This window comes from Streptomyces sp. NPDC046985 (assembly GCF_040644415.1).
Lineage (GTDB): Bacteria > Actinomycetota > Actinomycetes > Streptomycetales > Streptomycetaceae > Streptomyces.
This window is the reverse complement of record NZ_JBEYWK010000007.1, coordinates 168,618-218,538: the sequence shown is the minus strand read 5'-3', so window position 1 is coordinate 218,538 and position 49,921 is coordinate 168,618. Positions and strand designations below refer to the sequence as shown.

Here is a 49,921-nt window from a genome sequence, read left to right as displayed (position 1 = left end):
GCGGCGAAGCCGGGTAAGGCGGTGCGGCGAAGCCGGGTAAGGCGGTGCGGCGAAGCCGGGTAAGGCGGTGCGGCGAAGCCGGGTAAGGCGGTGCGGCGAAGCCGGGTAAGGCGGTGCGGCAGGCGACGGCGCCCTGCCCGCGGGGACGTCGGATTCCGTCCGCTTCCGCGGGTGGGGTGCGCGCGTCTCAGGTGCGCGCGTCTCGGGTTCAGGCGTCTCAGGTGCGCGTGTCTCAGGTGCACGCGTATGAGGTGCGTGTGTCTCGGGTGCACACGCATGAGGTGCGCGTGTCTCAGGTGCACGCGTCTCAGGTGTGCGCCCCAGGGCAACCCTCCAGGCGGCCCAGCAGACGGCTCAGCAGCTCGGACAGCTCGCCGCGCCCCTCGCCGTCCAGCTCGTCGAGGACGGTCCGCTCGTAGTCGAGCTGTTCGGGCAGGAGGTCGTCGACGAGGTCCCGTCCGGACTCCGTGAGGTGGACGTGGGCGACCCGGCGGTCCCGGGCGTCGCCCCTGCGCTCCACGAGGCCGCGCTCGGTGAGCTGCTTCAGCCGCTTGGTGACGGCGGCGCCGGAGCAGAACGTCTCGCGGGCCAGCTCGCTCGGCGTCAGCTCACGCCCGGTGCGCCGCAGCGCGCCGAGCATGTCGAACTCCGGCCGGCTCAGTCCGGCCCGGCGCAGCGGCGTGTCCTCGGCCTGCTGGAGCAGGGCGGCGCAGCGGTTGATCCGGCCGATGATCTCCATCGGGGCGGTGTCCAGGTCCGGGTGCACGGTCCGCCACTGCCGGACGACGGCGGCCACCGTGTCGTCGTACGCGGCCCCGGCGCACCGGCCGGTCGCCGTGTCTCCCGGGTCCACGGGGTCTGCCGGATCCACGGGGTCCACCGGGCTCTTGCGGCCTCCTGGGTCCTCCGGCGCCGCTCCCCCGGCCGCCGCCGCTGGTTCCGGCCGTCCGTTGCTCGCCGTCATGGCCGCGCGTCCTCCGTCGTCCTGCCCCGTGCTCGGCGCCGGGGCGCGCGACCCGAGGCGTCGTACCGTCGCGGCGAGCGTACGGCGTGCGGACTGCTCGGTGATGACGACCCGCTCGTGCGGGAGGGCGCGCTGCCACCATGCGCCGGACGCGGCGTCGGCGGCAGCGGCGCGCAGGTCGACCGGTGCGGCGGCCGGGCTCCGGCGTGCGGAGCACGGCGCGGCGGGCGTCGTTCGGCCGCTTGGCGGGCGGGCTTGGGCCGCTTGGCGGGCGGGCTTGGGGCGCTTGGCGGGCGGGCTTGGGGCGCGGCGGGCACCGTCGGCTGCTCGGCGAGCGGGCGAGCGGCGCGCTCGCGGGCCTGGTCGACGGCGGTCAGGACGTCCTCGATCCGGTCGGCCGCCCGGCGGTCGGTGACGGCGACGGCGACGGCGACGGCGAGGAGACGGCGGCCGGGAAGCCGGCCGCGGCGCCGACGACGGTGTCCACGGCACGCTCGGTGACCAGTTCGCCGGTCGCCCGCGCGCCGGCGAACTCGGTGTCGAACAGGGCCAACGGGGTCGCGCAGACGCGGCCGAGCCCGTAGCTGCGGCCGATCAGCGCCTCGACGCCGAGGGTGCGGGCCGCGCAGCCCAGGACGAGGACCGCGTCAGCGGCATGCGCGAGCGGGAGCGCGCCGCACACCGTACGCGCCGTGCGCCCCTCGGATGCCCCCCGCGTACCCCCTTGCGCTCGTGTGCGCGCCGGACGCCGTGGGCATCGCTTGAGCGACTGGCCGGACCGCCGCAGGTCCGGGACCGCCGAGCGGGAGGTGGGGGGTGCACGGACCGGCTTCGCCTGGCTGGCTGCTGGTCGCGCTGTGCGCGGCGACGGGGGCCTACTGCCTGCTGCGGATGCGCAGCCCCGTCCCGGAGCAGCGCCGCGCGGCGGGTGGCGAGGCGCTGATGGGCTTCGGGATGGCGCTCATGGCGGTGCCCGCGGCCGTGTTCACGCCCCCGGCGTGGGCCTGGTCCGCGTACGCGGCGCTGTTCGGCGCCGCCGCCGTGCGCGCGCTGTGGTCGGCGCGGAGGAGCCCGCACCACCTGCACCACCTGGTGGGCACCGCGGCCATGGTCTACATGTCGCTGGCGATGGCCGCCTCTCCGGACCCTCACCACCACATGCACGGCGGGTCCGGCACGCCGCTGCTCAAGGGCGCGCTGCTGCTGTACTTCGCCGGCTACGTCCTGCTGGCCGGCGCCCGCCTCGTGCCCGCGGCCGTCTCGGCCGCCGGCGTCCCGGCGGGCGCCGCGCGGCGCTGGGGCGATCGACCGGAGCTGGCGCGGGCCTGCCGCCTGTCCATGGGGATGGCGATGGTGGCGATGCTGCTGACCATGTGAACCGCCCCGGCGGACTCCGTCACCCGGGGCGGTCGGCGCGCATTCAGCGCCCTCCCGCGAGCGAGGGCGGCGACCTCGCGCACGCGCGCACGGTTTCAGCGACGGCAGGGAAGTCCTGCCGCCGACCCGGTCGTCGTAAGTGACCGGGACCGGCGGCGGCGCCCTCGGGTCAGGTCGGGCGCCCGCCGAACTGCCAGTCGGTGCACCTCGACGTCGGCGTACTGATCCAGGGTCAGGACAGCCCGTGCCGTCTCCGGGCCCGGCGCCCGGACCAGGGCGGCCGTGCCGAGCCACGCGCCGCCGCCGTCGTCGTCGGACAGTCCCCGATGATCTCTTCGCGGCGCCAGCCGAGTCGAGCGGGTTTCACGGCACGGGGCGCCCGGCGGCTGTTCCCGGCCAGAGCGGGGCGCCCGGCGTCCCCACGGTTCGCGTACGCTGCTGGCGCCGCCCCCGCGTCGCGGGAGCGCGAAAAAGCCCGCCTCGGACGATCCCCCGTGTCGCCCGAGACGGGCGGCAGCCCGAACAGACCCCGAACAAGGGGCTGGACCGCCGGCGTTGAGTATAGTTGGCTGGCAGCCAGTCAACGCAGGAGTTACAGGATGTCCCCGCGCAGCGCCTCGGTCAATGAAGAATTGCGGCGGCGTTCCCGGGAGCGGCTGCTCCAGGCGGCGGTCGAGCTGGTGAGCGAGCGCGGGTACGACGCGACGACGCTCGGCGACATCGCCGACCGGGCCGGATCGGCCCGCGGCCTGGTGTCGTACTACTTCCCCGGCAAGCGGCATCTCGTGCAGTCCGCGGTGCACCGGCTGATGCACCGCACGCTGGAGGAGGCGCTGGAGCGCGAGCCGCGCACGGACGACGGCCGGGAGCGGATGGCCCGCGCCATCGACGGCATCCTGGGGCTCGCCCGCGACCGGCCGGTGCTGATGCGCCAGCACATGGCGGGCATCCTGGAAGCCGAGGGCTTCGTGCAGTGCCCGGAGCAGCAGCGGCTGTCGCACCTGCTGCGGGACACGATGGCCCGGCACGGCTCGACGGAACTCGACGCCGACTACCCGATGATGCGCTCACTGCTGATGGGAGCGGTGTACGCGGCCCTGGTGCCCGGGGCGCCGATGCAGGTGCCGGTGCTGCGGGCGGAGCTGTTCAAGCGCTACCGGCTGGACTGGGACATGGGCATGCCGCCGGAAGCCGTGCCGCGGCCCGGCGGCGCGGACGAAGCCGACGTCTCCCGCTTCTTCGCGACCGACCAGCGTCCGGCAGGCCCTTTGGACGCGAACGGCCAGCGCCCGGTGGAGGGGCGGCACGCGAACGGCCAGCGACAGGCGGACCGGCAGCACGCGAACGGCCGGCGGGCGGCGGACCGGCAGAAGTAGCAAGCCGGTCGGAGTAACGGGCCCGGGGGGGAGCTGCCCCCCCGATGGAAGCCGATGACCTGGTCCAGTACGCGTCCGGACGGGCGAGGCGCCGCGCGCCCCTCGGATGTCGCACTCCCCCGGCGGCCCGACTGCTGCGATGCTGGAGAGGTGAGGGATCTCCTCCGGCCGCCGGGGGAAGGAGTGCCGCCGTGCTGCGTGTCGCCGTCATCGGCTCGGGGCCGGGCGGGTGCTACACCGCCCAGAGCCTCGTCGAGCAGGACCCCTCCGTGCGCGTGGACGTCCTGGACCGGCTGCCGTGCCCGTATGGGCTCGTGCGCTACGGGGTCGCGCCGGACCACGAGAAGATCAAGTCGTTGCAGAGCACCCTGCGCGGCGTGCTGGAGCACGAGCGGGTGCGGTTCCTCGGCGGCGTGCAGGTCGGCGGCCCCGGCGGACTGCCGGCGGCCCGGCTGCGGGAGCTGTATCACGCGGTGGTGTACTGCGTGGGCGCCGCCGCCGACCGCCGCCTCGGCATCCCGGGCGAGGAGCTGCCGGGGAGCTGGTCGGCGACCGAGTTCGTGTCCTGGTACAGCGCCCACCCCGACGCCGCGGACGCCTGCTTCCTGCGCGACGTGCACAGCGCGGTGGTGATCGGCATGGGCAACGTGGCCGTCGACGTCGCGCGCATGCTGGTCCGCGGCGCGGCGGAGCTGAGCCCCACCGACATGCCCGAGGCCGCGCTCGCCGCGCTGTCCGGGAGCGGAGTGGCCGACGTCCGGATGGCGGGCCGGCGCGGCCCTTCCCAAGCGCGCTTCACCACCAAGGAGCTGCGCGAGCTGGGCGCCCTGCCGGACACCGACGTCCTCGTGGACCCCGGGGACCTGGCGCTGGACCCGGCCTGCGCGGACCCCTCGGCGCTCCCGGCCGCCCAGCGGCGCAACGTGGAGGTGCTCCGCGACTGGGCGGCCGCGCCCGCACGGGGCGGCGCCCGCCGGATCCGGCTGAGCTTCTTTCTGCGCCCCGTCGAAGTGCTCGGCGAGAACGGCCGGGTGGCGGGCGTGCGGTTCGAGCGGACGGTCCCCGACGGGCGGGGCGGCGTCCTGGGCGCCGGCCGGTATGAGGACGTGGCGGCCCAGCTCGTGCTGCGCTCCGTCGGTTACCGCGGGGTGCCGCTGGAGGGCCTGCCGTTCGACGCGGCCACGGGCACGGTGCCGCACCGGGAGGGCAGGGTGCTGCGCGACGGCGAGACGGCGCCGGGCGAGTACGTGGCCGGCTGGATCAAGCGCGGTCCGACCGGCGTCATCGGCACCAACCGGCCGTGCGCCAAGGAGACGGTGGGCTCGCTGCTCGCGGACGCGCCGCGGCTCCTGCGCAAGCCCGTGCCGCCGGACGCCGTCGCCGCGCTCGCCGCCGAGGGCGTCGAGCCGGTCGACTGGGCGGGGTGGCAGGCCATCGAGCGGGCCGAGGCGGACCTGGGCGCCTCGCTGGGGCGGAGCGTGGTCAAGCTGCCCGACTGGGAGACGCTGCGGGCGGCGGCACGCGACGACGGCCGGTAGCGGCGGGCCGTCTCACTCCTGGCCGCGGCGGGCGGCCTGGCGGTCGGCGGCGGTGAGGACGCTGTCGAGGAGTCCGGGGAACAGCTCCTCCAGGTCGTCGCCGCGCAGGCCGTTCATCTTGGCCGTGCCCCGGTACAACTGCCAGATCAAGCCGGCCTCGCGCAGCACCCGGAAGTGGTGCGTGGTGGTCGACTTGGTGACCGGCAGCTCGAAGTCCGAGCAGGACAGTTCGCCGGCGCCGGCGGCCAGCTCCCGGACGATGCCGAGCCGCATCGGCTCGGACAGCGCGTGCAGCACGTCCTCCAGCCGGATCTCCTCCCGCGCGGGGTGCGGGAGGTCGCGGCTGCCTGCTGCGGACACGGGGGCGGTGGCGGTCACGTCGGCTCCTCTTCGTACGAGGCTCCCATGGTACGTCGTCCTACGAGAGACTTCGTAGTTTGACAGTCACCGTACTACGGGGTTTATCGTACAAGCCGCACCGCACTCGTTACCGGCCCGCGACGAATGGAATCCGCCATGACCGCGCTGTTCGAGCCTCTCACCCTGCGTGAGGCAACGATCCCGAACCGGATCTGGATGCCGCCGATGTGCCAGTACTCGGCGGAGTCCGAGGGCCCCGGGACCGGCGCCCCGCTGGACTGGCACCTCGCCCACTACGGCGCGCGGGCGACCGGCGGCACGGGCCTGATCATCGTGGAGGCCACCGCGGTGTCGCCGGAGGGCCGGATCTCCCCCAACGACCTGGGACTGTGGAACGACACCCAGGTCGAGGCGTTCCGGCGGATCACCCGCTTCCTCACCAGCCAGGGAACCGTACCGGCGATCCAGCTCGCGCACGCCGGACGCAAGGCGGCGACGGACCAGCCGTGGCAGGGCGGCGCGCCGCTCGGGGCGGAGGGCCGCGGATGGCCCACGCTCGCGCCGAGCGCGGTGGCCTTCGACGAGCGGCACACGGCCCCGGAGGAGATGACGACCGCTCAGATCGCGGATGTCGTCCAGCAGTTCGCGGACGCGGCGCGCCGGGCCCTGGCCGCGGGCTTCGAGGTCGTCGAGCTGCACGGCGCCCACGGCTACCTGATCAACGAGTTCCTCTCACCGCACTCCAACCACCGCACCGACGCCTACGGCGGCTCCTACGAGAACCGGACGCGCTTCGCTCTGGAGGTCGTCGACGCCGTACGGGCGGTGTGGCCCGACGACAAGCCGCTGTTCCACCGGATCTCCGCCACCGACTGGCTGGAGGACGGGGGCTGGACCGCCGACGACACGGTGCGCTTCGCGGCCGAGCTGCACGCCCACGGCGTCGACCTGCTCGACGTCTCCACCGGCGGCAACGCCTCCGGCGTGAGCATCCCGACGGAGCCCGGGTACCAGGTGCCGTTCGGCGCGCGGGTCAAGGCCGAGACGCCGATGCCGGTGGCCGCCGTCGGGCTCATCACGGGCGTCGAGCAGGCGGAGAAGATCATCGCCAACGGCGAGGCGGACGCGGTCCTGCTCGGTCGCGAGCTGCTGCGCAACCCGTCCTGGGCCCGGCACGCGGCCCGCGAGCTGGGCGGCCAGGTGCACGTGCCCGTCCAGTACCACCGGTCCGTCTGAGACGACCGCCGGTCCGGCTTCGCGGGCGGCAGGCCGTCCGTGATCAGCGGGCGCGGGTCCGGCTCCGCGGTCGGCCGTCCGTGATCGGCGGGTGCTGGTTAGGCTTCGCGGCTGGCCGTCATCGACGGGCGCGGGTCCGGCTTCGCGGCCGGCCGTCCGTGATCGGCGGGCGCGGGTCCCGTTCCGCAGCCCGCCGTCGTCGGCGCGTGCCGGACCGGCTCCGCAGCCGGTCGTCATCGGCGGGCGCGGTCCGCCAGACGTTCTGCCGCCGGCAGCAGGCGCTCGATCGCCTCCTCGAGGAGCGGCAGCGCGCGCTGTCCGGCCAGGGCCAGCGCGATGGCCGCGGCGACGCCCGCCCAGGCGACCGGCCCCAGGGGCGTGCAGCCGAACAGGCGGCTGACGCCGGGGGTCTGCACGAGTGCGACGAGGGCGGCCGCGGAGCCGAGGGACGTCACCCGGACCAGTGTGCTGTCCCGGCGGTCCAGCAGGGTCTGGGCGAGCTGGGCGCCGACCACGCCGCACAGGGCCATCGTGCTGGAGCGGCGGGCGGTGCCCGCGGTGAAGCGCCCGATCAGCCAGGCGGCGACCGCGCCCAGGCACGTGGTCAGGGCGCGGTGACGGATCTGCCGGATCAGCGGCTCCCCGAGGACGCCTCCGACGGCGTCCTCGGGCGAACCGGCCCGTGCCTGCTCGATGTCCTCCTTCGGCGTCACGGCCACCGCCATCGCCGGGAACAGGTCGGTGAACAGGTTCACCATGAGCATCTGGCGGGTCGACAGCGGCGAACTCCCCGACACCAGGGTGCCGATGATGCCGAAGCCCACCTCGCCCGCGTTGCCGCCGATCAGGATGGCGATGGCGTCGGCGACGCTGTGCCACAGGGCGCGGCCCTCGCCGACCGCGTCGATCAGTACGGTGAGATCGTCGGCGGTGAGCACGATGTCGGCGGCGTTGCGCGCGGCGGCCGAACCGCGGGCGTTGATGCCCACGCCGATGTCGGCGGCGCGGATCGCCGCGGCGTCGTTGGCCCCGTCGCCGACCATCCCGACCACCCGGCCCGCGTCCCGCAGCGCCTCGACCACCTGGAGTTTCTGCTCGGGCGCCACCCGGGCGACCACGCCCGCGTCCCGCAGGATGCGGGCCCGCGACGCGCGGTCCGCCGCGGCCAGTTCGTCCCCGGTGACCACCGTGGTGTCGGCCGGCCAGCCCAGGTCCATGGCGATCGCCCGCGCGGTCTGCGGGTGGTCGCCGGTGAGCATGACGGGGCGTACGCCCTCCTCGAACAGGCCGTGCACGAGGGCCATGGACGTCTCGCGCGCCACGTCGGAGAGCGCCAGCAGGCCGATGAACTCCAGTTTCTCCAGCGGCCGTTCGAGGACCTCCGGTTCCTTCTCCGTCGCCGTGAGGCGGCGTTCGGCCACCGCCAGGACGCGCAGTCCGGCGCCGGCCAGCGTGTGCGCCATGTCGTGGGCGTGTGCGGGCAGGACGGAGCAGGCGGGCAGGACGGTCTCCGGGGCGCCCTTGACCACGAGCGTGCGCGGGCCGTCCCCGCCGAGGCCCACGGCGGCCGCGTAGCCGCGGGCGGCCTCGAAGTCGAGCCCGCCGAGCTGGCACCACTCCGGGTCGGGCCCCGCCGCGTCCAGGACGGCCTCGTCGGTGGCGTGCACCGGCCGGTCGGAGCTGCCGTTCACGCGTGGGCAGGCGCGGGCGGCGGCGCGCAGCACGTGCGCGGCCGCCTCGTCGCCCACCGCGCGGACCGTGCCGTCGGCGCCGCTGATCCGCACCAGCCGCAGCCGGTTCTCGGTGAGGGTCCCGGTCTTGTCGAAGCAGATGGTATCCATGCGGCCCAGCGCCTCCAGGGTGCGCGGGGTGCGCACGAGGACGCCGTCGCGGCTGAGCCGCCGGGCCGCGGCGAGCTGCGCCACCGTGGCCACCAGCGGCAGGCCCTCGGGCACGGCGGCCACCGCGACGGCCACTCCGCCGCTGACCGCCTCGCGCAGCCGGGTGCCGCGCAGCAGCGCGAGCCCGGTGACCGCGGCGCCGCCCGCCAAGGTCAACGGCAGCGCCTTGCCGGTGAGTTCCTGGAGCCTGGCCTGCACCCCGGCGGCGGGCGGCGTGCGGGCGGCCAGGTGGACGGCGCGAGCGGCCTCGGTGCGGTCGCCGGTGTCCACCACGACGGCGCGCGCCTGCCCGGCGACCACGGTCGTGCCCTCGAAGACCATGCACCGGCGGTCGGCGACGGCGGCGTGCGGGGTCGGCGCGGTCTGCTTCTGCACCGGCAGGGACTCGCCGGTCAGCGCGGACTCGTCGACCTCCAGGCCCTCTTCCCACAGCAGGCGGGCGTCGGCGGGCACCACGTCGTCCCCCTTCAGCTCGATCACGTCGCCGGGCCGCAGCTTGCCCGCGTCGACCGTGCGGGCGCCGCCGGCCGGCCGCTCCGCGCCCGTCCGCGCGGCTGTCTCCGTCTCCGCGTCCGCACCGGTCTCCGCGTCCGTCGGCGGGGGCGCCACCCGCGCCTTCCGCTTCTGCTCGGCGAGCAGCCCGGACATCGCGCGCTCGGCGCGCAGCCGCTGGACTCCGCCGACCAGGGCGTTGAGGTCGAGGGCGCCGACGACGAGGAGGGCGTCCACGACCGAGCCGAGGATGGCCGAGGCGGCCGAGCCGACGGCCAGGACCGGGGTCAGCGGGTCCTGGAGTTCGCCGCGCACGGCCCGGCCCAGCTCGACGGTCCAGCGCGCCGGGGAGAACACGGGGAGCCGCAGGACGCCGTCCGTGATCCGGCGGATGCCCCCTGCGACCTGCTGAGACAGGGTCGGGCGGGCGACCGGGACGTGCTCCAGGCGCTCCTTCGCCTCACCCGACTCCAGTGCGTGCCAGTGCACGCGCGGGCGGGGACGCGGCGCCCGCGCGGCGGCGACGCCGAGAGCGGCGCGCGTGCCCGACAGCAGGGCGATGGCCGCGGCGATGTCGACCGGCGCGTGCCGCAGCCCCGGCAGCACGCTGCGGCGGCGGCCCCCGGACTCGCCGACGGCGACGAGCAGCCCGGACAGCGCGGCCCCGGAGCGGGCCAGGGTCTGCGCGCGGCGGCCGACGGAGCGGGCGGCCGGCACGGCGGTCAGCAGCCGCCACACGTCGGGCAGGCCGTGCAGGGCCAGTACGTCCGCGCTCCACACGACCGCGCTGCCGTCGTCGGCGAGGGCGACGGCGATGTCGCTGCCGCGCAGCCCGGCGAGCACGTCACGGTGGTCGGCCGCGCGCATCCGGGCGACGGTGATCAGCACGCCGTCGCCCTCCTCGCCGCGCAGCCCGTAGACCACGTCGTCCAGCGGCCGCCGGGCGTCCACCACCTGGTCGGCGAGGCCGGTGAGGTCTTCCAGGACCGGGTCGTCCACCACGATCACCCGGAGTCCGGCCCGGCGGGCGGCGTCCAGCACGGGTTCCGCCCAGGGATCGGCCTCCCCGTCCTCGGTGCGCAGCGCGCTCGGGTGCAGGAGGAGGACGCCGGCCGTCTCCAGTTGCCGCAGCCGCTCCGGATCGCGCACCAGCACTCCGGTGCGGGCCAGGGCGGCGCTCAGCACGGCGTGGAACGCGGCCGGCCCGTACCGCGCGGCCTTGGGCGACCCGGCGAGCAGCGCTTCCGCCGCCTCGGCGGCGTTCTGCTTGACCAGCAGAGTCGCCGCCGCGCCCAGCAGACTGCCCGCGGAGGCGTGGTTGGCGTACTCCTGGGCCGGGGAGAGGCCGAGCGGCGGGCGCGTGGAGTCGTCCACGGCGACGCTGACGCGGCTGGGATCGCAGAGCCGGTCGTGCACGGCGTCGAAGGCGGCGGCTCGGGCCACGGTCTCGGCCAACTGGCAGGAGCGCAGCGCCCCGTCGAGCACCAGCGAGGTGGGGGTCTGGCCCGCGGCGTGGGCGGCGGCGTTGGCGCACGCGAGTACGAGGTCCATCCGGGCGGCGCCCAGCCGGGCGCTCAGCACCGCGCGCAGCCGGGGGTTCTCGCGCAGCAGCGTCACCGCGGCCGTCACCAGGCGCGGCGAGGGCGGCACGCGCAGCCAGTAGGCGGTGAGCGCCCCGGCGACGCCCAGGACGTCGGCGGCGAGCGTGGCCGCGGCGGCGCGCACCCCGGCGGGGTCGGCGGGCTGCGTGGTCTCCTCTGGGTCGCCGCCGTCGAGGACGAGTCCGTGCCGGGCGGCTATGTCGGCCGCGCGGTCCGTCACGCGGTCGGCCGCCTCTTCCTCGGTCGCCATGACGACCAGTCGTCCCAGGCCCTGGTTCCAGTAGGCGAACAGCACGTCGGGATGCTCGGCCAGATCGGCGGCCACCCGGCCCGCCAGGTGCGCGACTTCGCCGGAGAGCCCCGCGCGGGCCGGGTCGGCGGGGTGCAGGGCGAGGTGGGCCCGCGCTCCGGAGCGCCAGTGATCCGCCGCCGTGCCGGGCAGCGCGTTGCGCACGACGCGTGCCACGCGAGCCGCCGTGTCCGCCCCGCGCACGCCCGCGCGGGCGGTGCCCGCCGCAGCAGCGGCGGCGGCCCCGACCGCTGGCGCGGCCGCCCGGACGAGTGACCGGGGCGCCGTGGAGACGAGCCGGGCGGCGGCTGCCGGGGCCGTCAGCAGACCGAGCACGGTCAGGCCCTCAGCGGGAGGTGCGGGCGGGCCGCGCCGTCGGACCGAGGGAGCCGGAGGCCGCCTTGCCCGGAGCCGTCGAACGCGCGGACGCCTTGGCGGACTTCTTGGCGGCGTCCCCCTGGCCTTGGGCGGTCGCCTTGTCGCCGGTCGGCTTCGCGCCGAACTTCGCGACGACGGCCGGCGTGACGGTCTCGGCGGCCTTGTCGCTCGCCGCCCTCCTGGCAGCGGTCGCCTTGCGCGTGGTCGTGGTGCCCGAGGACGCCTTGCCCGCCGACGCTCTGACGGTGGTGGAGGACCGGGCCGCGGCCTGCTTCTTCAGCCCGCTCGCGCCGGTCGCCCCCGCGCCGGTCGCCGCTGCGGACGGCTGAACGGCGCCCGGGGCCGCGGCGCCCTCCAGCGCCTCGGCGGCGGCCCGCGCGGGTGTGCGCGTCGCCGCCGCGCGCTTGCGGGCGGCCCGCCGGTCGGTGGCGGTGCTGGCGGCAGCCGTGGACGCGACCACCGCGCCCGACGCGGCGGCGTGCTGTCCGCCGATCCGCCCGTGCTGCACGACCGCCGCGCCCTCTATGGCTTCCCCGTCGTGGACGTCGGCGGGGCGGGACTGGGTCAGCCAGGCCACGGCCGCGCCGGTGAGGGCGATCGGCCATTCGACCAGTCCGGCGACGCCGAGCACTCCGGCCCCCGTGTAGACCGCGAACCGCCGCCCCTTCGGCGACACGGCGCCGATCCTGTCCAGCGTGTCCTGGGCGGCCTTGCCCACGAGCCCGGCGCCGGGCACCCGACGGAGCACCGCTGCCGCGCCGTGCAGGGGCGCCGTGAGGATGGACGACGACTTCTGCTCAGCCATGACTCTCCTCGCCCGGGATGCGATCCCACCGTGGCCACGGGTGCTCGCGACGGCGCTGGTCATCCCGTCTTTTTCCCAGGGAACGCCACACACCGCCCCCGCGCCACCGGACTGTGCCCGGGGGCGTGACGGGGTTTGGCCGGGGCGGCCTGGAGCGAGGGGGGCCGCTTCGTCAGGACGCGCAGGGCACGTGGCAGTCGCCACGATGTGGTCGCCTTGCGGCGTGCGGGGACCGTGCCGTACGCGGGGCACGGCCGCCTGGGGGGCCGAACGGGTGGCGTCCGGTGAGGCGGTGCGGCAGGCGCCCACCCGCCAGACGTGCTTGGGTGCGCGGGCCGTGATCCCGGGGCAGCGACTTGTCGGAGCTGCGCTGGGGGCGGAGCGGAAGGCGCGGGCCGTTACCCCGGGGCAGCGGCCACGGTCCGCAGACGGCAGACGGCAGACGGCAGACGGCAGGCGGCAGGCGGCAGGCGGCAGGCGGCTCAGCGTCCGGTTCGCCCGAGCATCTCCTCGGTCAGCTCGCGCCGGTAGTCCGTGTACGCGGTGCGCAGCGCCGGGCCGGGCCAGTTCGCGGGCAGCAGCTCGGCGGGCAGGACGGGGTCGGCCAGCAGGTGCCGCACGACGGCGGCCAAGGCGGTGAAGCGGTCCGCCGGCGCCTTCGCCCGCTCCACGTGGGCGAGCAGCGCGCGGGCCGTAGCCGCCCACGCGCCGAGCGGCCACAGACCGGCGGCCAGCTCCCGGGCGCCGTCCGCGGGCGAGGCGGCCTCGTCGAGTCCGAAGCCGTCGAGTCCCAAGCCGTCAGGTCGGAAGCCGTCAGGTCCGATGCCGTCGAGTCCGGCGCCGCCGGGTGCGGCATCGCTGGCTCTCGCATCGCCGGGTCTGGCGGTGAAGCGCAGGATCACGTCGCCGAGTCCGTCGGGCCAGGGGCGGCGCAGGTTGGCGGGTCGCAGCCACACGCCCTCGCGCAGCTCGGCGAGTCGGAGGCCGGTCAGCCGGGCGCGCAGCGCGGCGCGCTCGGCGGGGCCGCGGCCGGTCGTCGTCACCACGCCCATCTCCCAGGCGCCGTCCCAGGGCCGCGTGCGGGGGTGCACGGCGGCGTCCTGGCGCCGCTGGCGTTCGAGCAGCCGCTCGCTGAGGCCGTAGACCCCGTCGGAGCGCCGCAGGTCGCCGGCGGCGGTCATCCGGCTCAGCGCCGCCCGCAGCGCGGAGGCGCCGATCCCGAGGGGTTCCACGGCCCGCACGAGGTCCCTCACCGGCAGCTCGGGCGGGTGTACGCCCAAGAGCAGGCTCAGCACGACGGACCGCGCGGACAGCGGGCGCAGCTCGATCTGGGCGGGTTCCGGGGCGGCGTTCACGATCTCGTACTGTACGGGGCTTGCTGTTGCACCATTGCTGCGACCGCAGCGAGAGTGCAACATTGGCCGTATGGTCTCGACACTCGCGCACCCGCAGCAGGAGCAGCCGGAGCCGCAGGGGCAGCCGCCTTCGGGCGACGGCTCGGGCGACCGTCCCGGCGACGACGCGGCGCCTCGACGCGCCCACACCCGAGACGCCTCGCACGCCCCGAACGCCTCGCACGCCCCATACGCCACGCACGACGTCGCCAACCAGCCCCCTCCCCTCGCGCCGTACGACGCGTCCGAGGACGCGGCGCTGCGCGAGGGGCTGCACCGCGAGGGCGCCGGCTGGGCCGAGGAGAGCGTGCGCCGGCTCGGCAGGCGGGCCGGGAGCGAGGAGGCGCAGGAGTGGGCCGAGCTGGCCAACCGGCACGAGCCGGAGCTGCGCACCCACGACCGGTACGGCCACCGGATCGACGAGGTCGACTTCCATCCGAGCTGGCACTGCCTGGTGCGGACGGCGGTCGCCGAGGGCCTGGCAGGTGCGCCCTGGGCGGACGACCGGCCCGGCGCCCACGTCGCCCGGACGGCGGGCAGCCTGGTGTGGGGGCACACCGACGCCGGGCACGGCTGCCCGACCTCGATGACGTACGCCGCCGTCCCCGCCCTGCGCGCGCAGCCCGACCTGGCCGCCGTCTACGAACCGCTGCTGACCAGCCGCGTCTACGAGCCCGGCCTGCGCGTGCCGACGCGGAAGCCGGGCCTGCTTGCGGGCATGGGGATGACGGAGAAGCAGGGCGGTTCCGACGTCCGCACGAACTCGACGACGGCCACGCCGACCTCCGAGCCCGGCGTGTACACGCTGCGCGGGCACAAGTGGTTCACGTCGGCGCCCATGTGCGACCTGTTCCTGGTGCTGGCTCAGGCGCCGGGCGGACTGTCGTGCTTCGTGGTGCCGCGCGTCCTGCCCGACGGCACCCGGAACCCCTTCCGCATCCAGCGGCTCAAGGACAAGCTGGGCAACCGCTCCAACGCCTCCTCCGAGCCCGAGTTCGACGGGACGGCCGCCTGGCTGGTCGGGCCCGAGGGGCGGGGTGTGAAGACCATCATCGAGATGGTCAACTGCACGCGCCTGGACTGCGTGACGATGTCGGCGGCACTCATGCGCAAGACGCTCGTGGAGGCCGGGCACCACGTCCGGCACCGCGCCGCCTTCGGCGCCCTGCTGGTGGACCAGCCGCTCATGCGCAACGTCCTGGCCGACCTGGCGCTGGAGTCCGAGGCCGCGACGACGCTCACGCTTCGGCTGGCGGGCGCCGCGGACCGCACGGTGCGCGGCGACGGCACGGAGAGCGAGGCGGCGTTCCGGCGGATCGCGACCGCCGTCGGCAAGTACTGGGTCACCAAGCGCGGTCCGGCCTTCACCGCGGAGGCACTGGAGTGCCTGGGCGGCAACGGCTACGTCGAGGACTCCGGCATGCCCCGGCACTACCGCGAGGCTCCGCTGCTGTCGATCTGGGAGGGCTCCGGCAACGTCAACGCCCTGGACGTGCTGCGGGCGCTGGGGCGCGAGCCGGGCGCCGCCGAGGCGCTGTTCGGCGAACTCGCCCTGGCCCAGGGCGGCGACGCCCGCCTGGACGCGGCGGTGACCCGGCTGAAGAACCAGCTCGGCGAGGCGTCCGCCGCGGGCGCCCGCCGCCTGGTCGAGTTGATGGCGCTTTCCCTCCAAGCCTCGCTGCTGGTCCGGCACGCCCCGGCGGCGGTCGCCGACGCCTTCTGCGCCACTCGGCTCGGCGGCGACTGGGGGCACTCCTTCGGCACCCTCCCCGACTCCGCCGACCTCGACGCCCTGTTGGACCGAGCGCTGCCGGACCTCCGCTGAGCCGGCTCGTCACGGCGTGACGCCCCTTCTCCACGGGGACCGCTCCGCACGCGCGAGCGCACAGCGAGCGGGAGAGGCGGCGGTGGGCCGGGGAGATCAGGGCATGCCGAACATCAGCCACGACTGCGGGGAGGCCCAGTCGGGGTACAGCTCGACCATCGCCTCGAACAGCTCGCGCTCGCCGGAGGTCTCCGCCTTCAGGCGGGCGAAGTCGGTCAGATAACGCTTGGTCCACCGCAGGCAGTCGGGGGTGTCCGGGACGCCGGTCTTCTTGTGGCCGGCGACGGCGGCCTTCGGGTCCAGCGCCGCCAGGCGGTCCACCGCCGCGAGCCAGCTCTCCAGGTGGGCGGGCGTGAGTTCGGCGACGTACTGGTGGCACTGGTTGTACAGGACGTCGCCGCCAACGAGGAGGCCGAGCGAGGGCACGTGCAGGGACGTGCTGTCGGGTGCGTCGGTGTAGCCCTGCTCGATGATGCGCAGTTCGTGCCCCTCCAGCTCGATCGTGTCCTGCGCGTAGGGCTCGGGCAGTGTGATCGCTGACGGCATCTGGCCGGGCAGCCGCTTGCGGTACTGCTCCACCGGCTGGGTGCGGGCGAACTCGACCGACTTCGGCGTGGCGATGCCCTTCGCACAGGGGAAGTGCCGCAGCAGCACGCTCAGGCCGGCGAAGTGGTCGAAATGCCCGTGCGTGATGTAGATCGCCGCGAGGTTGCGGTCGTGCAGCTTGACCCAGGCGGCCAGCGCCTCCGCCTCCGGGACTGTGGTGAGCGGGTCCACCAGGACCGCGTCCTGCTCGCCGTAGATCAGGGTCGAGGTGATCGGGTCCCAGGCCATCGGGTCGCCGATCCCGTGGGGCCGGTCGCCGACCACGGGTTTCTCCGGAGCGTCGAAGACGTTGAAGTGCAGAGCGGATGTCATCGCGGGCGTTCCCTCCGGTGTCGAAGGCGGCCGGCCCCCGCAGGGCACTGCCACTTCGCATTCATGCCGCCGCCAGGTTCGCGCTACGTACCAACGTCGCACGTTCCATCCGCAAATGCCCGCCCGAAGCCGCTTTCGCGTAGAACGAGGAACATGTCTGCGCAAACCGAGGAATGAGAAGACTCGGCGCCTTTCCGATCGACCGCCCTGAGACATGTAGCGACCAATCGGCATAAAATGTACGGAGTCGATCCCCCATATATGAGCGGGAAGGGACTTCGACATGACGACCTACGTCGTGATCACGCTGCATCCCCCTCAGCTCTGCCAGACGTCCAACAAGGTGTCCGGGGAGATGTGCAAGAAGCTCGGTCCGGAGATGGCGAACTCCTCGAAGTACGGGGTCACTGTGCACATCGGACCGCTCATCACGAGTGATCACCGGTCATTCTGGGTGATGGAAGCGGAAGACTACGACGGACTCCGCAAGTTCGTGGTCGAGTCGGGCCTCATCCAGTGGAACAGCGTGACGACGCTGCCGGTCATCGACTACTCCACCGCCATGTCCGAGGTGGAGTCCGTGACTCCTATCTGGAACGTCGACGGCGACGACGCGCAGTAGAAATCCAGAACCCAGCGTGTCGAACCGCCAGCAGGCCCCCGGGAGCGTCGTCCCCCCGAGGGCCGGCTGGCATGGGTTCCTCTGCGCAACACGCCTACGGCAGTTGCCAGTCGACCGGCTGTCCCCCCTGCTGGGTCAGCAGCTCGTTGGCCCGGCTGAACGGACGCGAGCCGAAGAAGCCCCGGTCCGCCGACATCGGCGACGGGTGCGCGGACTCGATCGCCGGAAGATCCCCCAGCAACGGCCGCAGATTGCGCGCGTCACGGCCCCACAGGACGGACACCAGCGGCTTGCCGCGTGCCGCCAATGCCCGGATCGCCTGCTCCGTGACCTCCTCCCAGCCCTTGCCCCGGTGCGCCGCGGGTTTGCGCGGGGCCGTCGTCAACGCCCTGTTGAGCAACAGCACACCCTGCCGCGTCCACGGCGTCAGATCGCCGTTCGACGGCCTGGGCGACCCGAGGTCGGAGTGCATCTCCCGGAAGATGTTCTCCAGACTTCCCGGCAGGGAGCGCACTTCCGGCGAGACCGCGAAACTCAGTCCGACGGCCATCCCGGGTGTCGGGTAGGGGTCCTGCCCGACGATCAAGACACGGACGTCGTCGAAAGGCTGCTGGAAGGCCCGCAGGACGTTCGCTCCGGACGGAACGTACGTCCGGCCCGCCGCTATCTCGGCCCGGAGGAAGTCCCCCATCGCCGCGATGCGTTCAGCCACAGGTTCAAGAGCCTTCGCCCAGCCTGTTTCAACGAGTTCATGCAAAGGTCGTGGTGCCACGCTGCCTTACTCTACTGGTGGGCGCCGCGCCCCGGGTCGACCTCCCCGTTCCCAGGCGACGTTCCCAGGCGACGACGAGGCGCCCTGTCCCCCACCGGCACAAGGGGATTGATCACCCCACGTCCGCATGGGTCGGACCTCCGCCCGACAAGTACGCCGATGTCCTGGGCGAGTTGTCGCTTGAGGTCCGATTGGCCCCACGGGTTGATTACCGCCGGTACGTAACGCTTCCGAACTCATCCGACAAAACCGGACGGATACCGCTCACCTGCACCCTCCCCGAACAGGGGAGCCCGTGAAGCCAGTAACATGCGGCGCCATGAGCTCCCCCAATGGGCCCGCGTCCGGCCTGCCCGTACGAATGCCGCGCCCCCGCCAGCCCGGACGGCACCGCCGACCCGAACCGCTGGCGGCGCCCGAGGGCGCGCCCGCGCTCGTCCTCGCGGTGCCGGGCACGCCTGGTGCCGCCGCGCGCAGCCTCGCCGAGGAGGTCATGAGCATCGCCCGCTCCGAGCTTCCCGGCCTGGACGCCCAGATCGGGTACGTCGAGGGGGACGACGCGGAGTTCCCGAGCCTGCGGTCGGTGCTGGCGCAGGCCGCCGAACGGCGTGCCGCCCGCCACGAGCAGGCCGTCGCCGCCGGCGTCGGGGCCAAGGCGCCCGACGGCCCGGTCGCGGTCGTCGTGCCCCTGCTGGCCGGCCCGGACAGCGCCCTGCTGCGCCAGATCCGGCAGGCCGTGATGGACAGCCGCGTCGCCGCCGAGCTGACCGACGTGCTCGGCCCGCACCCGCTGCTCGCCGAGGCGCTGCACGTACGCCTTTCGGAGGCGGGTCTGGCGCGCGCCGACCGTGCCCGTCTGTTCACCGTGGCGACCGCCGCCGACGGCATCATCCTGGCCTCGGTCGGCGGTGAGGAGGCCGTGCAGGCGGCCGGGATCACCGGCATGCTGCTCGCCGCCCGCCTCGCGGTGCCGGTGATGGCGGCCGCCCTGGACCAGGAGGGCTCCATAGCGGCCGTCGCCGAGCAGCTCCGCTCCTCCGGTTCCCAGCAACTGGCGCTGGCGCCGTATCTGATCGGCCCGGAGATCGACGCCCGGCTCATCGAGGCGGCCGCCGAAGAGGCGGCGTGCCCCGCGGCCGAGGCCCTCGGCCCCTACCCGGCGATCGGCAAGCTGGCCATGGCCCGGTACACCACGGCCCTGGGCATCGCCCCGCAGCAGCCGCAGGGCGCGCCCACGCACTGACCGGCGCCGCACCGCCCTGGATCGGATCACCGTACGACCGCGGCTGAGGGCCCGCTCCGCAGCGCTGGAGCGGGCCTTTCGCCGTGACGGCTGACGGCTGACGGCTGACGGCTGACGGCTGACGGCTGACGGCTGACGGCCGGACTCTTGGGCTGTCCGGCCCGGTCCAGGGGGCCGACCAGAGGCGTTCAGCCGAAGACCACGCAGGAGGCCGCGGCCACCCGCACCGCGCCCGCACGCCGCGGGCGCCCCGTACCGGGATCCACGGCGAACCAGGTCACGTTCCCGGAGCGCTCGTTCGCCGCGTACAGGAAACCCTCGGAGTGAGCGAGCGCCCGGGGCCAGTGGCCGCCGCTGGGGACCGTTCCGAGCAGTTCCAGCCGGTCCCCGTCCGCCTGGATCTCGAACACCGACAGCACGTCCTCGCCGCGTGTCGCAATCCACACGAACCGGCCGCCCGGATCGACCACGATGCCCGACGGGTAGGCGTCGCCGGCCGGGGCGTGCGGCAGGACCGGCGTCTCGGCCAGCGGTCGGAGCGACCCGGCGCCGGAGTCCCAGCGGCAGACGGTGACCGTGGGGGTGAGTTCGTTGACGACGTAGGCGTGGCGGCCGTCCGGGTGGAAGGCCAGATGGCGAGGTCCGGAGCCGGGGCGCAGGGCGATCTCCCGGTGCACGGCGAGCCGGCCGTCGGCGAGGGCGCACACCCGCACGGAGTCGGTGCCGAGGTCCACGCTGACGGCCCAGCGGCCGGTGGGGTCGGGCTGCACGTGGTGGGCGTGCGGACCGCGCTGCCAGCGGTCGTGCGGGCCGGAGCCGGTGTGCCGCAGGATGCCGGAGGGGGCGGGGGCGAGCCGCCCGTCGGCCCGGACCGGCACGGCGCTGACGCTGCCGGAGCCGTAGTTGGCGGTGAGGACATGCCCGTCGAACAGGCTCAGGTGGGTGGGTCCGCTCCCGCCGACCCGCACCGGGGCCCCGGTCAGCTCGACCGTCTCGCCCTTGACCCGGTACGCGGCCACCGCGCCGTCGGCGGTCTCACTGACCGCGTACAGCGTGCCGCCGTCGGCCGACAGGGCGAGATAGGACGGGTCCAGGACGCCGTCCGTGCTGCCCAGCAGGGTCAGCGCGCCGTCGCGCTCGTCCACGGCCGCGGTGACGACGCCGGGTCCGCCCGCCGCCGTGAACGACCCGATGAAGGCCCGCTGCCGCCTGCCGCCGTGGTCTGCCACCTCTGTGCCCTCTCCGTCGATCCGTGGGGCGACGGTAGCAGTCGATCAGTTACGGTCTAGACCAAAGCGAGAGCGTTCGGCGGAGTGCCGCACCGCCTTCACCGCGTCCTGTGCTCGGAGCGGGTGCGCGCCGGAGTCAGGCGCCGGCCAGCGGGGAGCCGGACGGCGCGCGCAGCGGCGCGGCCAGCTCCGCCAGGGCGCGCTCCAGACCGTGCAGATGGGCGAGCGCGCCCGCCTCCGCGGCCGGGCCGGGGGCTGCGACGGGCTCGGAAGCGCCGGCGCGGCCCTCGGTGAGCGCCTTCACCGCGGCCTCTACGCGCCAGCAGGCGGCGGCCAGACGCGCGTCGTGGGACGCCTCCGGATCGGCGGCCACGGCGACCAGTCCGCGGATCTCCCGGGCGCAGTCGTCCAGGAGCGCCAGCGCCCGCCGAGCGCGCCGCTTGCGGCCGCGCATCGGGTTCAGGGGGTGGACGAGGGGCGCGACGGAGAGGCGTACCCGGCCGAGGATCTGCTCCAGTTCGGCCACGCGAGGTGCGGGGTCGGCCGCCGGGGCGCCCGCGAGGCGGGCGGCGGCCTCGGCCGTGCACGCGTGCACGCAGCGCAGGGCCCGCTGGATCCAGCCGTCGGTGACGGCGTGGGTGGTGACCGGCAGCACGAACAGCACGGCGAGCCACGCGCCCAGCGCCCCGACGGCCGTCTCCCCGAACCGCAGGGCGAGCAGCCCGGGGTTGAGCACGCCGAAGAGACCGTAGAGGGACTCGGCGAGCAGCGTGACCCAGAGCATCATCCAGGTGTAGGAGACGGCGGCGGTGTAGAAGACGCCGAAGACGGCGGCGGCCACGAGGACGGCTGTGGGCAGGGCGGCGCCGTGCAGCGGGATGACGACGAGCACGCCCAGGCAGAGGCCGAGCACGGTGCCGAGGACCCGGCGGAAGCCGCGCACCAGCGTCTCGCCGCGCGAGGCGGTGTTCACGAAGACCCACCAGGTGGCGCCGACGGCCCAGTACCACCGCTGCCCGGACAGGAGCTGGCCCGCGACGACCGCGAAGCCGGCGCCGGCGGTCGCCTGCACGGCCTGCCGGGTGGTGATCCGGGCCAGTCCGGCGCCGCTCGGCGGCGATGGCGCGGTGACCGGCGGCAGCCGCCGCTCGTAGCACCACAGCCCGAATCGGACCGCCGCCGCGCTGAGCACCGCCAGCAGAACGGCGGCGGTCAGCGCGGGCATCTGCGCGGGAGCGGCGTGCAGGAACTGGGCCACGAAGAAGGTCATGAACGCGAACACGCCCAGGCTGTGGCCCCGCGGCCCCCAGCGGCGGGCGTACACGCCCGCGCCGACCACGGCGAGGAAGACGAGGTCCCGGGCCACCGGCCGGTCGTGCAGTGCGACCGCCGCGGCGAGGACGGGAACGCCGACCACCGGCAGCAGCGCGGTCGTGACCGCCTGGCCCCGGACCGTGGGATCCGTGACGGTGAACAGGGCGAGCAGCGCGGCGAGACCGCCGGCGACGGCTTCCGTGAGGGAGTGTCCGACCTGGCCGCAGACGGCCGCGGCCAGGCCGATGCCGAGGACGGCACGGGCCGCGAAGCGCAGCCGCACCCGCCCCGGGTCCGGGGCCGTGAACACCCTCTTCAGCACTGCGTACCGCCTCCCTGGCAGCCGTGTTCCGCCGGGGCGAAGGAAACGCCGGTGGCACACGAACGAAAAAGGCGCCGCGGTGATCCGCAGCGCCATCGACGACCCCATGAGAGCATCACTGTGCCCTCTGGCTCAAGTGTCGCCCAGAACACTGAGCCATTGGCACAACGCGCGTCGTCGAGAAGGCGCTGACAGCAGGCCATTGGACGGCTCGGAGTGGCCCAGCCGGAGCGGCTGCCGTAGGGCCATTGGTACAGTCGGCATCCGTCGCCGCGGCGAACCGGCACGGGAGAGAGCGGGCGCTGACATGGCCGTGGACGCACTCGACACCCGCATCCTGCGGCTGCTCCTGGAGCAGCCCCGCACCAGCGTGCGCGAGTACGCCCGGATCCTCGGCGTCGCCCGCGGCACCCTCCAGGCCCGCCTGGACCGTCTGGAACGGGACGGCGTGATCACGGGCACCGGTCCCGTCCTCTCCCCCGCCGCCCTCGGCCACCCGGTGCTCGCGTTCGTGCACATCGAGGTCACCCAGGGGCACATGGACGACGTCGGGGACGCGCTGGCCGGGGTGCCGGAGATCGTCGAGGCGTTCTCGATCACCGGCGGCGGCGACTTGCTCACCCGGGTCGTGGCGCGCGACAACGCCCACCTGGAGGACGTGATCCAGAAACTGATCAGCCTGCCCGGGGTGGTGCGCACGCGCACCGAGGTGGCGCTGCGCGAGCGGGTCCCCCACCGGCTGCTCCCGCTGGTGGAGTCGATCGGCCGCACGGCGAAGGGGTGAGCGAGGGCGCGGCGAGGGGGGCGCGGCGAGGGCGAGGTGGGCGCCCGCGTCAGGAACGGCCGCGGGGCTTGCCGCGTCGGCCGCTTTTGCCGCCCTTCGCGGTGTTCGCCCCCTTGGCGCCGCCCCGCGCGCCCTTGGCGTTCCGCGGGGCCCCGGCGCCGCTGGCGCCGCCGCGTGCGGTAGTCGCCTTGCCGGTGCGGCCGGCCGCGGAAGTCCTGCGCGCGCCGCCGGCCGCGTCCGTGCGGGCCTCGGCGGAGCGCTCCGGGCCCGGGGAGCGACCGCGGGTGCTGTTGACCGTGCGGCCGCGGACGATCCCGATGAAGTCGTCGACCAGGTCGGTGGTCGCCTCCTCCGGCCACGCCAGCGCCACGCTCGACTGCGGGGCGTCGACGACGGGACGGTAGGTGAGGTCCCGGCGGTGGTACAGACGGGCGAGTGACTGCGGGACGACCAGCAGACCGACGCCCGCGGCGACCAGCTCGACGGCGTCCTCGGTGGTGGCGGGGCGCTCGAAGGCGGCCTCGCCGGGCGGGCGCTCCCAGCCGAGCACGTCGTCCAGCGGGTGGAAGACGACCTCGTCGGCCAGGTCCTCGACGGAGACCTCCTCCGCGGCCGTCACCAGGTGGTCCTTGGGGACGATCACCACACTGGTCTCGGTGTAGAGGGGGATCGCGCTGAAGAACGAACGGTCCACCGGCAGTCGTACGACCCCCGCGTCCGCCGCGCCGTCGCGCAGCGCCCCGTCCGCTTCGACGGCCGGGACCTGGACGAGAGTGAGCGATACTCCGGGCAGGCGCTCGTTCCAGATTCGCACCCACTTGGCGGGCGTCACCCCGGGGACGTACGCGAGCCGGAACGTGGGGGATGCTTCCGAGCCTGTCACCCCGCCAGGTTACCCGGCGTGGTCGGCGTGGTCAGACCTCTCCTCGGCGGTCGATAGTCTGGACACCATGAAGTCGCACCAGACACCCCAGACGATGAAGCCCGCCACCGCGGCGAAGAAGCTGGGTGTGTACCTGCCCGCCACGCCCGCCGAGTTCCAGGAGGGCGTCGTCTCGCGCGCCGAGCTGAACGCGTTGCAGACCGAACCCCCTCAGTGGCTGCGGGAGCTGCGGAACGACGGGCCCCACCCTCGCCCGGTGGTCGCGGCCAAGCTGGGCGTCTCCATCGCCGGCCTGGCGCGCGCCGGAGTCACCGAGGCGCTCACCACGGAGCAGATCGAGGCCCTGAAGCAGGAGCGGCCCGAGTGGCTGGAGAAGGAGCGGGCCACGCAGGCCGAGGTCCGCAAGGAGACGGCCCGGCTGAAGAAGCGGGACGCCGAACGCGCCGCTCAGGACGACGAGCCCCGCCCCTGACACCGCGGGTCCCGGCCTCGCGGACACCTCGGGTCCCGGTCTCGCGCCCCTCGCGGGCCAGGGGCGCTCACGCCGCCCGGGTGCCGCCCGCACGCTGCGCCTCGTCGCGGTGGATCGGGGCGCCCGAGCCGGTGAGCGGTCGCCCGGTGCCGCCGCGCCGGGTGGCGACGATCTCCGCCGCGATCGACAGCGCGGTCTCCTCGGGCGTCCGGGCGCCGAGGTCGAGGCCGATGGGCGACCTGAGCCGGGCCAGCTCCTGCTCGCCGACACCGGCCTCGCGCAGCCGCCGCTCGCGGTCGGCGTGGGTGCGGTGCGAGCCCATGGCGCCGACGAAGGCGAGGGGCATCCGCAGGGCCGACGTCAGCAGGGGTATGTCGAACTTGACGTCATGGGTGAGCACGCACAGCACGGTGCGCGCGTCGGTCTCGGTGCGCCTCAGGTAGCGGTGAGGCCAGTCGACGACGATGTCGTCGGCCTCCGGGAAACGCCCTCGGGTGGCGAAGACGGGGCGAGCGTCGCACACGGTCACGTGGTAGCCGAGGAACTTTCCCGCTCTCACGAGTGCCGAGGCGAAGTCGACCGCCCCGAACACGATCATGCGCGGCGGCGGCACGTTCGACTCGACGAGGAGGGTCAGGCCCCCCGGGCGCCGGGACCCGTCCTCCGACAGCTCCAGAGTGCCCGTGCGGCCGGCCTCCAGCAGGGCCCGGGACTCCACAGCCGCGGTGCGGTCCAGATCCGTCGTTCCGCCCAGGCTGCCTCGGTACGCCCCGTCGGGCCCGGTCAGCAGCGCGGCGCCGAGCAGATCGGCCGGTCCGCGGACGACCCGGGACAGGGCCGCCGGCTCACCCCGCACGGCGGCCGAGAGCGCCGCCCGCAGCACCGGCCGCACCGGCGCGTGCACGCCGACCGGAGTGACCATGACGTCGATGACGCCGCCGCAGGTCAGTCCGACGGCGAAGGCGTCCTCGTCGCTGTAGCCGAATCGTTCGCAGACGCTCTGCCCCTGGTCCAGCGCCTGACGGCACAGGTCGTAGACCGCTGCTTCGACGCAGCCGCCCGAGACCGAGCCGATGGCGGTCCCTTCGGCGTCGACCGCGAGGGCCGCGCCGGGACCCCGCGGCGCGCTGCCGCCGACCGCCACGACGGAGGCGACGGCGAAGGCCCGGCCCTCCTCGGTCCACTGGAGCAGTTCGTCGGCGATGTCAAGCATGCGCTCCCCCTGAACCGGCGGCCAGCACGCGGTCGGGGCGGATGGGCAGGTGGCGGTGGCGGACGCCGGTGGCGTGCCAGACCGCGTTGGCGATCGCCGCCGCGGCGCCCACGATGCCGATCTCACCGATCCCCTTGATTCCCGACGGGTCCTCGGGGTCCGGGTCCTCCACCCAGTCGGCCTCGACGAACGGCACGTCGGCGTGCGTGGCCACGTGGTACCCGGCGAGGTCGGCGCCGTAGAGGCCGCCGGAGGCGCGGTCCCGGATCGCCTCCTCGTGCAGGGCCATGGAGATGCCCCAGACCATGCCGCCGACGAACTGGCCGCGCGCCGTGAGCGGGTTGATGATGCGGCCGGCCGCGAAGACGCCGAGCATGCGGCGCACCCGCACCTCGCCCGTGGCGACGTCGACCGCGACCTCGGCGAACTGCGCGCCGAAGGAGTGCCGTTCCTTCTGCGCGAGGGCGCCGACCGCCTCGGTGGTGTCGGACCGTACCGTGACGCCCTCCGGCGGGATGTCCGCGCCGAGGGCCAGCCGCTCCCGCAGCTCCGCGGCGGCGGCGGTGACCGCCCAGCTCCAGGAGCGGGTGCCCATGGAGCCGCCGGCGACCATCGCCGGCCCGAAGTCGCTGTCCCCGATCCGCACCCGGACCCTGTCTGGGGGGACCTGGAGCGCGTCGGCGGCGACCAGGGTGAGCGCGGTGCGCGCCCCGGTGCCGATGTCGGCGGCGGCGATGCGGACGGTGAACGTGCCGTCCGCCTCGGCCGTCGCGATGGCCGAGGACGGTTGGGCGCCCGCTGAGAAGGAGGCGGCGGCCGTGCCGGTTCCCAGCAGCCAGCGACCGTCGCGGCGCAGCCCCGGGCGCGGGTCCCGGTCCTGCCAGCCGAACCGGCGGGCGCCCTCGCGGAAGCAGGCGACCAGGTTGCGGCTGCTGAACGGGAGCCCCGAGACGGGCCCGCGCTCGGGTTCGTTGCGCAGCCGCAGTTCGATCGGGTCGAGGCCGCACTTTTCCGCCAGTTCGTCGAGCGCGGACTCCAGCGCGAACGCTCCGGGCGCCTCGCCGGGGGCGCGCATGAACGTCGGCGTCGGCACGTCCAGCGGGACGACGCGGTTGGACGTGTGGTGGGCGTCGGCGTCGTACATCACCCGGGCGGGGCCCGCGCCGGGCTCGACGAACTCGTGCACGGTCGAGGTGAGGCTGAGGCAGCGGTGCTCCAGTGCGCGCAGGCGTCCGCCGGCGTCCGCACCCAGTCGGAGCCGGTGGGCGGTGGGGCTGCGGTAGCCGGTCAGGTAGAACATCTGGCGGCGCGTCATGACGACGCGGACGGGACGCTGGAGGACGGTGGCGGCCATCACCGCCGCCACCTGGTGCGCGCGCACGCCTTTGCTGCCGAAGCCGCCGCCGACGTGTTCGGAGCGCACGCGGACGGACGCCGGGTCGAGCGAGAACAGGTTGGCGATCTCGCCGAGGATCCAGGTCGCGCCCTGGTTGGAGTCGACCAGCTCCAGCCGTCCGCCGTCCCATCGGGCGGTCGCGGCATGCGGCTCCATCATGCCGTGGTGCTCTTCGGGGGTGGTGTACTCCTCGTCGACGACGACGTCGGACGCGGCGAGTTCGGCCTCCAGATCGCCTTTCTCCACCACCGCGGGGATGAAGGTGTCGACCGCTCGGGCTTCTGGGCGGGCGGCGGAGAACTCGACGTCGTGCTCCTGCTGTGCGTAGTGCACGACGAGGGATTCGGCGGCCTCCCGGGCCTGTTCGGAGGTCTCGGCGACGACCAGGGCGACCGGCCAGCCCAGGTGCGGCACCCGGTCGTGCTGGAAGACGGCGCAGGTGGGGTCCGGGGCGCCGAGCATTCCCACGTAGTCGGTGTCCACGCGCGGGGCGTTGCCGTGGTGCAGAACGGCGAGCACACCCGGCATGGCGAGGGCCGAGTCGGCGTCGAGGGACTGGATCCGGCCGCGCGCGACGGTGGACAGCGCCAGCCAGCCGTGGGCCAGCTCGGCGAAGGGGATCTCTCCCGAGTACCGGGCGGCGCCGGTGACCTTCTCGCGGCCTTCGACGCGGACGTGCGCGGTTCCGGCGGCGCCCTGGGCGGTGGCGCGGGTGTCGGTGGCGGCGGTGGTCATCGGGCGGCCTCCTCGGCGAGTTCGGTGAGCACGGCCGTGATGAGGTTGCGCATCAGGGTCACCTTGTACCCGTTGCGCGGCAGCGGTTCGGCCGCCGCCAGCTCGGCGTCCGCCGCGGCGGCGAAGGCGTCGGCGCCGGCCCGCGCCCCGGTCAGCGCGCGCTCGGCCGTCCGGGCCCGCCATGGGCGGGAGGCGACCGCCCCGAGGGCCAGGCGGGCCTCGCGCACGACGCCGTCGTGGACGTCGAGCGCGGCGGCGACGGAGCCGATGGCGAACGCGTAGGAGGCGCGCTCCCTCACCTTGCGGTAGCGGGAGCGGGCGGCCGCCGGAGCGGGCGGCAGGGTCACGCCCGTGATCAGCGCGCCCGGCGGCAGCACCGTCTCCCGATGCGGTGCGTCGCCCACGGGGCGGTAGAAGTCCTCCAACGGCACGTCGCCGGGTCCGTCGGCTGTCTCGTAGGAGACCACGGCGTCGAAGGCGACGAGGGCCACGGCCATGTCGGAGGGGTGGACCGCCACGCAGTGGGCGGAGGCGCCGAGAATGGCGTGGTTGTGGTGCTCGCCTTCGATCGCGGGGCAGCCGCTGCCGGGGTCGCGCTTGTTGCAGGGCTTGGTCACGTCCGTGAAGTAGCCGCAGCGGGTGCGCTGGAGCAGATTGCCGCCGACGGTGGCCATGTTGCGCAGTTGCCCGGAGGCGCCGGCCAGCACGGCCTGCGTCAGCGCCGGGTAGCGGCCGCGGACGTGCGGGTGGGCGGCGAGGTCGCTGTTGGTGACCGTGGCGCCGATGCGCAGGCCGCCGTCCTCGCTCGGATCGATGCCGCCGAGGGGGAGGTCCCGTACGTCGACGAGCCGCGCGGGGCGCTCGACTCCGGTCTTCATCAGGTCGACGAGGTTGGTGCCGCCGCCGAGGAAGCGCGCCTCGGGATCGGCGCCGAGCAGTGCCACGGCGCCGGCCACGTCGTGGGCCCGCTCGTATCCGAACTCCCTCATGCCGCCGCCCCCTCGCCCGCCGCTCGCTCGCCCGCCGCGGCCTGCTCCGTCGCGGCCTGTTCCACCGCGCGCACGATGGACACGTACGCGCCGCAGCGGCACAGGTTCCCGCTCATCCGCTCCCGGATCTCGTCCGGGGTCAGCTCGGGCGGTCCCGCCGCGGGGCTCACATCCTGCGTCACGGCGCTGGGCCAGCCCGCGGCGTGCTCCTCGATCACCGCGATGGCCGAGCAGATCTGCCCCGGAGTGCAGTAACCGCACTGGTAGCCGTCGAGGTCGAGGAACGCCTGTTGCACCGGGTGCAGCCGATCTCCTTCGGCCACGCCCTCGATGGTGGTGATCTCGCACCCCTCGGCCGCTACGGCGAGCTGGAGGCAGGCCACGGCCCGGCGTCCGTCGAGCAGGACGGTGCACGCGCCGCACTGCCCCTGGTCGCAGCCCTTCTTGGTGCCGGTCAGGTCGAGGTGTTCGCGCAGGGCGTCGAGCAGGGTGGTGCGGTGGTCGACGGACAGCGCGTGTTTCTCGCCGTTGACGTTCAGGGTGAGGGCGCTGTGCGTCGGCGAGGGCGCCAAGGAGGCGGGGTCCATGATCAGCTTCTTTCGCTATCCGAAAACGCGTCAGAGACGGCCTGACAGGCAGAGGGATCGGGAGGTGAGCGGATGTCAGGAAGCAAGGCAGCAGGGCGAGAAGGGACGGGAAGCGTCGGGAGGGGACCGCTGGGCAGAACAAGACGTGCGAGGAGAGCGGGTCGAGGGTCAGGTCCGCACATGGCGCAGACGCGGTGCTCACCACTATGCTGCGGTGAAGCGGACAATTGTCCGCTATCAAGGAATCTACCGGACAATTGTCCGCTTAGCAAGGCCGGGTGCGGCCCCGTACCCGAAAGGAGGACGAGTGCGGCAGAAGAGGGACGCGCCGCTGCGCTCGGACGCGCAACGCAACCGCGCGACCATTCTGGAAGTGGCGCTCGCCGAACTCACCCGGTGCGCGGACGTGCCGTTGAGCATGATCGCCCGGAAGGCGGGGGTCGGACAGGGCACCTTCTACCGCAACTTCCCCAACCGCGAGGCGCTCGTCCTGGAGATCTACCGCCACGAGATGCAGCACGTCGCCGACAGCGCGGCCCCGCTGCTCGAGACCCGGGAGCCGGAGGCGGCGCTGCGCGAGTGGATGAACCGGCTCGCCCGGTTCGCCATGACCAAGGCCGGCCTCGCGGAGGCGATCCGCCAGGCCACCAGCGAGCCCGGCGGCCCCGAGAAGCCGGGCAACAGTCCGCTGCGGGCCGCGGCCGACCGGCTGCTCCGCGCCAGCGAGCAGGCCGGGACCATCCGCCCCGGCGTGACGCCCGACGACTTCCTCCTGGCCATCGCCGGTCTCTGGCAACTCGACCCGCACGGCGACTGGCAGCCGCGCGCCGCCCGCCTGCTGGATCTCGTCATGGACGGCCTCCGCGCGGGCGCACCCGCGCCCCGACCGCGGCAGCGAGGCTAGTCGCGTACTTCGCGGGTCGTTGACTCAAGGATCTCCTGGGCCAACCCGGCGACACCGTCCCCTGGTAGGCGGCGGGCGGAAGCGCTGTAGACCGTGCGCCCCTGCGGACCCGCTGGAGCGCGTTCCCTCACAGCCGGGCTCCGCTCCCCCATTGGGGCTGAGAGCGGGAGAGGGAAGGGGTCCCACCGGCGGCCGTTCCCCCCTCCCCCATGGACGCATCAGCCCGTCACCAGCGGTCCCGGTGGATCACCTCCGACACCGGGCGGCGCCGTACCGGTCCGAAGTTGCCGCGTGGCCAGCCCACGGGGATCGCCGCGAAGGTGTTCATGTCCTCCGGGATGCCCAGGGCCGCCTTCCATTCGTCCTCCAGCATCAGGTGCCAGATGGTGATGTTGGCCGCCAGCCCCAGTCCCCGCGCGGCGAGCAGCAGGTTCTGCACGCCCGGATAGACGCAGGAGCCCTCCGCGAGGGCCGCGAAGCGCGTCTGGACGGCCGCCATGCGGAGCGTCGCCTCGGGGCCGAGGGCCTCCGCCGAGGCGTGCAGCCCCTCCTCGTCGAGCCTCGGCTCGGGGAACCGGTAGCAGGGGATGATCAGCGCCGGGGTCTCGGCGAAGTGGTCGCGCTGGTATGCGATGGCGGCGACCATGCGGGCGTAGGCCGCTTCGTCCATGCCCTCGGGGGCGTGCTTGCCCGTGGTCGCGAGGTAGGCGTCGACGCAGCGCTTCCACAGCGGCGCCAGACGGGCCATGACCGCGGGGTCGGTCACCACCACGTACTCGTACTTCTGCATGTTGCCGCCGCTGGGGCCCCAGACGGCCGCCTGGATGAGCTGCTCCAGGACCTCGTCGGGAACGGGGTCGGGCTTGATGCGGCGCATCGCCCTCATGGTGGACATGGTGGAGAACAGCCCGGGGGCCTCTTCGCCGGCGCTGGGCGCGGCCGCGGTGCCGGTTTCGGTACCGGAATCGGTCTTCATGATCGCGAGTGTAGGGACACGGGAGGCGGGTGCGTAGACGGGGGACGGGAACGGCCTCACTGGCCGCCCAGGCCCGCCGTGGCAACGGACTTGACGATGTGTCGCTGGAAGAACAGGAACACCGCGACCAGCGGAAGCGCCGCGAGGACGGCGGACGCCATGGTCTGGGCGTACTGGACGCCGTACGCGTCCTTCACCGAGGTGATGCCCACCGGAAGCGTCATGAGGGACGGGTCCGAGGTGGAGACGAACGGCCACAGGAAGTTGTTCCAGGCGCCGATGAACACGAAGATCGCCACGGCGGCCAGCATGGGCCGGGACAGCGGCAGCAGCACGGACCAGAAGATCCGCCAGTGCCCGGCGCCGTCGATCCGGGCGGCCTCCTCCAGCTCGCGCGGCAGCGAGTCGAAGTGCTTCTTCAGGATGAACACCATCACCGGCGCCACCGTCTGCGGCAGGATCACCGCCGCGTAGGTGTCCACCAGGTGGAGGGTGAGCATCTGCTGGAACCACGGCACGATGAGGATCTGCGGCGGCACCAGCACCGCGGCCACGGTGAGGGCGAACATCGCGCGGCGTCCGGCGAACAGGGTGCGGGAGAAGGCGTAGCCCGCCATGGCCGAGACGAGCACGGTGATCACCGTGACGGCCGCGGCGATGAGGAGGCTGTTGAGCATCCACAGCGGCAGGTCGCCGCGCTCCCAGACGGTGCGGAAGCCGTGCAGGGTGAAGCCGTGCCGGGGCAGGAACCACCGGGCCGGGTCGCTGGCGTCCGTCTCGGACTTGGCGGCGGTGAGCACGGCCCACAGCAGCGGCAGCAGCCACGCCGCGGCCGCGACGGCGAGGACGGCCAGGGCGAGCCCGCGGGCGGCGCGGCTCTCGCCGAGCGTGAGGTTCGTGCGCCGCCGGGGCGGGACGCGGCGGGCCGTCTCCGGGCGGGCCGGGCGGTGTGGGCGTGGTGCGCGGGAGCTCCGGGAGGCGTCGACGGGCAGTTCGGTGGAGGTCATGTCACTTCTCCCGGCGGCGGAGGGCGGCGTACTGGGCCGCGGAGGCGAGCAGGACGAGCGCGAAGAAGACGTAGCTGATCGCGGAGGCGTAGCCGAGCCGGTAACCGGTGAAGCCGACGTCGTAGACGTACTCGACGATCGGCCGGGTGGCGCCGTCGGGGCCGCCCTTGGTCAGCAGGTACACCTGGTCGAAGACCTTCAGGGAGGCGAGGATCTGGAGCACGGTGATGACCGCGGTGATGCGCCTGAGCTGGGGAAGGGTGATCGACCGCAGGCGGCGCCAGGCGCCCGCGCCGTCGAGGGCGGCCGCCTCGTACAGGTGGTCCGGCACGGACTGGAGGGCGGCGAGGTAGAGCAGGAAGTTGAAGCCGACGGTCCACCACAGGGTGGTCAGGGCGACGGCCCACATGGCGACCGACTCGTCGCTGAGCCAGGTCAGCGGGCCCACGCCGATCACGCCCAGCAGGTGGTCGACGAGGCCGAGGTCGGGCTGGTAGAGCCAGATCCACAGCAGGCTGACGACGCCGACCGGCAGCAGGTAGGGGGCGAAGAAGGCCAGCCGCCACACCCACTGACCGGGCAGCCCGGTGTGCACGAGCAGTGCCATGCCCAGCGCCACGGCGACCAGCGGGACGGTGGAGATCAGCGTGAACCACGCCGTGTGCCACAGCGCCCGCCACATCTCGGCGTCCCCGAACGCCTCGGTGAAGTTGTCCAGGCCGACGAAGCCCGGGGTGTGGGCCGACAGCGAGGTGTCGGTCAGGCTCATCCACAGCCCCTGGGCCAGCGGCCAGAGCATGAAGAGGGCGAACAGCACGAGGAAGGGAAGCGCGAACAGCAGGCCCGGGGAGAGCAGCCGGCGCACGAACGGGACCCCGGGGCGGGGCGAGGCGTGGGGCGAGGACATCTTTGGCGCCTCCTGCGCGGTGGACCGCGGCCGGGTCAGGCCGGGCTGGGCTGGGAGAGGAAGGTGTTCAGGCGCCGCACCATGGCGCGCGCCGCGCGGTCGGGGGCGAGCCCGTCGAGCAGGGCCTGCTGGAGGACCTGGGATATGGAGTTCTGGAAGTCCGACCCGGCGCCGGCGAACCAGAACGGCGGGTCGAGGACGACGTGGTCCTGTGCGCTCGCGTAGTGCGCCTGCGGCTGGAGGCTCCGGTAGGCGGCGGTGCGGGTGACGGGACCGTAGGCGGGGATGTGTCCCGCGGTGGCCCAGATCTGACCCGCCTTCAGCAGGGCGGCGACGGCGCGGTGGGTGCGGCGGCGGCGCTCGGGGTCCGGGTGGGGATGGTGCGGCAGGACGAAGGAGTGCGAGTCGGCGTACACCGCGGGAGTGCCGAAGACGGTGGGGAACGGCGCGGCGCCCACCTTGGGGTCCGCGGCGCGGAAGGTCCCCAGCTCCCATTCGCCGGAGAGGATCATCGCGGTCTGCCGGTTGGCGAAGGCGGCGATGGCCGCCGGGTAGTCGAGTCGCCTGGGGTTGACGCGGCCGTCCACGAGCCGGGCCATGAAGGCGATGACCTCCGCCATCCGGTCCACGTCGGCCTCGGCGGGGCCGCCCTCGGGGAGGCGGAGGACGCCGCCGGTCTGCCGGTACAGCCCGTAGAACAGCCGCCAGCCTTGGGCGGTGTCGGTGACGTAGCCGAAGGCGATGCCCTGGCGGCCGGACGCCTTCGCCAGTTCCCGGCCCGCGGCCAGGAAGCGGTCGGGAGAGGAGAAGGCGTCGGCGTCCAGGGCGCCGTCGCTCTTGAGCAGTCCCGCCTTGGCGGCCGGCTCGGGGTGGTAGAAGACGATGAAGGGGTGGGTGTCCAGGGGGATGGCGTAGGTCCGGCCCCGGAACTGGGTGCGGGACCAGACCGCGTCGGTGAACGCGTCCGGGCGGACGCCGTATTCGGCCAGGACGTCCAGGTCCCAGGGGTCGAGCAGGCCGGTGGGCGCGTAGCCGGCCAGTCGTGACATGTGCGAGACGGCCGTGTCGGGGCCCCGGCCGCCGGCTGATGCCATGGCCAGCTTGGTGTAGTACGGGGTGCCCCATTCGAGGACGGTGCGGTCGATGCGGGTGCCCGGCATGGCCGGTTGCGCGGCGCGCACCATGTCGTTGAGGAGACCGCCGTCGGCCCCGCTGAACAGGTCCCACAGCCGGACGGTCGAGGCGCTGGACGCCCGCGCCGCTCCGCAGCCGCTCACGGCGGTGGCGGCTGCCGCGGCGGCCAGGGCGCCGGTCAGCGCCCGGCGCCGGGTGAGCCCGGACGCGCGTGCCGATCCTGGGGTGCCGGTCATACGACTCCTTCCCGGTACGGGCGGTACGGACGGACGTGCTCGTGCCGTCCGGTTCCGGTCCGCCCGCCCTACATCGTTGTAAGGTGCAGCAGGAAGCGCTCTCGGCCGTGCGGCCGTGTCTGACAGTGCGTGGGGCCGTGCGCGGAGCGCCGCGTCACGGACGTTCGAAGGCGGCCGGCCGGGTCTGCGCCGCGCGGACGCGGGCGACGTCGACCTTGTCGGAGCGGTCGAAGCGGTAGACGCCGTTGCGCTCCTGGAAGACGTCGGTGAGCTGGGTGTAGCAGTAGCCGAACATCTCCGGATCGTCGAGCAGGACGCCGGTGAGCGCCGTGAACCGCTCGATGAAGTCCTCTTCGCCGCGGGGCCTGGCGCCGTAGCCCCACGAGGTCCCGCTCTGGTCGCCGTCCGCCTCCGCGGCCGTCTCGGGGTCCCACCAGATGCCGCCGAACTCGCTGCAGAAATAGGGCTGTCCGCGATAGGGGGCCGACCAGGGGCGTCCGTCGGGGGCCGCGTTGACGTAGGGGCGGTCCTCGGCGAGTCCGGCCATCGTCTCGGCGAACGCGGCCGGGTCCTGCTCGTAGCAGTGGGAGTCGTAGACGTCGGTCTCCGGAACCCGGTGCGCGTAGCCGGAGGCGTCGATGACCGGGCGGCTCGGGTCGGCCAGCTTGGCGGCCAGGAACATCGCCCTTGTGACGTCGTCGAGTGAGGTGATCCGGTCGTGCAGGCGCTGATAGGTCTCGTTCAGCGGGCACCAGCCGACGATCGAGGGGTGCGAGCGGTCGCGCTCCAGCGCCTCCAGCCACTGGGCGACGTACGCGGCGTCCGGCCGCTGGTTGTCGTCGCGCACGCCGACCTCGCAGCCCCAGTCGCCGAACTCGCCCCACACCAGGTAGCCGAGGCGGTCGGCGTGGTAGAGGAAGCGCTCCTCGAACACCTTCTGATGCAGGCGGGCGCCGTTGAAGCCGGCGCGCAGAGCGAGTTCGATGTCGTGGACCAGCGCCTCGTCGGTGGGAGCGGTCATCAGGCCGTCCGGGTAGTAGCCCTGGTCGAGCACCAGGCGCTGGAACACCGGCTCCCCGTTGAGCAGCAGCTTTCGGCCGTGGATCGCCACCGACCGCAGCCCGGCGTAGGAGGCGGCCGTGTCGACCACCCGCCCGTCGGCGTCCAGCACGTCCAGGCGCAGCCCGTACAGGTGCGGGTCGTCCGGCGTCCACGGTCGCACCCGGTCCGCGGGGACGGTGAGCGCCAGGCGCGGGCAGAGGTCGAGGTCGGCCCGCGCTTCTGCGGCCACGGCCTCGCCCCGGTCGTCGCTGAGCACCGCGCGCACCCGGTGGCCGGGGAGGTTGGCGGTCAGCGGGAGGTCCAGGAAGAACGTGCCGGAGGACAGCTCGGGCGTGACGCCGGGCCGCTTGAGGGCGACCGCGCGGGGCACGGGCTCCATCCAGACCGTCTGCCAGATGCCGGTCGTCCGGGTGTAGTGGCAGTGGGAGTTGGCGTACCAGGTGGCCTGCTTGCCCCGGGCCTGCGGGCCGTGCCGGCTGTCCCGGGCCCGGACGACCAGGGTGACCTCGGCGCCGGGTGCGGCGATGCCGTCCAGGTCGGCGGTGAAGGGGGTGAATCCGCCGCGGTGGCGGGCCACCTCGACGCCGTCCGCCCAGACGGTGGTGTCGTGGTCGACCGCTCCGAAGTGCAGCAGCACCCGGGCGCCGGTCCAGTCGGCGGGCACCGTCACGGTGCGCCGGTACCAGACCGCCTCCAGGAAGTCCGTCTCCCCGATCCCGGAGAGCGCCGACTCGGGGCAGAACGGCACCGTGATCGTGTCGGCGAGCGCGCGGTCGAGCAGGCCCCGTTCGAGGCCGGTGTCGGAGCGGTCGGTCTCGAACTGCCACGGGCCGTTGAGGTTGAGCCACGCCTCCCGGACGAACTGGGGCCTGGGGTACTCGGGGCGGGGCGGCAAAGACGGCTGCGGGACGGTCATCGCGCTCCTTGCTCTGCGTGCGGGCCATCGGTGCGGCGCTATGGCATCACGCTGATTACATCGATGTAAATACGCAGGAGCGCAGCCAGAGCCCCCCGAAACCGTTTCGTGATGCTCGGTAGGATCGCTGAGGACCGCGGGGGAAGAGAAGGAAGTGCAGCGTGGCGGCGAGGCCGAGGATCAAGGACGTGGCGGCGTACGCCGGCGTCTCCCCCAAGACCGTCTCCAATGTGATCAACGACTTCGAGCACGTGTCGGAGCACACCAGGACCGCGGTCCGCGACGCCATCGAGGCCCTGGGCTACCGGGTGAACATCGCGGGCCGCCAGCTCCGCCAGGGCCGTACCGGCATGATCACCCTGGCCGTCCCGGAGCTGGACGTCGCCTACTTCTCGGAGCTGGCCAAGCACGTGATGGCGGCGGCGGACCGGCGGGGGCGCACGGTGCTGCTGCACCAGACCGGCGGCGTGCGCGAGCGGGAGCTGTCCGCGCTGCACGGTTTCGACGCCCAGTTCACCGACGGCGTCATCCTCAGCCCGCTGTCCCTGACGCCGCGCGACCTGACGTCCGGGCTCGCCCGGCTGCCCGTCGTCCTCCTCGGCGAACGCCAGACGCCGGGCGCCGCGGACCATGTGGGCATCGACAACGTGGCGGCGGCGCGCGAGGCGACCGAGCACCTGCTCGCCCGGGGGCGGCGGAGGATCGCGGTGGTCGGCGGCGCCGTGCGCGGCCGTCGCGGCACCGACGGGCTGCGCACGGAGGGCTACCGGTCGGCGTTGCGGGCGGCTCACGTCGCCTTCGCCGCAGACCTGGTCGTGCCCGTGGAGGCGTACCACTGGCAGGACGGGGCGCGGGCGGCGGCCGCGCTGCTGGAGCGGCGCCCCCGACCGGACGCCCTGCTGTGCCTGAACGACCACCTGGCCCTCGGCGCGCTGCGGGCGCTGCACGAGGCCGGGCTGCGCGCCCCGGACGACATCGACGTGGTCGGCTTCGACGACATCGAGGCGTCGCGCTTCAGCGTCCCGAGCCTGACCACGATCGCCCCCGACAAGGAGGCCATCGCCGCCGCGGCGGTGTCCCTGCTGGCCGACCGCATCGACCGGCCGCGCACCGGGACCGCCCGGGACGTCACGGACGCCGGAACCGCCCGGGACGCCGAGGCCGCCCAGGACGCGGAGGACCGCGTGATCGGCCACCGGCTGGTCGTGCGGGAGAGCACCGGCGGCCGGTCCTGAGCCGGGCCCCCCGCCGTCTGCGGCGACGCAGCGGCGGGAGGCCGGGGGCGCCCGTCAGTTCACGTACACCTCGGCCCGGTCGACGCTGACGAAGGACGCCCCCGAGGACCCGTCGTGCTCCCCGGTCACGCGCACCTTGAGCGTGTGCCGTCCGTACGGCAGGCGCGGGCTCAGGTATTGCAGCGTCTCACCGGTGCGGATCGCCCCGTAGTAGTCCAGGCGCTGCTCGGCGCCGCCGTCGACGGAGAGGGCGGCGTAGCCGTTGCCGGTGTCGCGGACGGACAGCAGGGCGATGCGGGTGCCGGTGAACGTGAACTGGGCGGTGTTCCCCGCGCGGTCGCTCCAGTGGTCGTCGCCCCAGAAGCACTGCGCCGCGCAGCCGGCGCCGGAGTTCCAGGTGCCGGTGTAGGCGAGGGTTCCGTCGCCGTTGGAACGCCCGTCGTCGTTGATCCAGTAGGCGCCGGGGCCCGGGTCGCCGGCGGGGAGGTCCTGGGTGGCGCCCATCGCGAGCGGACGGCCGAGGGCGGGACTTCCGTCGGCGTTCCAGCCGATGCGCTGGGCGCGCGTGGTGCGGTCGCCGTAGGTGAACGCCGAGGTGGTCTTCGCGTGGTAGACGATCCAGTCCTCGGCGCCGTCGGGCGAGCGGAAGAAGGCGTGGTGCCCGGGTCCGTACACCCCGTGGTCGTCGGCGCGGGAGAAGACCGCCCCCTGGTGCTGCGTCCAGTTGGAGGTGACCAGCGGATCGGCGCCGGACGGCAGCGACGTCATCCAGAGCTGGTAGTCCGGCTTGCCGGTGTCGCAGGTCGAGTAGGTCATCCAGGTGCGGCCGTTGCGGTAGAGGAACTCCGGGCCCTCGCGCACCTCGGGGCAGCCTCCGGCCGCGTTGATCGCCACCGCGTCGCCGGAGACGGTGTACGGGTTCGACAGGGGCGCGATGTTCAGGCCGTTGTGCTGGTACTGGTTGACGCCGCTGTAGGCGAGGTAGAGGCGGCCGTTCTGCTGGAGGACGCCGGGGTCGATGGCGAAGTCGGAGGCGTGGTTGGGCGGCGCCAGCTTCGCCTTGTAGTGGTAGGGGCCCGCCGGGTCGTCGCGGTCGGACTCCAGGACGTGGATCCGGTGGTGGTCGTCGACGCCGTCGTCGGCCGTGTAGTAGAGGTACCAGCGGTCCCCGAAGCGGTAGAACTCGGGCGCCCACATGTCCCGGTCGCGCGAGCTGTCGCCGTCCTTCCAGACCGTGACGGGGTCGGAGGTGAGCAGCGTGCTCAAGGAGGGCGAGCGCCACATGCGGATGCTGTCGCCCTGTGTGGTCGTCAGGTAGTAGGACCCGTTCCAGTACGTCATGAACGGGTCGGGCCCGGTGTTGAGCGGGTTGCGGAACGTCCCCGCGGCGGCCGCCGGCCTCGGCGCCGCCGTCGCCGGGCCCGAGGCGGACATCCCGGCGAGGACCGCGGCCACGGCGGTCAGCGCACTCAGCAGGAGCAGCAGGCGGTGCGGTCTCCACGGTCGCGCGCGCATGGCGGACTCCTTCGGCAGGGCCCGCCCCTTGCACCGCGGGGACGAGCGGGGGTGGGGGGCGGCCGTCGCGGCCGGTCGCGCGGTGCGGGCGTCGACGCGTGCACACGTCGCGGCGCCACCGCTCCGTTTGCATCGATGTAAGTCCGACACCGTAGGGCGGGGCTGACACCGCGTCAAGGCTTCCGGCGCCAGGTCCCGCGCCGAGCGACGCGGCGTCCGGGCGCGGCGGGAAGGGCACCGGTCCGGGGCGTCCCGAGGCGGCGCGACCGGTCCGGCGCCGCCCGGCTGCGAGCCCTTGCCACCGCCGAGCCGGGCCGCGTATAACGATGGAAACCGGCGCTGCGCCTTCCCGGCCGGCCGGGCCCGGCCGCCGGGTGCGGAGCAAGGTCGTCGATCCGGGGGCCTCGCCCGGACACGGGAGGATCATCGTGCGGGTGAGCCTGAAGGACGTCGCGTTGCACGCGGGCGTCTCCATCAAGACCGTCTCCAACGTGGTCAACGACCACCCCCACGTGACGGCCGCGATGCGGACCCGGGTGCAGAAGTCCATCGACGAGCTGGGCTACCGCCCCAATCTCACTGCCCGTCACCTGCGCAAGGGCCGCACCGGGATCGTCGCCCTCGCCCTGCCCGAGCTGGGCAACCCCTACTTCGCGGAACTGGCCGCCGAGGTCATCGACGCGGCGGCGCGGCACGACTACACCGTCCTGCTGGACCACACCGGCGGCCGGCGGGACCAGGAGGTCCTGGTCAGCCAGGGCTTCCGCACCCGGGTCATCGACGGACTGATCCTCAGCCCCATCGAACTGGAGGCCGAGGACCTGCGGGAGCGGGCCGAGCCGGTTCCGCTGGTGCTGCTCGGCGAGCGCGACTACGACCTGCCCTACGACCACATCGCGATCGACAACGTCGCCGCCGCCCGCGAGGCCGTGCGCCACCTGATCTCGCTGGGGCGCCGGGAGGTCGCCTTCCTGGGAGCGCGCCGCGGCCGCAGTCAACCCGCCCATCTGCGGCTGCGCGGCTGGCGGGAGGCGCTGGACTCGGCCGGGCTCGTCGCCGACGACCGGCTGGTGGCGGCCACCGACGGCTGGGGCCACGCCGACGGCGCCGCCGCCATGACCCGTCTCCTGGACGCCGGTCACCGCCCGGACGCGGTGTTCGCCTACAACGACCTCATCGCCATCGGCGCCATGCGGGTGCTGGCCGAGCGGGGCCTGCGCATCCCCGAGGACGTCGCCGTGGTCGGCTTCGACGACGTGGTCGAGGGCCGGTTCGGCGCCGTCACCCTGACGTCGGTCTCCCCCGACAAGGCGTCCATCGCCAGGATGGCCGTGGAGTCGGTGCTGTCCCGGCTGGGCGGCGGGAGCGACGGCGCGCGGCGCATCCACGCCGGCTACTCCCTGGTGCGCCGGGAGAGCACCCTCGGCCGCCGCTGAGGCGGCCCGGGGCGCTGCCAGCCGTGCGCGTGCTCCCGGCCCCCGGAGCGCCCGCCCGCCCCGGCGCCCGCTGTCGTCCTCGTCCCTCGCGCTCCCCTCGCTCTCGGCGCCTCCCGCCGCCCCGGCCCCCGCTGCCGCTTTCCGCACCGGCACCGGCGCCGGCGCACGCCTCCCCCGCCCATCGCTCCCGCGTCCCCTGAAGGAGAACCATGGCTGTCTGCACGGCGGTCCGCGAGGACTTCCCCGCCGATGCCCTCCCCGGCGTCACCACCGCCGAGCGCTGGACGCTGCGCTCGCCCAGCGGCGTCCAGGCCTCCGTCCTCACCTTCGGCGCCGTGCTCCAGTCCCTGCGCGTGCCGGACGCCGCGGGCACGGCCGTCGAGGACGTCGTGCTGGGGCTGCCCGGCCCCCGGGACTACGCCGGTCACGGCGCCTACCTCGGCGCCGTCGTCGGGCGGTACGCCAACCGCGTCGCGGGCGGCCGGTTCGTCCTGGACGGCCAGGCGCACCAAGTGCCCGCCAACGACCGGGGCAACGCGCTGCACGGCGGTCCGGACGGCTTCGACCAGCGCCCGTGGCGGGCGCGCCCCCTCACCCGGTCCGACGGCGCCACCGGGGTGCGGCTGGCGCTCGACAGCCCGGACGGCGACCAGGGCTTTCCCGGCGAACTGGCCGTCGTCGTCGACTACCTGCTGTCCCCGGACGGCACCCTGACCGTCGACTACTCGGCCCGCGCGGAGCGTCCGACGGTGGTCAACCTCACCCACCACGCGTACTTCAACCTCACCGGCAAACCCGAACTGGGCGTGCTGGACCACCTCCTGACCGTGGACGCCGACGCCTACCTGCCGGTCGACGACACCTCCATACCGCTGCCCGGCGCCCCGGCGCCGGTGCACGGCACGCCGTTCGACTTCACCGGCCCGCACGCGCTGGGCGCCCGGAGCGACGCGCCCGACGAGCAACTGCGCGTCGCGGGCGGCTACGACCACTGCTGGGTCCTGCGGGACCACCCGTGGAACCGCAACGGCGGCGCCGGGACGGAGACGGCGCGTGCGCAGGCGCTCGTCCTGCACCGCGCGGCACGCCTGGAGGATCCGCGCAGCGGGCGGATCCTGGAGGTCCGCACCACCGAACCGGGTCTCCAGGTCTACTGCGGGCAGCAGTTGGACGGCGCTCTGCGGGACGCCGAGGGCAGGGCGCTCACCAGGCACGCGGGCGTGTGCCTGGAGACCCAGCACTTCCCTGACTCGCCCAACCGCCCGGACTACCCCAGCACGGTGGTCCGTCCGGGTCAACCGCTGCGCAGCCGCACGGAGTTCGCCTTTCCGCATGTGAAGGGCGCCTGAGTCCCGGGCGCCGCACGCAGGCGGGCGCGCCCGTGCGACCACGGGTTCTTGCGCCGACTCTTTACACGCATCTTCCAACGATGTAAAACCTGGTGCAGACCGGGCCCGGCCCCTTCAGTACAAAGCTCATCGGCACCTAGCGCGTCCTCGTCGCGGCCCTGCGCACCACGGGCGGCCACCGCCGCCGTACGGCTCTCGCTGTGTCATGTATCTGCCATTGTGCTCACCCGGAACGGGGTCTCCCATGACTCACCGCACCAACGCCATCCGCCCGCTCCTCGCCCGTCCCGTGCTGGTCGCGTGCGCGGCCGCGCTCGTCCTGGCCACGGCGGGATGCACCAAGTCGGAGGACGACGACTCCGGCAAGGGCGGCGCCGCTTCGGCGTCCAGCGGCGGCGGGCAGCAGGTCGCCACCCCCGCCGCCGGCGGCAAGACCTGCACCGTCGGCGCCTACGGGGCGAAGAAGCTCGACCTCAAGAGCGCCAAGGTCGGCTTCTCGCAGTCGGAGAAGGAGGCGAACCCCTTCCGCATCGCCGAGACGCAGTCCATCAAGGACGAGGCCGCCAAGCGCGGTCTGACGCTGCTGACCGCCAACGCCCAGTCGCAGTTCTCCAAGCAGATCAGCGACGTGCAGGACCTGCTCGCCAAGGGCGCGAACCTGCTGGTGATCGCACCGCTCAACTCCGACGGCTGGGAGCCGGTGCTGCGCGCCGCCGCGGCCCGGAAGGTGCCCATCGTCACCATCGACCGCAAGATCAACGCCACCGCCTGCAAGGACTACGTCAGCTTCATCGCCTCCGACTTCATCGAGCAGGGCAAGCGGGCCGCCGACCAGATGATCAAGGCGACCGGCGGCAAGGGCCAGATCGCCATCCTGCTCGGCGCCGCCGGGAACAACGTCACCACCGAGCGCACCAAGGGCTTCAAGGACCGCATCGCCGAGAAGGCGCCGGAGCTCAAGGTCGTGTTCGAGCAGACCGGCGACTTCACCCGCGAGAAGGGCCAGCAGGTCACCGAGCAGCTCATCCAGTCCAAGCCCGGGATCAACGGCCTCTACGCGGAGAACGACGAGATGGGCCTCGGCGCGGTGGGCGCCCTGAAGGGCGCGGGCAAGAAGGCCGGCCAGGTCAAGATCGTCACCGTGGACGGCACCCGCAACGCCGTCCAGGAGATCAAGGACGGCTGGATCCAGGGCGTCATCGAGTCCAACCCCCGCTTCGGCCCTCTCGCCTTCCAGACCCTGGACGAGTTCACCCAGGGCAAGCCGGTGGCCCAGGACATCATCATCCAGGACAAGGCGTACGACACGGCCAACGCGGCGCAGAACATCGGCATGGCGTACTGAGCCCGGCGCCGGCCGCCCGGACCGCGACGCGCGGCGCTCCTCGCGAGACCGCGCGTCCGGTCCCCGGCCGCCGCAGCCGCTCGCTGCCCCCGCCTTCCCTCCGTCTCGCCCATCTTCTCTACCTTTCACGCATCGGAGGCCCGCGTGGCTCCTCCCGCCTCCCGCACGCCGGTGCTCACCGCCCGCGGCATAACGAAGACCTTCCCCGGCGTCCGCGCCCTCGACGACGTCTCCCTCACCCTGCACGAGGGCGAGGTACGCGCCCTCATCGGCGAGAACGGGGCAGGCAAGTCCACGTTCATCAAGGTCCTGACCGGCGTGTACCAGCCGGAGGCCGGCGAGGTGCTGCTCGGCGACGAGCCCGTGCGCTTCGGCACACCGCTGCACGCCCAGCAGGCCGGCATCTCCACCATCTACCAAGAGGTCAACCTCGTCCCGCAGATGAGCGTGGCCCGCAACCTGTTCCTGGGCCGCGAGCCGCGCAACCGGCTGGGCCTGCTCGACCTGCCCCGCATGCACCGCGAGGCGCAGGAGCTGCTGCGCGGCTACGGCGTCCGCGTCGACGTGCGCCGTCCGCTGCGCGTGATGGGCGTGGGCGCCCAGCAGATGGTGGCTCTGGCCCGCGCCGTCGCCGTCAACGCGCGCGTCGTCATCATGGACGAGCCCACCTCGGCGCTGGAGCACCGCGAGGTGGAGACGCTGTTCGAGGTGATCCGGCGACTGCGCGACCAGGGCATCGCGGTGATCTACGTCAGCCACCGCCTGGACGAGCTGTACGCCGTGTGCGACACCGTCAGCGTGCTGCGGGACGGCCGACTGGTGCACGAGGGAGACCTGGCCGGCCTGGACCGGCTCACGCTGGTCTCCACGATGCTCGGCCGGGAGCTGGGCGAGGTGCGCCGCGAGGGGGTCACCACCTTCAGCGGGCACCACGACGCGGCGAGCCGCGAACCCGTGCTGACCGCGCGGGAGCTGAACGTCCCGCACACGCTGCGGGACGTGTCGCTCGACGTGCTTCCGGGCGAGGTCGTCGGCCTCGGCGGCCTGCTGGGCTCGGGGCGCTCGGAGACGGTCAAGGCGATCGCCGGCGCGCTGCCGGTCCGCTCGGGCCGGGTGACCGTGGCCGGTGCGCCGCTGCGCGGCGGGTCGACCGCCGCCGCCGTCCGCGCGGGCGTCAACCTGCTCCCGGAGGACCGCAAGAGCGAGGGCATCGTCCCCAACCTGTCGGTCCGCGAGAACATCGCCCTCGCCGTGCTGCCCCGGCTCTCCCGTTTCGGCCTGGTCTCCGAGGCCCGGGTCGACAAGGTGGTGGACACCTTCATCCGCCGGCTGCGCATCAAGACCGCCGGCCCGCACCAGAAGGCAGGCGAGCTGTCCGGCGGCAACCAGCAGAAGGTGCTGCTGGCCCGCTGGCTCGCCATGCAGCCGAAGGTGCTGCTGCTGGACGAGCCCACGCGCGGCATCGACGTGGGCGCCAAGGCCGAGGTGCAGCGGCTGGTCGACGAACTCGCCGAGGACGGACTCGGCGTGGTGCTCATCTCCTCCGACCTGGAGGAGCTGATCGAAGGATCCGATCGCGTGGTCGTACTGAAGGACGGCGCGGTCGTCGGCGAACTGACCGGGGACGACGTGACCGAGGACGAGCTGATGCGCGCCATCGCCGCCGACACGCCCAGCGGCGGGCACGAGGCGCACGGACAGCACGAGGCGCAGGCGAAGCAGACGGAGCACGGACAGCACGAGGAGGCGGTCCCCCATGACTGACCTCGCCGTGCGCCCCGCCTCCCTGGACCGCGGGCGCCTGCTGCACTGGCTTCAGGAGTACGGCGTGTACGCGGGCGTGGCGGTGCTGCTCGTGGTGAACCTCGCCGTCACCCCGCACTTCCTGTCGGCGGAGAACTTCCGCACCCAGGCGGTCCAGGTCGCCCCGGTGATGATCGTGGCGCTGGGCATGGCCCTGGCCATCGGCACCGAGGGCGTGGACCTGTCCGTGGGCGCGGTGATGGCCCTGTCCGCCTCCGTGCTGGCGCTCTACCTCGGCTACGGGCTGCTGCCCGCGCTGCTGGTGGTCGCGCTGTTCGCGGCGGCGGTGGGACTCGCCAACGGGGCGCTGGTGGCCCTCGTCGGGGTGCAGCCCATCGTGGCGACCCTGGCGCTGATGGTCGGCGGCCGGGGCCTGGCCCTGGTGCTGCTGCCCCAGCTCAAGGACGTGCGCAACCCCGCCCTGGCCTCGCTGGGCGCCGGGGACGTGCTGGGCGTGCCGTATCTGATCCTGATCGCCGCCGTGCTGGCGGTCGCGGTCGCCTTCACCGTGCGGCGCACCACCTTCGGACGGCAGTTGCTCGCCATCGGCGACAACCGCGCCGCCGCCCGGCTGGCCGGTCTCCCGGTGCGCCGGGTGCTGCTGCTCGTCTACACCGTCTGCGCGCTGCTGGCCGCCGTGGCGGGCGTGCTGGCCACCGCGCGCCTTCAGGCCAGCGACCCCACGTCGCTGGGCAATCTGATGGAGCTGTCCGCGATCACCGCGGTGGTCGTCGGCGGCACCCCGCTGAGCGGCGGACGGGTCCGCATCGGCGGCACCGTGGCGGGCGCGGTGCTCATCCAGCTCCTGACCGCCACTCTCATCAAGCACGATCTGCCCTCCTCCTGGACGCAGATCGCGCAGGCAGCCGTGATCGTGCTCGCGGTGTACGCGGCACGGGGACGGGGGAAGCGATGACCGCGACCGGAACCGACATGACCGAGACCTCCGCCTCCCCGGCCGCCGCGGGACCCGACGGCGCCGCGCCGGACCAGGAGTCGCCCCAGCGCGGCGAACGCCTGAGCGCCCTGGCGCAGCAGCACGGGGCGCTGGCCGTCCTCGTGGTCGTCGTGCTGGCGGCGTCGCTGGGCTTCGACTCGTTCGCCACCGGCGACAACCTCTCCAACATGGCGGTCTCCTCCGCCTTCCTGGCCGTGGTCGCGCTCGGCATGACGTTCGTGATCCTCACCGGCGGCATCGACCTGTCGGTCGGCTCGCTGTTCGCGCTCGGCGGCGTGCTCGCCGCCTGGGGGTCGCGCTACGGCACGGTCGTGGCGCTGCTGCTGCCGCTCGTCGTGTGCGGGCTCGTCGGACTGCTGAACGGGCTGCTCATCGCACGGGCCCGGCTGGCGCCGTTCATCGTCACCCTGGCCGCCATGCTCGGCGCGCGCGGGCTGATGCTGGCCCTGACCGACGAGGGCGCCGACACGTACCTGATCGGCAAGGGCTCCTTCCTCGCCTCCCTCGGCCAGGACAGCACGCTCGGCGTCGGCAACCCGGTGTGGCTCACGGCGGTCCTGTTCGCCGCCGCCGCGCTGGTGCTGCGCCGGGCGCGGTTCGGGCAGCACGTCTACGCGGTGGGCGGCAACGAGGACGCGGCGGCCCTGATGGGCGTCCCGGTCGCCCGCACCAAGATCCTCGTCTACACCGTGTCCGGGCTGTGCGCCGGCCTGGCGGGGGCGCTGAACGCCGCGTGGCTGGCCTCTGGCGTGACCATCCTCGGCACCGGCATGGAACTGGACGCCATCTCCGCCGTCGTCATCGGCGGCACCCTGCTCACCGGGGGCCTCGGCTACGTCAGCGGGTCCCTGGTCGGCGTGCTCCTGCTGAAGGTCATCCAGAACGTCATCAACCAGATCGGCTCGCTCGACTCCGCCTACCAGCAGGTCGTCAGCGGCGCGTTCCTCGCCGTCGTGGTGATCGCGCAGACCTGGCTCGGCCGGCACCGCATGCCCTGACGGCACAGTCCCCCTGTCCCCCGCGCGTCGTCCGGCGCGCACCCGACCGCACCTGTGGCACCTCCTCCCGGCGGCCGCGCTCCCGCGGACGCCTTCCTCCCCCCTCCTCGGAGCGTCACATGTCCCTGCACAGACGTCAGTTCCTGACCCTCGCGACGTTAACCGCGCTCGCCGCGACCGGAGGACCCGTCACGGCGGCCGTCGCCGCCGCCGGCCGCCGCCCCGCCACGGCGCTGCCCCCGGCGGCCGGCGGCCTGTACCACCCCAACGCCGCTCCGCTGCGCCCCACCGCGCTGCTGCGGCTGCCGGTGACCGCCGTCCAGGCGCGCGGCTGGCTGGCCGGGCAGCTACGGCTGCAACTCGACGGCCTGTGCGGCCACTACGACGAGGTCTCGCACTTCCTCGACATGTCGACCACCGGCTGGGTGCACACCGACCGCGTCGGCTGGGAGGAAGTGCCCTACTGGCTGCGCGGGTTCGTCGACCTGGCGATCGTCACCCGCGACCCGGGCGCGCTGGACCGGGCCAAGCGCTGGCTGGAGGCGATCCTGGCCACCCAGCGGTCCGACGGGTACTTCGGCCCCGAGGAGCTGCGCACCCACCTGGGCGGCGGCCCCGACTTCTGGCCGTTCCTTCCGCTGCTCCAGGCGCTGCGCTCCTGGCAGGAGTACACGGGCGACGCCCGCATCGTCCCGTTCCTGACCCGCTTCCTCACCTACATGCACGCGCAGGGCCCCTCCGCCTTCAACCAGAGCTGGGTGTCGTACCGCTGGGGCGACGGCATCGACACCGCCGTGTGGCTCTACAACCGCACCGGCGACGCGTTCCTGCTCGACCTCGTGGACACCATGCACACCCGCGGCGCCAACTGGACGGGCGCGCTCCCCACCGGCCACAACGTCAACATCGCCCAGGGGTTCCGCGAGCCCGCGCAGTACGCGGTGCGCTCCGGCGCCTCCTCCGACGTCCAGGCCGCCTACCGGACCTACGACTCGGTGATGGGCACGTACGGGCAGTTCCCCGGCGGCGGCTTCGCCGGCGACGAGAACGTGCGGCCGGGCTACACCGACCCCCGGCAGGGCTTCGAGACGTGCGGCGTCGTGGAGTTCATGGCCAGCCACGAACTGCTCACCCGGCTCACCGGCGACCCGGTGTGGGCCGACCGCTGCGAGGACCTGGCCTTCAACGCGCTGCCGGCCGCGCTGGACCCGCAGGGCCGGGCGGTGCACTACATCACCAGCGCCAACAGCGTCGACCTCGACGACGCCGCCAAGACGCGGGGGCAGTTCCAGAACAATTTCGCGATGCAGTCGTACCAGCCGGGCGTCGACCAGTACCGCTGCTGCCCGCACAACTACGGCATGGGCTGGCCGTGGTTCACCGAGGAGCTGTGGACGGCCACGCCCGACCGCGGCCTGTGCGCCACCCTGTACGCGCCGTGCCAGGTGACCGCCCAGGTCGCCGACTCCGTGCAGGCGACGGTGCGCGAGGACACCGACTACCCGTTCGGCGACACGATCCGGCTCACCCTCTCCCTGCCCGCCGCCACCGCCTTCCCGCTGCTGCTGCGCGTGCCCGGCTGGTGCCCGAACCCGCAGGTCACCGTCAACGGGCAGGCCGCGAGCGGCGCTTCACCGGGTCCGTCGTTCATCCGGCTCCAGCGCACCTGGCAGAACGGCGACACCGTCGAACTCCGCCTGCCGCAGCGCATCACCGCGCGCACCTGGTCCCGCAACGGCGGATCCGTGAGCATCGACCGCGGCCCGCTCACCTACGCCCTGCGCATCGGCGAGCAGTTCGTCCGCACCGGCGGCAGCGACGCGTTCCCCGAGTACGACGTGCACGCGACCTCGCCCTGGAACTACGGTCTGGCCACCACCGCCGCCGACCCCACGGCCGGACTCGCCTTCGCCTCCTCGGGCGCGCCGGTGCCGGACAACCCGTTCACCCAGTCCGCGGCGCCCTTCCGGATCACGGCTCCGGCCCGGCGCATCCCCGACTGGCACGCCGACGACCAGCACGTGGTCGAGCCGTTGCAGGCGAGCCCGGCGCTGAGCACCGAGGCCGTGGAGACGGTGACGCTGATCCCGCTCGGCGCGGCCCGGCTGCGGATCTCCGCGTTCCCGCTCGCCTCTCCGTCGGGCACGCGGTGGCGTCCCGGCGGCGCCTTCCTCCGCCTGGCCAACCGCCACAGCGGCAAGGTGCTGGGCGTCGACGGGATGTCCGGCGCCGACAGCGCGCAGGTGGTCCAGTTCAGCGACAACGGCACCGCGGACCACCTGTGGCAGCTCGTCTCGAACGGCGACGGCTGGTACCGGCTGCGCAACGCCAACTCGGGCAAGGTGCTCGGCGTGGACAGGATGTCCACCGCCGACGACGCGCGGGTGGTGCAGTTCGCGGACAACGGCACCGCCGACCACCTCTGGCAGCCGGTGGACGCGGGAGGCGGCTGGTACCGCCTGCGCAACCGCAACAGCGGCAAGGTCCTCGGCGTCCTCGGGGCGTCGACGGCGGACAGCGTGGCCGCCGTCCAGCGCCCCGACGACGGCGGCGACGACCACCAGTGGCGGCTGCTGCCGGACGGGCCGGTCCGTCTGGAGAACCGCAACTCGGGCAAGGTGCTCGGCGTCGACCTCATGTCCACCGCCGACAGCGCGCACGTGGTGCAGTTCAGCGACAACGGCACCGCCGACCACCAGTGGACGTTCCTCCCCGACGACGGCGGCTGGTACCGCATCCGCAACCAGAACTCGGGCAAGGTGCTCGGCGTCGACCTCATGTCCACCGCCGACAGCGCGCAGGTCGTGCAGTTCGCCGACAACGGCACCGCGGACCACCAGTGGAGCCTGGTCCACGACGGCGACGGGTTCTTCCGGATCCGCAACCGCAACAGCGGCAAGGTCTTGGGAGTGGACCTCATGTCCACCGCCGACAGCGCCCGCGTCGTGCAGTTCACGGACAACGGCAGTGCCGACCACCTCTGGCGGCTGCTGTGACGCGATGACGGGTCCCCGGGGCCGGGCGAAGCGCCGCCCGGCCCGGGGGTCCGGCTCGGCTCGGGGATCTGGCTTGGCTCGGAGCCCGGCTGGGCTCGGAGAACCGGTTCGGGGACCCGGCTCGGCTCG

Annotated in this window: 39 protein-coding genes; 18 read left to right on the top strand and 21 right to left on the bottom strand. The window is 73.9% G+C overall.

Annotated elements, in window-relative coordinates; genetic code table 11:
• Positions 1 to 307: 307 nt before the first annotated feature.
• Complete coding sequence (locus ABZ861_RS11710; protein ID WP_361627592.1) at positions 308 to 964, bottom strand: MarR family transcriptional regulator; 657 nt, start codon at positions 962 to 964, stop codon at positions 308 to 310.
• 373 nt (positions 965 to 1,337) lie between these two features.
• Positions 1,338 to 1,646, bottom strand: a complete 309-nt coding sequence (locus ABZ861_RS11705) for an FUSC family protein (protein ID WP_361627589.1) — start codon at positions 1,644 to 1,646, stop codon at positions 1,338 to 1,340.
• A gap of 134 nt (positions 1,647 to 1,780) precedes the next feature.
• On the opposite strand from ABZ861_RS11705, the gene ABZ861_RS11700 reads away from it, so the two are divergent.
• The 3 genes from ABZ861_RS11700 to ABZ861_RS11690 all read left to right on the top strand — a co-directional run bounded on the left by ABZ861_RS11700 (position 1,781) and on the right by ABZ861_RS11690 (position 5,255).
• Positions 1,781 to 2,341 carry a DUF5134 domain-containing protein gene (locus ABZ861_RS11700; protein WP_361627586.1) on the top strand — a complete coding sequence of 187 codons (561 nt, stop codon included), beginning with the start codon at positions 1,781 to 1,783 and terminating at the stop codon, positions 2,339 to 2,341.
• A gap of 599 nt (positions 2,342 to 2,940) precedes the next feature.
• Positions 2,941 to 3,717: a helix-turn-helix domain-containing protein gene (locus ABZ861_RS11695; protein ID WP_361627583.1), complete on the top strand. Its 777-nt coding sequence runs from the start codon at positions 2,941 to 2,943 to the stop codon at positions 3,715 to 3,717.
• A 191-nt stretch (positions 3,718 to 3,908) separates the two neighbouring features.
• The gene (locus ABZ861_RS11690) at positions 3,909 to 5,255 is read left to right on the top strand and encodes an FAD-dependent oxidoreductase (protein ID WP_361627580.1); all 1,347 of its coding nucleotides are present in this window, start codon (positions 3,909 to 3,911) and stop codon (positions 5,253 to 5,255) included.
• A gap of 12 nt (positions 5,256 to 5,267) precedes the next feature.
• Here the strand turns inward: ABZ861_RS11690 and ABZ861_RS11685 are convergent, their stop codons facing one another.
• Entirely contained in the window at positions 5,268 to 5,633 is a 366-nt protein-coding gene (locus ABZ861_RS11685; RefSeq protein WP_361627577.1) for a helix-turn-helix domain-containing protein, read from the bottom strand.
• A gap of 138 nt (positions 5,634 to 5,771) precedes the next feature.
• Here ABZ861_RS11685 and ABZ861_RS11680 point away from each other — a divergent pair, with 138 nt between their 5' ends.
• Complete coding sequence (locus ABZ861_RS11680) at positions 5,772 to 6,851, top strand: NADH:flavin oxidoreductase/NADH oxidase (RefSeq protein ID WP_361627574.1); 1,080 nt, start codon at positions 5,772 to 5,774, stop codon at positions 6,849 to 6,851.
• Positions 6,852 to 7,084: 233 nt separating this feature from the next.
• Here ABZ861_RS11680 and ABZ861_RS11675 read toward each other — a convergent pair whose 3' ends face one another.
• From ABZ861_RS11675 to ABZ861_RS11665, 3 genes are all read right to left on the bottom strand, one after another.
• On the bottom strand, positions 7,085 to 11,470 hold the full coding sequence (locus ABZ861_RS11675) for a cation-translocating P-type ATPase (RefSeq protein WP_361627571.1): 4,386 nt from the start codon (positions 11,468 to 11,470) through the stop codon (positions 7,085 to 7,087).
• Positions 11,471 to 11,480: 10 nt separating this feature from the next.
• Complete coding sequence (locus ABZ861_RS11670) at positions 11,481 to 12,317, bottom strand: hypothetical protein (RefSeq protein WP_361627568.1); 837 nt, start codon at positions 12,315 to 12,317, stop codon at positions 11,481 to 11,483.
• 482 nt (positions 12,318 to 12,799) lie between these two features.
• Positions 12,800 to 13,672 (bottom strand): PaaX family transcriptional regulator C-terminal domain-containing protein, encoded by an 873-nt coding sequence (locus ABZ861_RS11665; protein WP_361627565.1) that lies wholly within the window; start codon positions 13,670 to 13,672, stop codon positions 12,800 to 12,802.
• A gap of 70 nt (positions 13,673 to 13,742) precedes the next feature.
• Between ABZ861_RS11665 and ABZ861_RS11660 the strand changes: the two genes are divergently transcribed.
• On the top strand, positions 13,743 to 15,536 hold the full coding sequence (locus ABZ861_RS11660; protein ID WP_361627562.1) for an acyl-CoA dehydrogenase family protein: 1,794 nt from the start codon (positions 13,743 to 13,745) through the stop codon (positions 15,534 to 15,536).
• 96 nt (positions 15,537 to 15,632) lie between these two features.
• Here ABZ861_RS11660 and ABZ861_RS11655 read toward each other — a convergent pair whose 3' ends face one another.
• Entirely contained in the window at positions 15,633 to 16,454 is an 822-nt protein-coding gene (locus tag ABZ861_RS11655) for an MBL fold metallo-hydrolase (RefSeq protein ID WP_361627559.1), read from the bottom strand.
• Positions 16,455 to 16,737: 283 nt separating this feature from the next.
• Between ABZ861_RS11655 and ABZ861_RS11650 the strand changes: the two genes are divergently transcribed.
• On the top strand, positions 16,738 to 17,076 hold the full coding sequence (locus ABZ861_RS11650) for a hypothetical protein (RefSeq protein WP_361627556.1): 339 nt from the start codon (positions 16,738 to 16,740) through the stop codon (positions 17,074 to 17,076).
• A 94-nt stretch (positions 17,077 to 17,170) separates the two neighbouring features.
• Here the strand turns inward: ABZ861_RS11650 and ABZ861_RS11645 are convergent, their stop codons facing one another.
• Positions 17,171 to 17,848 (bottom strand): uracil-DNA glycosylase, encoded by a 678-nt coding sequence (locus ABZ861_RS11645; RefSeq protein ID WP_361627553.1) that lies wholly within the window; start codon positions 17,846 to 17,848, stop codon positions 17,171 to 17,173.
• A gap of 319 nt (positions 17,849 to 18,167) precedes the next feature.
• On the opposite strand from ABZ861_RS11645, the gene ABZ861_RS11640 reads away from it, so the two are divergent.
• Entirely contained in the window at positions 18,168 to 19,091 is a 924-nt protein-coding gene (locus ABZ861_RS11640; protein ID WP_361627550.1) for a hypothetical protein, read from the top strand.
• A gap of 188 nt (positions 19,092 to 19,279) precedes the next feature.
• Here the strand turns inward: ABZ861_RS11640 and ABZ861_RS11635 are convergent, their stop codons facing one another.
• Together ABZ861_RS11635 and ABZ861_RS11630 are read right to left on the bottom strand one after the other, a co-directional pair.
• Positions 19,280 to 20,320, bottom strand: coding sequence for a lactonase family protein (locus ABZ861_RS11635; RefSeq protein WP_361627547.1), 1,041 nt, complete (start codon positions 20,318 to 20,320; stop codon positions 19,280 to 19,282).
• 136 nt (positions 20,321 to 20,456) lie between these two features.
• Positions 20,457 to 21,956, bottom strand: coding sequence for an FUSC family protein (locus ABZ861_RS11630; protein WP_361627544.1), 1,500 nt, complete (start codon positions 21,954 to 21,956; stop codon positions 20,457 to 20,459).
• A gap of 307 nt (positions 21,957 to 22,263) precedes the next feature.
• On the opposite strand from ABZ861_RS11630, the gene ABZ861_RS11625 reads away from it, so the two are divergent.
• A complete protein-coding gene (locus ABZ861_RS11625) occupies positions 22,264 to 22,740 on the top strand; it encodes an Lrp/AsnC family transcriptional regulator (protein WP_361627541.1) in 477 nt (158 codons plus the stop codon).
• Positions 22,741 to 22,789: 49 nt separating this feature from the next.
• Here ABZ861_RS11625 and ABZ861_RS11620 read toward each other — a convergent pair whose 3' ends face one another.
• Positions 22,790 to 23,623, bottom strand: coding sequence for a LysR family substrate-binding domain-containing protein (locus tag ABZ861_RS11620; RefSeq protein WP_361627538.1), 834 nt, complete (start codon positions 23,621 to 23,623; stop codon positions 22,790 to 22,792).
• Positions 23,624 to 23,690: 67 nt separating this feature from the next.
• Here ABZ861_RS11620 and ABZ861_RS11615 point away from each other — a divergent pair, with 67 nt between their 5' ends.
• Positions 23,691 to 24,095, top strand: coding sequence for a DUF5997 family protein (locus tag ABZ861_RS11615; RefSeq protein ID WP_361627535.1), 405 nt, complete (start codon positions 23,691 to 23,693; stop codon positions 24,093 to 24,095).
• A gap of 67 nt (positions 24,096 to 24,162) precedes the next feature.
• Here the strand turns inward: ABZ861_RS11615 and ABZ861_RS11610 are convergent, their stop codons facing one another.
• The 4 genes from ABZ861_RS11610 to ABZ861_RS11595 are packed head-to-tail and all read right to left on the bottom strand — an operon-like array spanning position 24,163 to position 29,015.
• The gene (locus ABZ861_RS11610; protein ID WP_361627532.1) at positions 24,163 to 25,308 is read right to left on the bottom strand and encodes an XdhC/CoxI family protein; all 1,146 of its coding nucleotides are present in this window, start codon (positions 25,306 to 25,308) and stop codon (positions 24,163 to 24,165) included.
• Positions 25,301 to 27,439 (bottom strand): xanthine dehydrogenase family protein molybdopterin-binding subunit, encoded by a 2,139-nt coding sequence (locus ABZ861_RS11605; protein ID WP_361627529.1) that lies wholly within the window; start codon positions 27,437 to 27,439, stop codon positions 25,301 to 25,303. The genes ABZ861_RS11610 and ABZ861_RS11605 overlap by 8 nt, the downstream gene beginning before the upstream one ends.
• The gene (locus ABZ861_RS11600; RefSeq protein WP_361627526.1) at positions 27,436 to 28,428 is read right to left on the bottom strand and encodes a xanthine dehydrogenase family protein subunit M; all 993 of its coding nucleotides are present in this window, start codon (positions 28,426 to 28,428) and stop codon (positions 27,436 to 27,438) included. The genes ABZ861_RS11605 and ABZ861_RS11600 overlap by 4 nt, the downstream gene beginning before the upstream one ends.
• Positions 28,425 to 29,015, bottom strand: coding sequence for a 2Fe-2S iron-sulfur cluster-binding protein (locus ABZ861_RS11595; protein WP_361627524.1), 591 nt, complete (start codon positions 29,013 to 29,015; stop codon positions 28,425 to 28,427). The genes ABZ861_RS11600 and ABZ861_RS11595 overlap by 4 nt, the downstream gene beginning before the upstream one ends.
• A 307-nt stretch (positions 29,016 to 29,322) precedes the next feature.
• Between ABZ861_RS11595 and ABZ861_RS11590 the strand changes: the two genes are divergently transcribed.
• Positions 29,323 to 29,919: a TetR/AcrR family transcriptional regulator gene (locus ABZ861_RS11590; protein ID WP_361627521.1), complete on the top strand. Its 597-nt coding sequence runs from the start codon at positions 29,323 to 29,325 to the stop codon at positions 29,917 to 29,919.
• A gap of 226 nt (positions 29,920 to 30,145) precedes the next feature.
• Here ABZ861_RS11590 and ABZ861_RS11585 read toward each other — a convergent pair whose 3' ends face one another.
• From ABZ861_RS11585 to ABZ861_RS11565, 5 genes are all read right to left on the bottom strand, one after another.
• Positions 30,146 to 30,814: a nitroreductase family protein gene (locus ABZ861_RS11585; RefSeq protein ID WP_361627893.1), complete on the bottom strand. Its 669-nt coding sequence runs from the start codon at positions 30,812 to 30,814 to the stop codon at positions 30,146 to 30,148.
• Between the two features lie 137 nt (positions 30,815 to 30,951).
• Positions 30,952 to 31,902, bottom strand: a complete 951-nt coding sequence (locus ABZ861_RS11580) for a carbohydrate ABC transporter permease (RefSeq protein WP_361627518.1) — start codon at positions 31,900 to 31,902, stop codon at positions 30,952 to 30,954.
• Between the two features lies 1 nt (position 31,903).
• The gene (locus ABZ861_RS11575; protein ID WP_361627515.1) at positions 31,904 to 32,809 is read right to left on the bottom strand and encodes a sugar ABC transporter permease; all 906 of its coding nucleotides are present in this window, start codon (positions 32,807 to 32,809) and stop codon (positions 31,904 to 31,906) included.
• A 35-nt stretch (positions 32,810 to 32,844) separates the two neighbouring features.
• Positions 32,845 to 34,179: an extracellular solute-binding protein gene (locus tag ABZ861_RS11570; RefSeq protein ID WP_361627512.1), complete on the bottom strand. Its 1,335-nt coding sequence runs from the start codon at positions 34,177 to 34,179 to the stop codon at positions 32,845 to 32,847.
• A 154-nt stretch (positions 34,180 to 34,333) separates the two neighbouring features.
• Positions 34,334 to 36,157: a sugar-binding domain-containing protein gene (locus ABZ861_RS11565; RefSeq protein WP_361627509.1), complete on the bottom strand. Its 1,824-nt coding sequence runs from the start codon at positions 36,155 to 36,157 to the stop codon at positions 34,334 to 34,336.
• A gap of 161 nt (positions 36,158 to 36,318) precedes the next feature.
• Between ABZ861_RS11565 and ABZ861_RS11560 the strand changes: the two genes are divergently transcribed.
• Positions 36,319 to 37,392 (top strand): LacI family DNA-binding transcriptional regulator, encoded by a 1,074-nt coding sequence (locus tag ABZ861_RS11560; protein WP_361627506.1) that lies wholly within the window; start codon positions 36,319 to 36,321, stop codon positions 37,390 to 37,392.
• Between the two features lie 54 nt (positions 37,393 to 37,446).
• On the opposite strand, the gene ABZ861_RS11555 is transcribed toward ABZ861_RS11560, so the two are convergent.
• The gene (locus ABZ861_RS11555) at positions 37,447 to 38,826 is read right to left on the bottom strand and encodes a glycoside hydrolase family 43 protein (RefSeq protein WP_361627890.1); all 1,380 of its coding nucleotides are present in this window, start codon (positions 38,824 to 38,826) and stop codon (positions 37,447 to 37,449) included.
• Between the two features lie 509 nt (positions 38,827 to 39,335).
• Between ABZ861_RS11555 and ABZ861_RS11550 the strand changes: the two genes are divergently transcribed.
• From ABZ861_RS11550 to ABZ861_RS11520, 7 genes are all read left to right on the top strand, one after another.
• Entirely contained in the window at positions 39,336 to 40,343 is a 1,008-nt protein-coding gene (locus ABZ861_RS11550) for a LacI family DNA-binding transcriptional regulator (RefSeq protein WP_361627504.1), read from the top strand.
• Positions 40,344 to 40,552: 209 nt separating this feature from the next.
• Positions 40,553 to 41,692 (top strand): aldose epimerase family protein, encoded by a 1,140-nt coding sequence (locus ABZ861_RS11545; RefSeq protein ID WP_361627501.1) that lies wholly within the window; start codon positions 40,553 to 40,555, stop codon positions 41,690 to 41,692.
• Positions 41,693 to 41,936: 244 nt separating this feature from the next.
• Complete coding sequence (locus tag ABZ861_RS11540) at positions 41,937 to 43,037, top strand: ABC transporter substrate-binding protein (RefSeq protein WP_361627498.1); 1,101 nt, start codon at positions 41,937 to 41,939, stop codon at positions 43,035 to 43,037.
• A gap of 144 nt (positions 43,038 to 43,181) precedes the next feature.
• On the top strand, positions 43,182 to 44,801 hold the full coding sequence (locus ABZ861_RS11535) for a sugar ABC transporter ATP-binding protein (protein WP_361627495.1): 1,620 nt from the start codon (positions 43,182 to 43,184) through the stop codon (positions 44,799 to 44,801).
• On the top strand, positions 44,794 to 45,756 hold the full coding sequence (locus ABZ861_RS11530; RefSeq protein ID WP_361627492.1) for an ABC transporter permease: 963 nt from the start codon (positions 44,794 to 44,796) through the stop codon (positions 45,754 to 45,756). Before ABZ861_RS11535 ends, ABZ861_RS11530 begins: the two co-directional genes overlap by 8 nt.
• Positions 45,753 to 46,796 carry an ABC transporter permease gene (locus tag ABZ861_RS11525; protein ID WP_361627489.1) on the top strand — a complete coding sequence of 348 codons (1,044 nt, stop codon included), beginning with the start codon at positions 45,753 to 45,755 and terminating at the stop codon, positions 46,794 to 46,796. The genes ABZ861_RS11530 and ABZ861_RS11525 overlap by 4 nt, the downstream gene beginning before the upstream one ends.
• A 119-nt stretch (positions 46,797 to 46,915) precedes the next feature.
• Positions 46,916 to 49,792 carry an RICIN domain-containing protein gene (locus ABZ861_RS11520; protein ID WP_361627486.1) on the top strand — a complete coding sequence of 959 codons (2,877 nt, stop codon included), beginning with the start codon at positions 46,916 to 46,918 and terminating at the stop codon, positions 49,790 to 49,792.
• Positions 49,793 to 49,921: the final 129 nt, after the last annotated feature.

Bases quoted from the DNA above. Each gene is read 5' to 3' on its own strand.
- ABZ861_RS11585 (WP_361627893.1), bottom strand. From the start codon at position 30,814: ATGTCCACCATGAGGGCGATGCGCCGCATCAAGCCCGACCCCGTTCCC.
- ABZ861_RS11600 (WP_361627526.1), bottom strand. From the start codon at position 28,428: ATGAGGGAGTTCGGATACGAGCGGGCCCACGACGTGGCCGGCGCCGTG.
- ABZ861_RS11615 (WP_361627535.1), top strand. From the start codon at position 23,691: ATGAAGTCGCACCAGACACCCCAGACGATGAAGCCCGCCACCGCGGCG.
- ABZ861_RS11650 (WP_361627556.1), top strand. From the start codon at position 16,738: ATGACGACCTACGTCGTGATCACGCTGCATCCCCCTCAGCTCTGCCAG.
- ABZ861_RS11640 (WP_361627550.1), top strand. From the start codon at position 18,168: ATGAGCTCCCCCAATGGGCCCGCGTCCGGCCTGCCCGTACGAATGCCG.
- ABZ861_RS11545 (WP_361627501.1), top strand. From the start codon at position 40,553: ATGGCTGTCTGCACGGCGGTCCGCGAGGACTTCCCCGCCGATGCCCTC.
- ABZ861_RS11670 (WP_361627568.1), bottom strand. From the start codon at position 12,317: ATGGCTGAGCAGAAGTCGTCGTCCATCCTCACGGCGCCCCTGCACGGC.
- ABZ861_RS11540 (WP_361627498.1), top strand. From the start codon at position 41,937: ATGACTCACCGCACCAACGCCATCCGCCCGCTCCTCGCCCGTCCCGTG.
- ABZ861_RS11625 (WP_361627541.1), top strand. From the start codon at position 22,264: ATGGCCGTGGACGCACTCGACACCCGCATCCTGCGGCTGCTCCTGGAG.
- ABZ861_RS11680 (WP_361627574.1), top strand. From the start codon at position 5,772: ATGACCGCGCTGTTCGAGCCTCTCACCCTGCGTGAGGCAACGATCCCG.
- ABZ861_RS11525 (WP_361627489.1), top strand. From the start codon at position 45,753: ATGACCGCGACCGGAACCGACATGACCGAGACCTCCGCCTCCCCGGCC.
- ABZ861_RS11695 (WP_361627583.1), top strand. From the start codon at position 2,941: ATGTCCCCGCGCAGCGCCTCGGTCAATGAAGAATTGCGGCGGCGTTCC.
- ABZ861_RS11570 (WP_361627512.1), bottom strand. From the start codon at position 34,179: ATGACCGGCACCCCAGGATCGGCACGCGCGTCCGGGCTCACCCGGCGC.
- ABZ861_RS11520 (WP_361627486.1), top strand. From the start codon at position 46,916: ATGTCCCTGCACAGACGTCAGTTCCTGACCCTCGCGACGTTAACCGCG.
- ABZ861_RS11610 (WP_361627532.1), bottom strand. From the start codon at position 25,308: ATGCTTGACATCGCCGACGAACTGCTCCAGTGGACCGAGGAGGGCCGG.
- ABZ861_RS11605 (WP_361627529.1), bottom strand. From the start codon at position 27,439: ATGACCACCGCCGCCACCGACACCCGCGCCACCGCCCAGGGCGCCGCC.
- ABZ861_RS11595 (WP_361627524.1), bottom strand. From the start codon at position 29,015: ATGGACCCCGCCTCCTTGGCGCCCTCGCCGACGCACAGCGCCCTCACC.
- ABZ861_RS11655 (WP_361627559.1), bottom strand. From the start codon at position 16,454: ATGACATCCGCTCTGCACTTCAACGTCTTCGACGCTCCGGAGAAACCC.
- ABZ861_RS11565 (WP_361627509.1), bottom strand. From the start codon at position 36,157: ATGACCGTCCCGCAGCCGTCTTTGCCGCCCCGCCCCGAGTACCCCAGG.
- ABZ861_RS11575 (WP_361627515.1), bottom strand. From the start codon at position 32,809: ATGTCCTCGCCCCACGCCTCGCCCCGCCCCGGGGTCCCGTTCGTGCGC.
- ABZ861_RS11710 (WP_361627592.1), bottom strand. From the start codon at position 964: ATGACGGCGAGCAACGGACGGCCGGAACCAGCGGCGGCGGCCGGGGGA.
- ABZ861_RS11660 (WP_361627562.1), top strand. From the start codon at position 13,743: ATGGTCTCGACACTCGCGCACCCGCAGCAGGAGCAGCCGGAGCCGCAG.
- ABZ861_RS11530 (WP_361627492.1), top strand. From the start codon at position 44,794: ATGACTGACCTCGCCGTGCGCCCCGCCTCCCTGGACCGCGGGCGCCTG.
- ABZ861_RS11580 (WP_361627518.1), bottom strand. From the start codon at position 31,902: ATGACCTCCACCGAACTGCCCGTCGACGCCTCCCGGAGCTCCCGCGCA.
- ABZ861_RS11555 (WP_361627890.1), bottom strand. From the start codon at position 38,826: ATGTCCGCCTCGGGCCCGGCGACGGCGGCGCCGAGGCCGGCGGCCGCC.